The organism is Variovorax sp. 54 (assembly GCF_002754375.1).
GTDB lineage: Bacteria > Pseudomonadota > Gammaproteobacteria > Burkholderiales > Burkholderiaceae_C > Variovorax.
On the sequence record NZ_PEFF01000001.1, the window covers coordinates 2,894,352 to 2,950,949 of the forward strand.

The following is a 56,598-nucleotide window of genomic DNA, read 5'->3' on the forward strand; positions in this document are numbered from 1 at the left end:
TGAAAAAACAAATGCGCAGCCGCTCGAAAGCTGGCTGCGCCTTGCGGACTGACGATCAGATGCGGCGACGCTTCTGGGGACGGCAGCCGTTGTGCGGAACCGGCGTCACGTCGGCAATGGAATTGATCCGGATGCCGAGCGCAGCCAGGGCGCGCACCGACGACTCGCGACCAGGACCGGGGCCCTTGATCTCGACGTCGAGGTTCTTGATACCTTGTTCGACAGCAGCACGGCCGGCCACTTCGGAAGCGACCTGCGCAGCGAACGGGGTCGACTTGCGCGAGCCCTTGAAGCCCTGGCCACCCGACGAAGCCCACGACAGGGCGTTGCCCTGGCGATCGGTGATCGTGATGATGGTGTTGTTGAACGAGGCATGCACGTGGGCGATACCGTCCGCAACGTTCTTGCGAACCTTCTTGCGAACGCGCTGTGCGGCGTTGTTTGCAGGTGCTTTAGCCATGCTTGTCTATCCTTATTTCTTCAGGGACTGCGCAGCCTTGCGCGGACCCTTGCGGGTGCGGGCGTTGGTGCGCGTGCGCTGGCCGCGCATCGGCAGGCCGCGACGGTGACGGAAGCCGCGATAGCAGCCGATGTCCATCAAACGCTTGATGTTCATCGTCGTCTCGCGACGCAGATCGCCTTCGATCGTGAACAGAGCGATCTGGTCGCGGATCTTTTCGAGATCAGCGTCGGTCAGATCCTTGATCTTCTTCGAATATTCGATGCCGCTCGCTTCGCAGATTTGACGGGCGCGGGTGCGACCGATACCGAAAATGGCGGTCAGGCCGATTTCAGCGTGCTTGTGCGGCGGGATGTTGATGCCAGCAATACGTGCCATGTGCGTCCTCTAATACTCTTCAATCAACCCTGGCGCTGCTTGTGGCGCGGGTCGGTGCAAATCACACGCACCACACCTTTACGGCGGATGACCTTGCAATTACGGCAGATGGTTTTGACCGAAGCCGAAACTCTCATTTCATTCTCCTAAAACTGTTTAACGTGGCGGTCTACCGCCCGGACTCAATACTGAAACACAGCCCTACGATGTCTTGAAGTTAGCCTTCTTCAGCAGCGATTCGTACTGCTGGGACATCATGTAGTTTTGCACCTGGGCCATGAAGTCCATCGTGACGACCACGATGATCAGCAGGGAGGTACCACCGAAGTAGAACGGCACGTTGTACTTCAGGATCAGGAACTCGGGCAGCAGGCAGACGAAGGTGATGTACACCGCGCCGGCCAACGTCAGGCGAACCAGAATCTTGTCGATATAGCGAGCGGTCTGGTCACCCGGGCGAATGCCAGGAATGAACGCACCACTCTTCTTCAGGTTATCGGCCGTTTCCTTGCTGTTGAACACGAGTGCCGTGTAGAAGAAGCAGAAGAAAACGATCGCAGCAGCGTACAGCAGCACGTAGATCGGCTCGCCCGGACGCAATGCGCTGGCGATGTCCTTGATCCAGCGGAAGCCACCGTCACCAGCGCTGAACCAGCCCACCACCGTTGCCGGCAGCAGAATGATCGACGACGCGAAGATCGGAGGAATCACACCGGCCATGTTCAGCTTCAGGGGCAGGTGCGACGACTGACCGCCGTAGACCTTGTTGCCAACCTGGCGCCGCGCATAGTTCACGAGGATCTTGCGCTGACCGCGTTCCACGAACACCACGAAGTAAGTGACCAGCACCACGACAGCGATGATGAAGAGCGCGACGATGGGGTTCATCGCACCGGTCGTCACCAGCGAAGCCAGGCCACCGATGGCACCCGGGAGACCGGCCGCGATACCTGCAAAGATCAGGATCGAGATGCCGTTGCCCAGGCCGCGTTCGGTGATCTGCTCGCCGAGCCACATCAGGAACATCGAACCAGCGGTCAGGCTCACCATGGCGGTCAGGCGGAAGCCGAAACCGGGGGCGATCACCAGACCAGCCGACGATTCGAGGGCCACTGCGATGCTGAACGACTGGAACAGAGCCAGGCCGAGCGCGCCATAGCGCGTGTACTGCGTGATCTTGCGGCGACCGGCCTCGCCTTCCTTCTTCAATTGCTCGAAGGTAGGAAGCACGTAGGTCATCAGCTGCATGATGATCGACGCCGAGATGTACGGCATGATCCCCAACGCGAACACGGTGAAACGCGACAGCGCCCCGCCCGAGAACATGTTGAACAGGCTCAGAATGCCGCCCTGCTGGCCCTGGAACAACGCTGCCAGCTGGTCCGGGTTGATACCCGGCACAGGAATGTGCGCGCCAATCCGATAGACCACGAGCGCGAGCAGCAAAAAGACGAGCCGACGACGGAGGTCGCCGAACTTGCCCGTTTTTGCGATCGTTGCCGCGTTAGTTGCCACGAAGAACTTCTTTCAGTCCGAAGGTGATCAGGCGAAGCTGCCACCGGCTGCTTCGATCGCAGCCTTGGCACCAGCGGTCGCACCCACGCCCGTCAGCTTGACGGCCTTGGTGAGCTCACCGGTCTTGATGATCTTGACGACCTTGGCGAGCTGGCCCACGAGGCCGGCTTGCTTCAGTGCCAGGACATCGACTTCGGCCAGGCCGAGCTGCTCGAGAGCAGTCAGCGTGACTTCGGCGTTGTACTTCAGCAGGTGCGACTTGAAGCCACGCTTCGGCAGGCGACGCTGCAGCGGCATTTGACCGCCTTCGAAGCCGACCTTGTGGAAACCGCCTGCGCGCGACTTCTGGCCCTTGTGACCGCGACCTGCGGTCTTGCCGATGCCGGAGCCGATACCGCGGCCGACGCGACGCTTGGCGTGCTTGGCGCCAGCTGCCGGCTTGATGCCATTGAGTTCCATATCAGTCTCTCTTACAGAACTTTGACCAGATAACTGATCTTGTTGATCATGCCGCGCACTGCGGGCGTGTCTTGCAGCTCGCTCACGCTGTTGAGCTTGCGCAGGCCGAGGCCACGCACGGTCGCGCGATGCGATTCCTTGGTGCCGATCGGGCTCTTCACCAGCTGCACCTTGAGGGTTTGTTGTTGCGTCATTTGAATGCTTCCTTCAGCCTTGCGAGAGCTTGCGCTCAGGCGAAGATTTCTTCGACGGTGAGACCGCGCTTGGCAGCCACATTGCCGGCCGTCGTCGAGTTCTTCAACCCGTCGAGCGTGGCGCGAACCATGTTGTAGGGGTTCGACGAACCATGGCTCTTGGCCACGATGTCGGTGATGCCCATGACTTCGAACACGGCGCGCATCGGGCCGCCGGCGATGATGCCGGTACCCTTGGGGGCCGGATACATCACGACTCTGGCGGCACCATGATGGCCTTGCACCTGGTGGTGCAGCGTGCCGTTCTTGATCGCAGCCTTGAACAGGTTGCGACGGGCTTCTTCCATTGCCTTCTGCACGGCAGCAGGCACTTCCTTCGACTTGCCCTTGCCCATGCCGACGCGGCCTTCACCGTCACCGACCACGGTCAGTGCTGCGAAACCGAGGATACGACCACCCTTCACCACCTTGGTGACGCGGTTGATCGCGATCATCTTCTCGCGCAAACCGTCCTCAGGACCTTCGTTCTGCGTTCTTGCTTGAATCTTTGCCATTTTGAATCTCGTGTCCGATTAGAACTGCAGACCGGCTTCGCGGGCTGCCTCGGCCAGCGCCTTGACGCGGCCGTGGTAGGCGAAACCTGCGCGATCGAAAGCGACCTTCTCGACGCCGGCAGCCTTCGCCTTTTCAGCGATGCGCTTGCCGATGGCGGTGGCAGCGGCGGCATTGCCACCCTTGCCCGAGGCGCCGAGTGCTGCGCGCACTTCGGCTTCGGCGGTCGATGCGGTTGCGATCACCTTGGTGCCGTCGTCGGAGATGACGGTGGCATAGATGTGCAGGTTGGTGCGGTTCACCGTGAGGCGAGCCACGCCCTGCGTCGCAATGCGGATGCGGGTCTGGCGCGAGCGGCGAAGACGCTGTGCTTTTTTGGTCAACATCATTTTGCTGCCCCTTACTTCTTCTTGGTCTCTTTGATCACGATCTTCTCGTCCGAATAACGGATGCCCTTGCCCTTGTAAGGCTCAGGCGGACGAACAGCGCGGATCTCAGCGGCGATTTGACCAACGCGCTGACGGTCAGCACCCTTGATCACGATTTCGGTCGGGGTCGCGGTGGTCACCGTGATGCCTTGCGGCATGTCGATGTTGACCGGGTGCGAGTAACCGACTTGCAGGTTCAACTTGTTGTTGGACGCTGCAGCCTTGTAGCCGACGCCGACCAGGTTGAGCTTCTTCTCGAAGCCCTTGGTCACGCCAACCACCATGTTGTTCACCAGCTGACGGATCGTGCCGCTCATCGCATTCGCTTCACGCGATTCGTTGGCGGGCTCGAAGCTCAGCTTGCCGTCATTGCTGACGACATTCACCAGCGCATTGCGAGCCAGGTTGAGCGTGCCGCCCGTGCCCTTGACGCTGATCTGGTCTTCCTTGATCGACACATCCACACCTGCGGGGATGGCGACCGGCATTTTTCCTACTCGGGACATTTCAGTAACTCCTCGATGTCTCGGTTAGGCGACGTAGCACAGAACTTCGCCACCGACACCGGTAGCGCGAGCCTTGCGGTCGGTCATCACGCCCTGGGGGGTCGTGACGATCGCAACGCCGAGGCCGTTCTGGACTTGCGGGATGGCAGCGCTGGCCTTGTAGACGCGCAGGCCGGGGCGGCTCACGCGCTCGATACGTTCGATGACCGGGCGGCCAGCGTAGTACTTCAGCGTGATGACGAGTTCGGACTTGCCGGCATCGGTCTTCACTTCGAAGCCGTCGATGTAGCCTTCGTCCTTCAGGACTTGTGCAATCGCAGCCTTCACCTTGGAAGACGGGATCGACACAGTGGGCTTCGCCACCATCTGCGCGTTACGGATACGCGTCAGCAGGTCGGCAATGGGATCACTCATGCTCATGTTGTTTGCTCCTGCCTGGCTTACCAGCTGGCCTTGGTGACACCGGGGATGTCGCCAGCGAAAGCCAGTTCACGGATCTTGGCGCGAGCCAGACCGAATTGACGGAAGGTGCCACGGGGGCGACCGGTGATTGCACAACGGTTGCGCTGGCGCGTGGGGTTCGCGTTGCGCGGGAGCTTCTGCAGGGCCAGACGGGCCACTGCACGCTCTTCGTCGCTCTTCTTCGCGTCGTTGGAAATTGCCTTCAGCTCAGCGTGCTTCGCAGCGAACTTGGCAACCAGCTTGTCGCGCTTGAGTTCGCGCTGGATCAAAGATTGTTTGGCCATGGTTCGCCTCAGTTCTTGAACGGGAAACGGAAGCCAGCGAGAAGCGCCTTGGCTTCTTCGTCGGTCTTGGCCGTCGTCGTGATGCTGATATTGAGACCGCGCAGGGCGTCGACCTTGTCGTACTCGATCTCAGGGAAAATGATCTGCTCTTTGACGCCGATGTTGTAGTTGCCACGGCCGTCGAATGCGCGACCCGAGATACCACGGAAGTCACGCACGCGGGGCAGGGCCACGGTGACGAAACGGTCCAGGAACTCGTACATGTGCACGCCACGCAGCGTGACCATGCAGCCGATCGGCTGGTTTTCGCGGATCTTGAAGCCGGCGATGGCCTTCTTCGACTTGGTGACCACAGGCTTCTGGCCAGCGATCTTGGTCAGGTCGGCGACAGCGTTGTCGAGGACCTTCTTGTCGGCGACTGCTTCACCCACACCCATGTTCAGGGTGATCTTGGTGAGACGCGGAACTTGCATCGGCGACTTGTAGCCGAACTTTTCCGTCAGGTCTTTCGCGATCTTTTCGCGATAGTGTTGTTGGAGACGTGCCATGTGAGTACCTCTTAGGCGAACTTGATTTCGTCGCCGCTCGACTTGAAGACGCGAACAGCCACGCGCTTGCCGTCGGCACCTTGGGTGACCTTGATGCCCACGCGATCGGCCTTGCCGGTCGCAGCATTGAAGATCGCCACGTTGGATTGGTGAATAGGCATGGTCTTCTCGACGATGCCACCGGTCGTGCCCTTGAGGGGGTTCGGCTTGGTGTGCTTCTTGACGAGGTTGATGCCGTCGACGATCACATGCGAATCGTCTGCGCGCAGCGACACGACGCCGCGCTTGCCCTTGTCACGACCGGCCAACACGATGACCTGGTCGCCTTTGCGAATCTTGTTCATGGCGTTGTGTCCTTAGAGAACTTCGGGTGCCAGCGACACGATCTTCATGAACTTCTCGGTGCGCAGTTCGCGCGTGACCGGTCCGAAGATGCGGGTGCCGATAGGCTCCAGCTTGGCGTTGAGCAGCACGGCGGCATTGCCGTCGAACTTGACGAGCGAACCGTCAGCACGACGGATGCCCTTGGCGGTGCGGACCACCACTGCGCTGTAGATCTCGCCCTTCTTGACGCGACCACGCGGAGCGGCTTCCTTGATGCTGACCTTGATGACGTCGCCCACGCTAGCGTAACGCCGCTTGGAGCCACCGAGCACCTTGATACACAGGACGGATTTCGCGCCCGTGTTGTCGGCCACTTCGAGCCGGGATTCAGTTTGGATCATTTCTTGATATTCCCAACTTGTACCGATGAGCCTCCAGGAGGGAGACACCGCGGTCAGTCTTGGGCCCGTCGTCCACACCTCGAACCACTCGAGGCATTTCCGCTTTGGGCTGAAAGCTTCGCCTTTTGAAAGCGAAGCCCGCGATTGTGGCACCCATGTCCGGGGATGTCAACTGCCTCATTACACGAACTTCGACTGCCGCTAGACTTTGTGGCGTGCGCGCCCCCAACCTCCCCCTCATTTCGCCGCCTTCTGTGCGGCGCCGACGCCTGCTGACGGGCGGGGCGGGCCTGCTGGGGCTGGGATCACTGGGACTCGCGGGATGCGGCAGTCCAGCACCGGTGCTGGACACCGGCCGGCTGCAGCGCTTGGGGGAAGCCCACTGGGCGCACCGACGCTCTATAGAAAACACCACGGCAGGCGGCCTCTCAGGCATCGACTACGACCCGGTCAAAGGTGAGTACCTGCTTCTCAGCGACGACCGATCAGATCTGGCCCCCGTGCGCTGCTACACCGCCAGATGGCCCCAGCCGGCCGACGCCGCCCCCGAGCCCACCGGCGTTGTTCAGTTGCAACGCCCCGGTGGCGGCCCCTGGCCCGGGCGGCGCCAGGCGGTCGCCGGCCTGCCCGTTCCCGACCCCGAAGCCCTGCGCCTGCGCCCCTCGGCCGGCACCTTGCTCTGGACCAGCGAAGGCGACATTACCCGCGGCTTCGGCCCCGCCCTTTATGAATCAGCGCGCGACGGTCGCTTTCTGCGCGAATTCACCCTGCCGCCGATGTTCGCCCCGGACCCGACCCAGCGCCGCGGCCCGCGCGACAACCTGACGTTCGAAGGCCTGGCCCTCGCGCCCGACGACCGCTCCGCCTGGCTCGCGATGGAAAACGCCCTGATCCAGGACGGCCCGACCCCGACCACCTCCGCCCCCGGTGGCCCCTGCCGCTTCACCCAGGTCGACCTGTCGACCGGCCGCGCCGTGCGCCAGATCGCCTACGTGCCCGACGCCATCCCGCTGCGCCCGCTCGTGCCGGGCACCTACGCCGACAACGGCGTGAGCGAGGTGCTGATGCTCGACGCCCACCGCATGCTGGTGCTGGAACGCGCTTACGCCACGGGCGCCGGCAACTCGCTGCGCCTGTACGAGATCGACACCCGGGCCGCCGACGACGTGCTCGCCATCGATGCCCTCGCGCCCGGCAACCACCGCCCGGTCGCCAAGACGCTCGTGGCCGACTTCGCCACGCTCGGCCTCTCGCGCCTCGACAACAGCGAGGGCATGTGCTGGGGCCCACCGCTGCCTGACGGCCGCCGCCTGCTGGTGGTCGTGAGCGACGACAATTTCAACCCGCTGCAAGTGACGCAGTTCGCCGCCTTCGCCTACACCGACCGACCATGACCATCGCCGTGACCTTCCTGCCCCGCACCGCGCCGGGCCCTCTGCCCCCCATCGCCTTCATCGGCGGCGGCAACATGGCCAGCGCCATCATCGGCGGCCTGATCCAGCAAGGCGTCGCGGCCGACAACTTCGAGGTGGTCGAACCGTTCGACGATGCCCGCACCAAGCTGGCCCAGTCTTTCGGCATCGTCGCCAAGGCCGAGGCCACCGAGGCCCTCGCGCGCTGCGACGTGGTGGTGTGGGCCGTCAAGCCCCAGACCTTCGCAGGAGCCACGCGCCCGGTGCGCGCCTTTGCCGGCGACGCCCTGCACCTGAGCGTGGCCGCGGGCATTCCGTCCGACAGCATCGCCCGCTGGCTCGGCACCGAGCGCGTGGTGCGCGCCATGCCCAACACGCCCGCGCTGGTGGGCAAGGGCATGACCGGGCTGTTCGCACGGCCGGGCGTCGAAGGCGCCGACCGCGCCCGCGTCGGCCAGTTGCTGGCGCCGACCGGCGAGCTGATCTGGGTCGATGCCGAACCCGCGCTCGACGCGGTGACCGCGCTGTCGGGCTCGGGCCCCGCCTACGTGTTCTATTTCATAGAGGCGATGACCGAAGCCGGCGTCGAGATGGGCCTCACGCCCGACCAGGCCCAGCGGCTGGCCATCGGCACCTTCACCGGTGCCTCGGCGCTGGCGCACAGCGCGACCGAGCCGCCATCGGTGCTGCGCGAACGCGTGACGTCCAAGGGCGGCACCACCTACGCGGCGATCACCTCGCTGGAAGGCGCGGACGTCAAGGCGCAGTTCAAGACCGCCATCCGCGCAGCGCAGACGCGGGCCGCCGAGCTGGGCGAGGAATTCGGCCGCGGTTGAAGCGGCTCAGCCAGCGAGCGCACGCGGGCCGAGAAAGAACAGCCACTCGGCCGCCAGCGTGACCGTGCCGTCCTCGAGTTCGAGCAGCACCTCTTCCTTCAACAGGAAACCGTCTTCTCCCTTGGGCGTCGCGCTGAGAATGCGCACCCGTGCCCGAAAGCGCGCACCCACCGGCATCGGCCTCGCGAAGCGCAGGCGGTCGAAGCCGTAGTTCAGCGCGTGGTTCGAATCGAAGGGCAGCAGCGTGCGCATCGCCTCGCCGGTCAGCCGGATCAGGTGCGAGACCTGGAAAAAGCCCGGCACGATCGTTCCGCCGTAGCTCGCCTCGCGGGCTGCGCGCTCCGGATCGAGGTGGATCCACTCGCCTTCACCATCGCCCGAGAGCACCGCGTACTGGTCGACCATCTGCTGCGTGATGGCATGCCACTCGGACAGGCCCTCCTGGCCGATCTTCTGTGTCAGGCGGTCGAGCATGTGCGTCCTCTTGCTTTATCGGATGACATAGCCGGCCACGATGCCGACGAACACCGCGAAACCCAGCCAGTGGTTTTCGCGGAAGGCCTTGAAACAGCCGTCACGCGTGCGGTCATGGATCAGGCGCCAGTGCCAGAGCGCCTGGGCCACCGCCACGGCAATGCCCACATAGAAGAGCACTCCCAGCGACCGGCTGGCACCGGCCCAGATCCAGACCGCCAGGAAGATCGCGTAGCTGGCCATCACCGCCGCCACGTCGAAACGGCCGAAGGTGATGGCCGAAGTCTTCATGCCGATCTTCAGGTCATCGTCGCGATCCACCATCGCGTACTCCGTGTCATAGGCCAGCACCCAGAACAGGTTGCCCGCCAGCAGCCACCAGGCAAAGGCCGGCACCGTCGACTGCACCGCGGCAAAGGCCATCGGGATGCCGAAGCTGAAGGCGATGCCCAGCACCGCCTGCGGGATCGACACGAAGCGCTTGGCGAACGGGTAGATCAGCGTGATCGCAAGGGCCGCGAACGACCACAGCACGGTCGCGCGGTTGGTGGTGAGCACCAGCCCGAAGGACAGCAGCGCCAGCACCGCGCCCAAGCCCAATGCCTCCTTGACCGACATCGCACCGCTCGTCACGGGCCGCTGGGCCGTGCGCTTCACATGGCGGTCGAACTCGCGGTCGGCCACGTCGTTGACGCAGCAGCCCGCGCTGCGCATCAGGAACGTACCGAGCGTGAACACCACGACGAGGTGCCAGCCGGGCCAGCCATCGGCCGCGAACCAGAGCGCGCCCAGCGTGGGCCACAGCAACAACAGCCAGCCGGCCGGCCGGTTCCAGCGGATCAGATCGAGGTAGAGCGCAAAACGGCGGGCGAGAGGCATGCGAAAAGCGGCGAGGCAGACGTCAAAAGAGCGGCCATTGTGCCGCTCTCTGAGGGGGCTCCCGGCGTACCAGAAGATCAGGACGTCATCAGTCCTCGAGCAGCGAGCGCAGCATCCAGGCCGTCTGGTCGTGCACCGTGCAGCGCGCGGTCAGCATGTCGGCGGTCGGGTCGTCGCCGGCCTCTTCGGCCACCGGGATGAACTCGCGCGCGATGCGCGACACCGTTTCGTGGCCCTTCACGAGGATGCGCACCATCTCCATCGCCTTGGGCGGGGTCTGCGGCACGTCGGGCACGGTGGCGATCTTGCTGAACTCGGCATACGAGCCCGGCGCGTAGTGGCCCAGTGCGCGGATACGCTCGGCGAGCACGTCTGTCGAGCCCCACAGCTCGGTGTACTGTGTCATGAACATCGCATGCAGCGAGTTGAAGTGCGGACCCGTCACGTTCCAGTGGAAGTTGTGGGTCGTGAGGTACAGCGTGTAGGTGTCGGCCAGCACGCGGCTCAGGCCTTCGGCAATGGCCGCGCGGTCCTGGCGCTCGATGCCGATGTTGATCAGCGGCGCATTGCGGCTGCCCGACTCCTGCGCGACGACGGCGCGCCCCTTCTTGGGCACCTTGCCGGCAGAAGAAGCGGGCGACGGGGACTTGGTTTTTTTCGCAGGTTTGGCCATGGCGGAGAGGTCTTTCTTGAAGTTGGGTGACAACACCGAAATTCTGAAAGCCGGCAGGCGGCTTCGCAACAGCTTCACTCTATCCCAGCGATCAGCGATCCCAAACAGCCCGCGCGTAGGCGAAGGCCCCGAATCGCTAGGAGAGTCGTTTGACACCCGGCAGCTCGCACGCGTAGATCGCGTTGCGCAGCGCCGCAATGGCTTCGTAGCGCGTGAAGGTGCGACGCCAGGCCAACACCACGCGGCGCATCGGCGGATCGCGGTCCTGCGCGTCGCGCACGGGCAGGTAGCGCACCATCTGCTCGGGCTCCTTGCGGCCCTTGACCTTCGGCTTGAGCGCCTCGGCCGGCACCGACAGGCGCGGCACCAGCGTCACGCCCATGCCCGAGGCCACCATGTGCTTGATGGTCTCCAGCGACGAGCCCTCGAAGCTCTTGCGGATGCCCTCAGCGTTGCTCGAGAAGCGCGCGAACTCGGGGCACACCTCGAGCACGTGGTCGCGAAAGCAGTGGCCCGTGCCCAGCAGCAGCATCGTCTCGCTCTGCAGCTCTTCCGAGGTGATCGACTCGCGGTCGGCCAGCTTGTGCTTCACGGGCAGCGCCGCCATGAAGGGCTCGTCGTACAGCGGCGCCATCGCCAGGCCCGTGTCGGGAAAGGGCTCGGCCATGATCGCGCAGTCGATCTCGCCGGCGCGCAGCATCTCGAGCAGCTTGACCGTGAAGTTCTCCTGCAGCACCAGCGGCATCTGCGGCGTGCGCGCGATCACCTGGCGCACCAGGTCGGGCAGCAGGTACGGGCCGATCGTGTAGATCACGCCCAGGTTCAGCGGACCGGCCAGCGGGTCCTTGCCGCGCTTGGCGATCTCCTTGATGCTGGCGGCCTGGTCGAGCACGCTCTGCGCCTGCTGGACGATCTGCTCGCCGAGCGGCGTCACGGTCACTTCACCGGCGCTGCGCTCGAAGAGCTTGACCTCGAGTTCGTCCTCGAGTTTCTTGATGGCCACCGAAAGCGTCGGCTGGGACACATAACAGGCCTCGGCCGCCTTGCCGAAGTGCCGCTCGCGGGCGACTGCGACGATGTATTTGAGTTCGGTGAGAGTCATAGCTTGCGTCAATTATGCGCAAGGGTCTGTGACCCGGCTGGGGCGGGGTTAAAAGCCGCGGGCTGCGCTGCGCTCAGTCGGCGCGGCTCCAGACCCATTGCACCGGCTGCCCGCCGTTCGAGGGCATCGGCTCACCCTGCGTGACCGCCGCGCTCACGCGCAGGTCGGTCAGGCAGGCCCAGACGCCCGAGCGGGGGCAGGTCTGGCCCGTGTCCGCAAACAGCAGCTCATCGCGGCGCATGCGGTGCCCCTGGATCTGCGCCGAGCCATCGACCTCCGCGGTGAACGCGACGCGGCCGGACGCGGCACGCTCTTCGAAGATCTCGATGGCGCCTTGCAGGGCGATGAAGAAATCCCAGTCGGACAGATCTTGCTCCGCCGCCGCGGCGGTGAAGTCGGCCTGGTACAGGCGCTGATAGCGCTCGGCGTTGTAGTCCAGCTCGAAGACGACATTGCCTGTCGCAGCGTCCATCAGCCGGAACCGGCTGAAGCCCTGCCGCAAACGCCCATCGCCATAACGCGAAGGCGCGATCTCGCTGCGCAGGACGGGCGAGAGCATCACCACGGAGCCGTCGCCGCGCTTCTGGCAGATCTCGAACACGGCACCGTCGTCGGTGCGAAAGACGAACTTCTCGTCGGACGTCCAGTAGCTGTAGTAGCGCTTGTCGTTCTCGATCGTGTAGCCGCCTTTGACGGGGAGGTCGGCGAGTACCGAGGCGCCTGGCGGTTTTTCGGCGTCGTCGACTGGGCGCCAACGGCCGGTTGTGGGGTCCAGGTCGATGAGGTCGGAGGCGGTGTGATGCAGGTAGAGCCACATGGGACTATTTCTTTGCTCGGTTGACGATCGCGTCGATTTCACGGAGAAGCTTGGCTGCCTTCTCGGGGTCACCGGTTTTCTTCTGGCGATAGAACTCCATGATCAGGTCCCACGGCATGTCGTCGCCCCCTGCATTCTGGGCGCCTTCGATGATCTGGGCATCGGTCTTGGGATTGCCCTTGCCGACATTCACGCGCTCACGTGTCTTGGGGTGAATGACATAGCCCCGCTTCAGGTCTTCGTACTTCGGCCCCAGCGGATCGCCATACAGCGCCTGGTTGCGCTTGTAGATGACCTCCCGGAGCTCGGGGTCGGTCTTGTCCTTGAATTCCTTGCCGAGTGCACGGCGCTCGGCATTCGCGGCCTTTGCGATCTCTTCTTCGCTCTTGCCTGCGGCGCGCATGCTTTGCACCTTGCCACCGACGCGGCGCTTGACCGCCACTTCATAGTCGAGCCGAAGCAGCGGCTTGGCACTGTGCGCCAGAGTGTTGGCCGTGTCGGTTGCTCCGTCCAGCTTCGCGGGCTTGGCCCGCTCCAGCAGCTTGTCGAGCTCGGACTTGAGGAACCGCATGACTTCGGGAATCTTGGCCTGCCCCATGCCCCGCAACTTCGCGATCTGCTGCTCGACCAGTTCCAGCCGCTTGACGTTGTCACCCAGCAACTTCCGGGTCAGCCACCGGTGCCGCACATCGGAGATGCCAAGAATGATCTTCTGCGTGATCTCGTCGAACCGCTTGACGGCATTCTTTGCATACTGATCCATCGGCAGGCTCTTGAGCCACTTGACGGGATCTCCCTTGCCAGCGCCACGGATGATCGCAAGGATCGTTTCAAGCGCCTCATCGGCGTACTTGCCACCCTGCTTGAGAAACTTCACCAGCGACTTGAAAACACCCTTCAGCAGGCTCCCCAGAACCGGAATGAGGCCAATGAGCGTGATGGCGAGCGCGATCCATTTCCACTTGTCGCTCGAGTCCTTCGAGAGCTGGTGCAAATTGGCAATCACGTCGCGAATGTCCGCGAGCTGATCAAGGATGGGAATCGCGGTGATGATGCTGCCGACGACTGTTTGCGACAGGCTGGCATCCTCGTTGAAGTCGCCCTGCAGGACGCCCCAGAACCAATCGAGCGCGTCGTTCATTTGTCCTCCGAACCGAAAACCAGCGCGTAGAGCGCCATGGCCTGCTCAGGCGTCACGTCCTTCCCGTAGGCGGGGTTGGCCGGAGACTCCTCGACGGGGTCGATTTGCCATTCCCTGGCGTCTTCGCCGATCTCGATGTCTGCAGCACCGGCCGGCACGCCGTCGAAGCGCAGCTGCCCGTTCGATCCCAACTTGCCCCTGCGTACGCTCTTGTCCGAGAACGTCACCTTGACGTCCGCGCCCTGCACCGCATCCGTGTCGTAGTAACGGCGTTCCACTTCAATGAAATGCTTGGGTTCGCTGGTCAACCCCATCGGCAGCCCCATCAGCTCTGCCGGATTCCCCTTCGGCCCCACGAAGCTCTTGCTCGTCCCCTTGATGTCCAGCAGCGCCGGCATCTTCAGCGTGATGTTCATCCCATCCAGCTCGATGCTCGTCTGCCCACCCTTGAGCGTGATCTTCTGCTGCGCCAGCACGTGGATCTCGTCATTGCTGCTGGTGACCGTGAAGCCTTCCTTGGCCAGCCATTCGAGTTCGTCGGTGTGCGCCTGCACAGTCACCGGCCCGTCCTGCGCGATGACCTGGATGCCACCTTCGTGGCTGTACAGGCCCACGGATTTGCCAGCAGCGAAGCCCACGGTCTTGCCTGCGGCCAGATGGGCCTGCGCCTGCGCGGTCCAGTGGATCGCTTCGCCCGCGAACACCGTGGCGCTGGCGGGCGTGGCCATGTTCAAGCTCATGGCGGCATCGAGCACCATGAGCGGTCGTGCGAAGGCGGGCACGGGGTCTTGCCCTTCACGCGAACCTGCGCCTTCTCCCCCCTTCGGCTCGCGGGCGTCCTGCCCGTTGACGCTGCCCGGGTAGTGCCCGTTCTTCTGCGGATCGATGTCGTCGATGAGCGGCTGCAGCAGTGCCGTGGCATTCAACGCCAACGCCTTCGCACCGCCGGCCGCATCAGACAGCTTCTGCGCCTCGCGCAGCGCGCCCCCGAGTTGGCCGCGCACGCTGGTGGTGTCTTGCACGCTGCCCGCCGCCCGCTCCTGGGCCAATGTAGAGATCAGCAGGCCCTCACCGGCGCGCGTGGCGACCCAGGCGTCGGAGCGCAGCTCTGCGCCGCTGCCGCGCCAGGCGCCGCGGGTGCTCTCGTCGGGTGACTGGGCGTTGAGGTGGCCCAAGTTGAGCTGGCTCGCTGCGTGTGAGCTGGCCAGGCGGGTGCGCACCTGTCCGGGTGCGTCGTCGGCGATCCACTGGTTGTAGCCACTGCCGTCGAGCGCGCGGCTGTGCCAGCCCGAGAGCACGCCTGCGTGGTTGGCCGACGAATCGGTGCCGGCCGACCAGGGCGGCAGGTCTTGGCCGTTGTAGAGCTGCTGGGACACCACCGGTCGGTCGATGTCGCCTTCGATGAAGGACACGAGCACTTCAGAACCGACGCGCGGCAGGTGGTGAGCGCCCCAGTTTGGCCCGGCCACCGGTGCCGCCACACGCAGCCAGACCGACTGGCGGTTGCTCGCATGGCGACCGGCTGCGACCAGGCTGCCTTGTTGTTGCTGCTGGCTCGCCCGCTGAGTCTGCCAATGGAAACGGACTTGCACGCGATGGTCGCGCTGCGTGTGGACTGCAGTCGGTGCCTCGTCGTCATCGGCACCAACCACGAGCGCAACCATCGCTTCAGGGGCCGTGGGCTTGGGCCGCCACAGCGGCACGACCTGCGCTTCGACCGGTTGGGCCTCGAAGCTGTTGCGGTAGCTGCCTTTCTCGAGTTCGCCGGCTTCGAGCACCTGCGCGGCTTGTGCACCGAGGTTATTGGCTGCTTCATGGCGCACGCGCAGCGCGAGGAATTTGCTGCCCTCGTAGCGGTCGTGCTGCGTGAGCGTGAAACGCTCGCCCGCACCGAGCTGCCGCACGCTGCCTGCCGCGCCGTAGCGCTTGATGCGCGACTCGAAGGCCACCAGTTGCTGCTCGGCGCGCCGGGCCGCAGTGGCGCTGTCGGCGTAGCGCTGTGCACCGGTGCCGTCGTAGTGCTCCAGCACGGGCACGTCGCCCATCGACAGCGCGCTCTGCACGGCGCCGGTGGGGGCTTGCAGCACGCTGGCGTCCCAGGCGTTGCGCATGACGGCGTTGGTAGTAACCTGGCGCCGGCTGCTCCAGGCGGTGATGGCGTCGGTCGCTTCGGTGGCATCGACGCGGTGGAAGCGGATCTGCGGCAGGGCGCAGTCGGGCGGGGTGGCCGCGCGGTCGAAGATCACGAGGCGGTGATGCGAGGGCGTGGTGTTGTTCCCCGTGCTGCTGCCATTGGCAGACTGCTGTTCATGCTCGAAGCGAAAGCTCAGGCCTTCTTCCGCCAGCAGGCGCAGCACGAAGGCCAGGTCCGACTCGCGGTACTGCACGCAGGTGGGCCGCACAGGCATCTCCTGCGTGACTTCGAAGCTGAAGCTCGCGGTCGTGTGGTCGGCGAACACTTCGCTGACGATGTCCTGCACGTTCTTGGCGGCGTACACGAAGCTGTCGCGGCGAAGGCCGAGCGCTGTGAGCCAGGGTTGCAGGTGCAACCGGTAGCGCGCGAGGCCGCCGTCACCGCCCAGTGCGTCGACGGCCGTGAGGTAGCCGTGCCAGGTGCGAAAGCTGCCATTGGCCAGCAGCAGGCGCAGGCTCAGCTCTTCACCGATCAACGCGAACGGGTCGAACTCGCTCGAGGTGGCAAGGGTGTCGATGGTGAACTCGAAGAGTTCGTTGAGGCCTTCGCTGCCGGTGAAGCGCTCGACGACGACGGCGTTCTGCGGTGCCGACGCGGGCAGCTGCAGCTTGATGAGCCGCGCCTGCTCCGACAGCCGCGCGACGCTCAGGCCTTCGAGTTTCCATGGCGTCGGCATGAAGCTGCTTGATGTGTCTGATGACATGGATATCCACCTCCCTGGTGTCAGTGCCGGTCGTGCCGGTCTTCGTTCGATGCATGGCCGCGCGCGGTCTTCCCGCCCTGTCGGTTCAGGGGCTGGCCGATCGCCATCGCGTGGACCGGAAAAATCCTAGTTCGCCAACGTTGCATGTGCGTTTGCTGTGCCACAGCTGAATTTCATGACCGCAGGCGGCGGAAACACGGTGTTCGATCCGAACAGCCAGTAGCGCTTCGCGTTGATCGTGACGGTCTGGGTGAACGAGCCCGTCAGCCCCAAGTCGGAGGCGGTCGGATTCGTCTCGTCGAAGCTCAAGCTTTCCGCAGACTGGAATGGGTCCTTGGGAATGTTGAGGACCACATGGATGGCGGCTGTAGGAATGGTTTCATTTCCAAGACGGATGCCGAACCAGTTGCGTGTCACGAACGTGGAGGACTTTTCCAGCCACGCGTCATGGACCGAGCAATCGCCAAAAGACGGTGCATCGAAACGAAGCTTCGCCAACAGCCTTCCCTGGGCCCGGCTCTCATCGCTCGATACCGCGGTGGATGTATCGGAGGTGCTCACGTTCACCCTATAGCCGTAATAGGCCACCGCCGACGCAATGAGGACTGCAACAACCATCGCAACAGGCAGGAGCAATCGCTTCATGAGATGGGGTGTCGTTTTCCACAATGAGGACACGCAGGTGCTTCCATCGGAACTTGTGCGTAGCAAGCGAAGCACAGCTCCATGACGTCAGCTCCTGCTTGCAATTCCCGACCTCTGCCTTCGGCAGCCGAAGCGGCCGTTGCTTTTGCGTAGAAATGCGCAATCGCTTGCAAAACCAACGCAGCAATACCCAAGACCAAAGCCGCCTTGGCGCTCGCCGAAAATGCGAACCAAGCAGCCAACCCAAAAGCGATGAAAGCCAGAAGGTACAGAACCGCCAAGAAAAGATGGCGCGCCGTCATTGGCTGTTCGCTCAAAAATTCGTTGCTATCAGTTTGGTTGGTGTTTGCCTTCAAGTGGGCTCCTGAACTCAGGGTAATTTCTTAACGGGTAAAAGCCTACGATTGCCGATTCGGGATTGGATAGACGCCTTGCAAAAACGCTCCCCTCATGATCAATGCCAATGGACTCACCGAAAGCGTCTGCCATGGACAAGCAAGATGAACTCGGCGACACCATCTGAGATGCACTGGCCCACCTGCAATAAGCACCCTCATTCATAGCTTGGCGGTCGCTTCGGCCAATGCCTCTTCGGTGCCCCAATGCGTCAGCAATTCAAACTCGTCGGCCTTGTTCAACCTACCCCTCGCCCGATAGACCAAAGCCGTCATCACTGCACCTGTTTGCACCGGCCGATCTTCAGGTTCACCCATGCCACTGTCGCTTTGCCATTCCCTTGGAAACGCTGGCCACGAGCACGTGACCTGACTGAGCATGTGATAGGCGGTTTCCATGACGCCCGGGCGCTGCTCAAGCTTGTACTGCCGAACATCGGGCATTCCGCAGAAAGTGCTATGGCCCTGCGAGATGTAGCGCGGAATTTGCTTGGATCGAGCGGATGAACTTTCCGAGATCTGATCGACCGTTGGACCAGTCTCCATATAGCGGCGGATGTATTCCCACAAAGGTGCAGCCTGACTCTGCATGGGCAACGATGGGCCCACGAAGATGGCGTCCTCGCCTTTGGCCTCCGGGTCGGCGGGGTCGAAAGGCGGGGCATAAAGAATGAGGGAATAGTACGCAGCCTTCCCCGGAGCCCCGTTCTTCCGCGCAAGCAGATCGTAGCCATCCATGTCCACGATGGCGCGCAAGCGATCCCAATCGAACACTGCATTTCCGCCGCAACTTTTCGGCCTCAGCAAGTACACCTTGCGGGTAATTCGATTGAAGCGAATGCGACCTCTGGCAAACGTAAAAAAACAGGTGCGTGCGCCCATGATGTCGAACCAAAGCCACAGCAAGACACAGCAGCCGATGGAAAGCGGAAGCATGAGAAGCCAACCGAACCAAACAAAAATCGGCCGAGCCTCAAAGACTCCAAACCACAGGAATATCATTTCCCCTGTGAGGAGAGGATGAAGTGCAAACCCGTAGAACCCCCAGAAGATAAGCAGGCAGGGCAGTAGCACGAAGACAGTTCCGATCCCGGTCTTCCACTGCTGCTCCCATCCCGAATTGCACAACTCCAGATACGAGTCGTTTTGCGCGTAGACGCATCGCCCCGGCAAGGCGACATTGTTAACTTCGCAAGCCTCGTGAGGCTTCCACATCTTTTTTCCGCCATCGGCTTGCACACATCGACGCCCCTCAGCCACGGAGCGGCTGCGCGCGCGTTGATATACGTGTTCGTTAGGAAACATGACGTTTTGCTAGTTCGCTGGTTGCAGTTCGGCCTGAACATTGGCGAACTTCTGCAGTGTCTCCTGCAGATTTTCGTGATTCGGTTTTTTACTCTTGTTCAGTGGGCAGTCGGAGAGCCAGTTGACCCACTCTTCCTCTTTGAACAGTGCGATGGCAATGATCGCTGCGACCACCAAGACAGCACCGATCAAACCAAGCACGGCCCCCAAACTTGCTGCAGCCACCCCCAACACCGAGATATCGAACGCAACAACCGCGGTTGCAGCAATCGTAAATATGGTGCCAAAAACGCTCGTGATCTGTGCGATTGCCAACGCATCTTGATTTCTTCTTATCGACATCGAAGCATCTACACCATCAAACCAGATGGAAATCAACGCAGCCGGAAGCAACCATTTGAACGCCATCTTCTGAAGCGCCCGGAGCTGGGTCAAATTCAACGCGTCCAACCCTGTCTCCAGTGCCTTGTACTTATAGACGTTCGCGCCTTTGATGCCCTTGAAGATCGTCTCTTCATAGGCCTTGGCACGCCAGTCCGCAATCGAGCCGATGCCCTGCAGCACATTGCCCGCCATCTCAGTTGCCGTTCGCCCATTGGGGGACACTGCGAGTTGCCCGCCCTTGAGCAACGCCGCGGCGAAATCGAAGACCCCCGCCAACATTGCCGCACGGGTGCCTGGCGTCGCCTTTCTGACTCGCGCCATCGCTGCCTCACCGGTCTTCCCTTTCTGAGGCGTCGAAAGCTCGGTGAGCTTGGTGGCACGGGCGCGCGCTCGCTTGATATCTTCCGCGTTCAGTTGCAAACGCTCTGCTTCCCTGTCAACCGTACGGCCCAACGTCGTCACGCCAGCCAGAGCCATATAGCGGACCAATTGCGCTTCTCTCCTTGTCACCGGAATCAGGCTCAAACCCGAAGCCATCTTCACGCTCAGCAGAGTCATCACGTGCGCTGGCCAAGCCAGCTTTCGCAGCCGCGCGCTTTCGCTGATGGAGGGAAACTGATCCAAGAAAGCGAGCGCTTTGTCGCCAAGACTCAGGCGCCCTGCAAGGAACTTCAATTTGGTGGCGAGGCCTTCAAGCAGGGATGTGCTTGCCTCGGGCGCAGGAAGATCTGCTGATGGCGCGGTCTGTTGTTCGATCGCCTGCTTTAACGAAGCGAGATACGCCTTGCTGTTAAAGCACAGCATCCGGGAGAGAACGTTTTCGTCCCAAACGCCGACTTTCGACAGCCATGTCCGCCCCCAGGTGTTGGTTTCCAGGCCTGCCATGCACTGCGCCAGCTGAAGGCTCAAATTGACGCCGCCGCCGAGCTTGTCAATCCTTGAGTCCTTGTCGCTGTAGCGGCCCAACTCATTGAGCATGGCCGGGCTTACCAGCCAAGTCCCCTGATCGGTTCCCAATTTGTCACGTAAAGCCGAGAGTGTGTCGTAGGCAGGCTGATGAACGTTGTCCGCAAATTTCTTTGCCGCAGCCCGATCGAACAGCTTCGAAAACTTGCCATCGATCTTCCCAATCGCTTCATCCAATTGCCTCTTCTTGTTGTACTCGCGGTTCGCATTTCGAGTCGCCAGTGCAGCTTCGCGTTCGCGTGGGTCATGCGGCAGCGGCGCATAGAACATCTTGGATTCTTCGTATCCCGCGTTCACAGACTGAATGGCACCTTTCTTGACCAGATCCTGCAGACTTTGCGCGTTCAAAGATGTCTGAAGCACCCATTCGTTGGTCACCCCCTTGGCGAACTCTGGTGCCTGCTGGACCTGCCAGTAGGCATACGTCGTCTGCGCCACTGACTGCAAATGCCCGAGCTCCTGACAAATGCCAATGGCGTCGTTGCACGCAGCCACAGCGCCCTTGTTGGCTTGCAGGAACTCGGCCATCTTTCTAAGTCGTTGACCATGGGCTTGCTCGTAGGTCGGACCGACTCGCTTTCGGGTCTCGACCGATATGTCATCAAATCCGGTGAGGTCGCCCATCGCAGTGACCGCTGGCGTTCGAAACTCCACCTCCTCCTCGTAGTCTCCCCATCCGCGCTCCTGCGCATTGCTGCCCATCAGGCCGAACATGAGCGGTCCGCAAGCGTCGCGAACGGTCTGTGTAGTCAACGCGGAAAACTCGACAACCTGCCCATTGAGCTGTCCGGGCTGACAGGCATCGGCCTGATTCAAATTTCCTTTGGTCCAGCTGGCCACGTCGAAGCTCTGCATGTACTTACCCAGATTCGGCTCGACTTCCTTCTTGAGATGCTCGTAGTCCACGACGTCTGGATGGAACATGTACCAGAGCTTCTTCACGCGCGTGGCATCCCGCACCCACACCATGCTCGCGTTGGCCTGGCGATCGTCCCGCGCACAGGCGACATGCACCTTCGCGGTCTCCGGAGCGCTGACAGGAAACGCGGTCAGATAGCCGTGCGGATGCACTGCGTACCCCTCCCAGCGCTTTTCACCAGCGATTTCGATCAGCAGATACAGATACCCGGCACGCAACATGCGGACGTTGTACAACGCAGTCTTCAAGGCAACGCCACTGGGCTGAGCTTGCAGCTGACCGGTGGGGCGCAGTTGACGTAGTGCCGCCATGCCCTTGTCCTGCGCGCTGTAGGCAACGGCATACCGGGTGAAAAGGATCGGCAGGCCTGCGCGATTGCAGTTGTCGCAAGGAGATTCGCAGGTCATTTGATGACTTTCTCAAAAGGCTGGGCGATTTCGTGAAATACGCCACCAAAGCTGGCGTCAGGCTCGTTCTGCAGCACACTCAACACACGGGCGAGCACTGGCGCCCATCGTGGCGAACACCACGGGATACTTTTTCGATCAAGGTTGAAGTACTTCGACTGCGTGCTGCACCACACAAAATCTTCAAGGTTTTTGCCTTCCAGACCGAGCGCACAGCCTTCGCTCAAAAGGGCACTCACGACACTCCCCTCAGGCTGCGCCGCAATGTCGATGGCGGCATCGGCGTAGCGTCTCCACACGCGATTTCCAACGGGCGCGGTGTGCGCCACAGTCCATTGCGCCTCATCGAACAAGCGGCGCTGGGAACGTTGGGCATCGGGATCCAAGCTGTGCGTCGCAGGGGCAACTGCCTTGAACCATTGAGCTGACTTGATGCAAGGCTGGGCGTCCTGCCCTTCTTCATTTGCCTCCCATGCCTCCCATGGCTGCGCGAGTGACCACCATTGCAGCACCGGCCCCATCCAGAGTTTGCGCTGCCACGGTGTGAGCAAAGGCCATACACGTTGCATGACGCGCGGATCTTGATAACGGAACAGACGTGCGCGCGACGTCTTTGGCGGGGTCTGGAATCCCAGAATGCCCAGATGTCGCGCTACTTCACGCGCCGACTCACAGCTGAAAATGACCGCCCCGAAATGCTGTGCTGCCAAACGCTGTCGAGCCTCACACCATGCCGCCTCGAGCCAGGTTCCCAGCCATTCACGAGCCAGCATTCCCGCTAACGTGTCATCGGATGCCGTGGGCTCAAACACTTCAGGCAGCGGTACGACACAGGGCGCATCGTCCTCGCGCCCCTCGAAGAAATCGTCCGTCACAGAACTACGCGCACCTGCGCACTCCGGGTACTTCGCATCGAAGGCGGCTGCCAGCGGGTTGTCGCGCCAGCGTTCAAGCAGGAGATAGGGCCGTACCGTGCGAATACCTTCATGCGAAAACCCTGCGGTAATTTCGCGGCATAGCGCAACGCAATGCGGGTGAGGCGGCGGCACCGGTACGTCGGCGCCTGCGGCACGGAGCGACGACAGGGCTTGGAACAACATAGGTGAAATCTGCTTGCTCATCGCGAAAGCGAACCATCACCCGCACCGGCAGCATCACTTTCCTGCATGCTGCATCCTCGATATGCATTTCCGGACAACGCATTGCTCGCACTGTCCCCCATCGGCCCCACGAAGTTGTGCATCCCCCTGAACGTCACCTTCCCCGGCGCATGGATCTTGATGCTCGCCCCCTCCAGCTTGATGTACGCCCCCGCGCTCGTCAGCAGCACGTGCTTGGGCGCCTCCACGGCCACGTCCTTCGCCGTGCTGGCAATCGTCACTTTCTTATCGGCGGCGATCTTGGTGGCGCCGGTCTGGCTCTGAAGGCTCACCTTGCCGCTGGCCGCATGCAGCGTGATGCCGCGCTCCTGGTTCGGTTCACTGCCTTCTCCCGCCTTCGTGCCCACCGTGTACAGGCTCACCCCCTTGGCCACGCTCACCGCGATCTGGCCTTGCGCGGGCAGGTCGATGTCCTGGCTCGCGACGATGGCGGTGTGCTGGCCGCTCACGGCGATCACTTCCTTGGGCGTGACGAAGCCGATGCCCATCGGCGCGCTGAACTGCAGGTGCGGTTCGCTGTACGCGGTGACGCTGCCGTGACCGCCCTCGGTGGCCTTGATGTCGCTGCTACTTGATCCACCGTTGTTACCCGATGGTCCGCCGCCTTCCTGCTTGGCCTCCAGCACTTCAGCCACGTGCTTCAACGCCGCGATGGCCGGCAGATCATTCGGAGCACCTTCGCCCTTGATCTGCGCCTTCTGCGTCTGCGCGCTCTGGGCGAGCGACGTGGCGAGTTCTTCGGCCTGCTTGGTCTGCTGCTGCGCTTCGCGGCTCGCCATGAACGCACCCTTGGCGTTCGGCTGCGCGTAGGCGCTCACGAGCAGCCCCGCGCCTGCACGGATGGCGCCTTGCGCGGTGGTGGCCAGCTCGGCGCCGTGGCCGCGGCCCTTGCCGCGCGCGTTGTCGTCCTGCTGTTTGTGGTGGCCCAGGTGCAGGCGGCTGCTGGCCTGTGTGGTGGCCAGGCTGGTGCTGCCCTGGCCCGGGGTGTCGTCGAAGACGAGCTGGTTGTAGCCCCCGTCGCCGCTCTGGCTGGCGCTGAGTTCCTGGGTCTTGATGCCGCTGAAGACGGCGTTGTGCGCATGCTCCTTGGCGCCCTTGCCTTCGCCAGCGAACCATGCGGGCGCGTTGCCGGTGGACTGGGCGGCGCCTGCTGATTTCTGGTTGTGTTGGGCGTCAACCTGGCCGGCGCCGTTGTACAGCGCGGCGACGACGACGGGGCGGTCGATGTCGCCGTGGTGGAATTCCACCAGCACTTCCTGGCCCACGCGCGGCAGGCTCATCTGGCCCCAGTTGTCGCCGGCGGCGCTGGCGGCCACGCGCACCCAGGCGCCCAGGCGGTCGGCGGCGGGGGCGTTGTCCTGGCCGTCGGTGCGCGACTGGCGTGCGCTGGACGCACTGCCGCGCTGCCAGTGGAATTGCACCTTGATGCGGTGGTCGCGGTCGGTGTGGACCGGGGCACCGTCGCTACCGCCACCACCCACGCCGATGACGATGGCGCTCTGGCTGCCGTGCACGCTGGGCTTGGGGTGGATGCGTTGGCCGTGGCCGTCCAGGCTCAGGGGCCGGTAAGGGATGGCCGCGCGCACGGTGGTGAACTCGTTGCGGTAGTGGGTGACGGCGTCTGCTGTCTTGTCGGCATTGCCGCTGTCGAACTCGGTGGCGATGTCGGGCAGGCCCAGTCGCTCGCCGATGCCGGTCTTCAGGTCTTCGTCGAAGTTGTTGCGCGCGATGTGGCGCACGGCGAGCACGGCGAAGCGGCGGTCCTGCTCGCTGTCCTTGTCGTGCTGCTCGTGCCCGCTCAAGGTGAAGGTGGTGGCGGGTGCCAGGGTGCGCACGGCGCTGCGGCCTTCGAAGCGCTTGTTGCGCAGCTCCAGCGCCTGCAGGGCGTTGGCCAGCAGGCGTTCGCCTTGGGCACTGGTTTCCCAGCCGTAGGCGCCGGGGTCATCGCTCCAGCGCAGCGTGCGCTGGCCCGCGGCGCGGCTTTGCTGTTGCACGGGGCGCGCGCTCACGCTCTTGTAGTCCCAGCTTTGCTGCGCGAGGCTGTTGGTCTGCAGCTGGCGGTGGCCGCGCCACTGCTGGATGGTGTCTTCGCGCTCGCTGGCATCGGCGCGGTGAAAACGGATGGTGGCTTGGGTGTTGGCGCGGAAGGCGCCGGCGTGGTCGACGATGACGAGGGTGTGGTTGCCCAGTGCGCCCTCTTTGCCGGTCGCGTGTTCAAACCAGTAGTACAGGCCTTCTTCAGCGAGCAGGCGCGCGACGAAGTCGAAGTCGCTCTCCTGGTACTGGGTGGTGATGCCGCGCACAGGGTAGATGTCGCGCTGGGCAATCTCCCAGCGCCATTGCGGAACCAGCTGGCCCTGGCTCTGGTAGCGCCCGAACACGGCATCGACGATGTCGAACACGTTCTGGTGCTGGAACAGGCAGCTGTCCTGGCGGTAGCGCAGGAAGGCCATCCACGGTTCGATGACGAGCCGGTAGCGCGCCATGCCGCCGTTGCTCGACACGCACTCGGCCTCGCTCACGTGGCCGTGGAAGGGGCGCAGCTCGGTGCGGCTTTGCGCGGTCTGCAGGTCGAGGCGCACGCCCCGGCCGATGAGGGTCTTGAGTTCGATGTGCGCGTCGTCGCTCAACGCGGTGAGTTCGAAGCGAAAGCCGCCGTCATCGATGCTTTCCACGCCGTCCAGGCGCTCGGCCAGCAGCTTGTCGGTACTCAGTGGCGTGTGCAGCACCAGCAGGCGCTCGCGCTGCGTGGTGCCCGCGCGCAGAAGCCCGCCGAGTGAAGCCGATGTGAAGTTCGTCGTCATTGTTATGGTTCTCCCGTGGGCACGCGCCGTGCTGCGCCTAGGTGATCCGGTAGCGGGACTCGCCGCCCTTGCCACAGCTGGCCTTGATCTTCGCGAGCGGCGTCTCGTCGGCCATGCGCGTGAGCACGGCCTCGGCAATCTCGGGCAGCAAGGTGCCGTTGAGGATGTGGTCGACGTTGCGCGCGCCCGAGTCGACCTCGGTGCAGCGTGCGAGCACGGCCTCGACCAGCGCGTCGTCCCACTCGAACACGGCCTTGTGGTTAGTCGCGATGCGGTCGCGGATGCGGCCGAGCTTGAGCGCAATGATCTGCTCCAGCACCGCATCGGTGATCGGATAGAACGGCGCCACCTTCATGCGGCCGAGAAAGGCCGGCTTGAAGGCCTTCATGAGCACGGGGCGCAGGGCGTCGGCCAGCGCGTCGGGCGCGGGGCGTTCTTCATCGGTCTTGTTGAGACAGGCCTGCATGATCTGCGACGAACCGATATTCGACGTGAGGATGATCAGCGTGTTGCGGAAGTCGATCTCGCGGCCCTCGGCGTCGTCCATCATGCCCTTGTCGAACACCTGGAAGAACATCTCGAGCACGTCGGGGTGGGCCTTCTCGACCTCGTCGAGCAGCACCACGCTGTAGGGCTGGCGGCGCACGGCTTCGGTGAGCACGCCGCCTTCGCCATAGCCCACATAGCCGGGCGGCGAGCCCTTCAGGCCCGACACGCTGTGCGCCTCCTGGTACTCGCTCATGTTGATGGTGATGAGCTTCTTCTCGCCGCCGTAGAGGATGTCGGCCAGCGCGAGCGCGGTCTCGGTCTTGCCGACGCCCGAGGGGCCGACGAACATGAACACGCCGCGCGGCTTGTTGGGGTCTTCCAGGCGAGCGCTCGCGGTGCGCACGCGCTGGGCCACGGCGGCGAGCGCGTGGTCCTGGCCGATGACGCGCTCGGCCAGCAGCGTGTCGAGGGCACGCACGGTCTTGATCTCGTCCTTGACCATGCGGCCGAGCGGCACGCCGGTCCAGGCGGAGACGATCTCGGCGACGACGTGGCCGTCGACCTGCAGCGGGACCATCGGCGTGGTGCCCTGCAGTGCGCGCAGTTCGGCGAGCAGGGCGTCGAGCTGGTCGCGCGCGGGGTCTGCGGCGGCAGCGGTTTTCTTGCGGTTGGCGGCGCGGGCCGGGGCCTTCTCTGCCACTGCGGGCGCGGCTTCGGGCTGCGCAGCCGATTCATCGCGTTGGGCACGCAGCGCACGGATGCGTTCGACCAGCGCGTTCTCTTCGGCCAGACGTTGCTGGCTCGCGGCCAGCTCGGCCTGCAGCGCACTCTTTTGTTCCGCCAGTTCGGCAAGACGCGCTTCATGGCGCCCGCCGGCCGCGGTGTCGCGCACCAGCGCGGCGCTCTCGGCCTCGATGCGTTCGAGGCCACGATTGGCTTCTTCGATCAACGCCGGTGTCGCGCTCTGGCCGAGCGCCACTTTCGCGCACGCGGTGTCGAGCACGCTCACCGCCTTGTCGGGCAGCTGCCGTCCGCTGATGTAGCGGTGCGACAGGCGCACGGCCTCGGTGATGGCTTCGTCGAGCACGCGGATGTTGAAGTGCTTCTCCATCAGCGGCACCATGCCGCGCAGCATGGCGGCGGCCAGCGTTTCGCTGGGCTCCTCGACCTTCACGACCTGGAAGCGCCGTGCGAGCGCCGCGTCCTTCTCGAAGTATTTCTTGTATTCGCCCCAGGTGGTGGCGGCGATCGTGCGCAGCTCGCCGCGCGCGAGCGCGGGCTTGAGCAGGTTGGCCGCGTCGCTCTGCCCGGCCTGGCCGCCCGCGCCGATCATGGTGTGGGCCTCGTCGATGAACAGCACGATCGGGTGCGGGCTCTTCTTCACTTCGGCAATGACGTTCTTCAGGCGGTTCTCGAACTCGCCCTTCACGCTCGCGCCGGCCTGCAAGAGGCCCATGTCGAGCGTGTGCAGCGCCACGGCGCGCAGCGACTCGGGAACGTCTTGTGCGGCGATGCGCAGTGCCAGCCCTTCGACCACGGCCGTCTTGCCGACGCCGGCTTCGCCCGTGAGGATGGGGTTGTTCTGGCGACGGCGCATCAGGATGTCGATGACCTGGCGGATCTCGGTGTCGCGGCCGATCACGGGGTCGAGTGCGCCGTCTTTCGCGCGCTGCGTGAGGTTGGTGGTGAACTGATCGAGCGCGGGCGTCTTGCCGGGCACGCCCGCGGCCAGCGGGTCGGCCGGCACTTGCTGCGCATCGCCTTCGGCCGCCGCGCCCGAGGCGCCGGCTTCGGCCGCTTCGCTCGAACCGTCGGTGAGCTTGTCGAAGTCGTGCTTCAGGTCTTCGAGACGGATCTTCGCGAACAGCGGAGAACCGCGCTGCGCGAGCTGTGCGAGGTCGGGCTGCGTGAGCAGCGCGAGCAGCAGATGGCCTGAGCGGATCTGCGCCGCGTGCGCGTCGAGCGAGGCCAGCAGCCACGCCTGCTGGAACAGCTGCTGCAGATGCTGCGAGAACACCGGCGTGCGCGTGTTGCCGTTCTTGAAGGTCTGGATCTCGCGCTCCAGGTCCGACTGGATCGCGCTGGCGCTGATGCGGTTGGCGTGCAGCACGCGCGCGAGGTCGTTGTCGGTCTGCTCCAGAAGCGCCAGGAACAGGTGCTCCAGGTCGACCTCGTAGTGGCCGTGGGCCAGGCACAGGTTGGCAGCGCGCTGCGTGGCCATGCGTGCGCTGGCGTTGAGCTTGGTGATCAGTGTCTTCAGCGAGGTGCTCATGAACGGTGGTTTTCTTCTGTCGGTCGTGTTCGTTGAAAGGTCACTGCAGGGGCTGAAGCTCGTACTGCGTGTCGCTGCGGTCGCTCTCGGCTTCGCAGGTGGTGATGAAGCTGTCCCAGCCGAGGTGGCTGCCGCCGCTGTCGCTGAGCTGCACGGCGGCCACTTCTTCGCGCGCCAGGATCAGGCGCACTTCGTATTCGCAGGTCACGCCGGCGAGCAGTGCCAGCATTTTTTCGAGCGCCTTCGCATGCGCGCGGCCCGGAAAGAACTCGCGCAGCGCGCTGCGCTTGAGCGGACCGATCCACAGGCGGATGCGCAGGTCGCGCTGCCAGATGCGTTCGCCCGCCATCGCGTTCTGGCCCAGGCTCACATTGCCCTCGCCCAGCTTGGAGCGCTGCTGCACGGGCATGTCGTACCACTTGCCGAGGAACTGTTCGATGCGAATGTGGCTGCGGAAGTAGTCCGACAGCACGCGCTGCAGGTAGGCCGCCGACATCGGCCGGTGGCGCACCGCAGCCGCATAGCCGGCCACGGTTTCGTCGAACACGGTGCCCGTGCCGTCGGTCAGCGGATCGCGCTGTGCCGTGTGCTCCAGCCCGGCCATCGACAGCAGCACCGGCAGGTAGGCGCGGCTGCGCTCGTGCTCGTAGTGCAGCGGCAGGCGGTACTTGCGCCAGGCCGCATAGAAGAGCGCGGCGGCGCGGTTGCTGAACACGTCGAGAAAGGCGCGCGCCGAGCTGTCGCGCAGATGCTGCTCGCGGCGCATCAGCATCTCGGTGTAGACGATGGGCAGAGCGCCCGATACGCCCAGCATGCCGAAAGACGCGGGCGTGAGTTCGATGCGGCTCAGGTCGTGCTCGTCCTCATGCGGCGCCGGCGGCTCGCACAGCTGCGCGCCCGACATCAGCTCGCCCACGGCGTCGCGCACCGCCAGCGCCTCGATCTCGCTGGGCGGAAAGTTCAGGCTCGTGGAGCTGCGAAAGCGCACCCAGCGCGGCACCATGCGCTCGCCGGGCACCAGGCGCTGGTGCACGTCGCGCTCCTGCCGCTTGAGCAGCATGAGCTCGATCAACCGCACCGCCTGGAAAAACTCGAAGCGGTAGGGTTCGCGCAGCAGCCTTTCGGCTACAGGAGGATCGATTCGCCGCTGCGGGGCTTGCATCGCACCAGCTCCTCCTTGTCGCGCGCCGAAACAATCACCAGTTGGGTGAAGCTGTTCAGGTGCACATAGAGACCGAAGAAATGGTCCATCACGCGGGCAAAGGCCTGCAGGCTGCTGCCCACGAAGCCGGTCTCGTCGACCGTGAGCCTGAGCTCGATGCCGCGCACGAAGGTCGCGAAGGGCTTGCCGGGCAACCACTGGGTGGTGGCCTGCTGCTCGATCGCGGTGATGGCCTCGATCTGCCGCGCCGACACGGCCGAGCGGCCCAGGTCGTACAGCCGCAGCATTTCCTTCAACGCCGGCAGCCCGCTGGTGGCCAGCGACAGGTGATTGAGCGACAGGTGCGACACCAGCCGCCACTGCACGCCCTTGCCGCGCGGCATGCGCAGCGTCTGCGTCGGGCGGCGCAGCATGCGGATCGAGCGCGCCACCGAGTTGCCCTCGATGAACAGGTCGCCGCCGGGCAGGCCGAAGGCCAGCGAGTGCGGCAGGTCGCGGTTGGTGCAGGTGAGGTCGATGCTCAGCGTCTCGGTCTGCGGCAGCGACGGCTGAAAGTCGATGTCGACGATCGAGAGCTCGGTTTCGTAGCCGGGGCTGCGCTGCGCCACGAGTTCGTTGCGCCGCGCAAACCAGTAGTGCTCGGCCTCCTTCGGATGCTCGCCGTGGTGCAGCGAATAGAAGGGCCTGAACTCGATGTACGCGTCGCCCTCGGCGGTCTGCTTCACGAGCTTGACCGAGTCGATGCTGTAGACCTCGAAGCCGAAGGCGCGGCGCGCATCGGCCACCACGGGGTACGCGGCGGCGGCGTGCGTGACGCGAATGGGGTCGCTGCGCTGCTTGAAGAGGTTGATGACGGGCGTGCAGCCCAGCCGCAGGTTGCGGCTCGACACGCCTTCGAGCAGCCGCGCCGTGGGCGAGTCGGCGCGCACGTCGGTCATCACCAGATGCAGCGTGATCGAGCGGCACGAGCCGATGTGGCGCAGCGCATTCGCCAGGTCGATGTCGACAAAGTTGAACTTCTCGGGGAACGCGAAGTACTCGCTCAGCAGGCGGTACGCGGGGTGCGAGCGCGCCGGCAGTTCGATGAGCGCATCGGCCTCGTCGAAGCCGACCGGATGCAGCGCCTCGCCCTGCACCAGCGTCCACTTGCCGCTGCGCTCGGGCTCCACGAAGACGGCAGCCGTCTTCAGGAAGATGGCGTCGGCCAGCGCCGTGGCCAGCGAGGGCTCGGCGTCGATGAAGGTGCGCAAGCGCGCCAGTGTGAGCGCCAGGGTGCCGAGCGACTTCTGCTCGCCGGTGGCCTCGAGCGTGACCGACAGGCATCCCGTGGCGTTGCGCGGCAGCGAGGCCTGCGCGGGCGCGTTGACCACCGAGTGGTAGACCACGTTCGACACCTGCACTGCTGCCAGCGTGACGTCGTACACGCTGCGAAAACGGCAGGCGCCGCCGCGCACGGGCTGCGAGGTGAGCTCGGTGCCGCGTGCGATGGTGATGGGCTTGCTGAGCTTGGCGAGTGCCGCGCCGCCGGCGTCGAACTGCGCGATGGAGCACGACGGAAAGGGCCGCAGGTAGTGCGGGTACATCACCTCGAGCAGCGCTTCGGTGAGCTCGGGGTAGTCGTCGTCGAGCTTCTTGCTGATGCGGGCCGTGAGCAGCGCGAACGACTGGATCATGCGTTCGACGTGCGGATCTTCGCTGGCGTCGGCCGAGATGGCCAGGCGCGCGGCGATCTTCGGGTAGCCCTTGGCGAACTCCTGCGAGTAGCCGCGCAGGAAGGCCAGCTCGCGTTCGTAGAAGGGCAGCAACTCGTCCATGGTGTGCGTCGTGTGCGCGGATCGTGGCGCTAGGCGTACCGGCTCTTGCCGGTGCCGCGGGTGATGGAGTACTGCAGCGTCGTGGGCTGCAGCATGGCGTCGAAGTTCACCGGCTCGGCCAGCTCGGGCAGCACGAGCAAGGCGGTGATTCCGAAATAAAGCATGTGGGTGCTGGCCTGGCCGTCGACCTCGAGCGACACCGAAACATCGCGCAGGCGCGACTCGTGGCGGGCAATGGCCTGCTCCAGCGAGCGGCAGATGAACGAACGGTCGTAGTGGCTGGCCAGGCTCAGGCCCGAGAAATCGCTCAGGCCGTAGGTCATGACGGAACGCCGGCACTCGGGGTAGGCCTCGAGCTTGGCGTCGTCGAAGACCATGCGCGTGTTGAGCAGGGACTCGAGGTCGCGTGCGACCACGTTCTTGACCTCGTCGAGCGACAAATGGCGCAGCACCGGCGAAGCCGGACCGCGCCAGTCGTCATCGAACAGCTTGTCGAGCAGGCCTGGTTCGAATCCTGTCATGGGTCACTCCCTGTCTCTCGCGTCGAGCAATGGGCAAGGCGCCGCGCGAGGGGCACGGCGCCGCGCGAGGGGCACGGCGCCAAAAAGAAACCGCGGCCTTCGCCGCGGTCGTCATTGCCCGACTGGCGTCAGACCGAGTAGGTCTTGTCGTTCTTCGTGAGGCTCCAGGCGCCTTGCGAGTTGCCGCCCTGGTTGCCGCCGATCTTCTGCTGCGTGTACTTCCACTGCACGGCGGCGTACTTCAGCGAGAAGGTCTCGCTCGGCACGCTGGCCACGTCGGTGCTCACGACCTTCGGGTTCACGCTGGCGATCAGCACGTACTTGAGCTTGATCTCCATGTACTGCACGCGCTTGCCTTCGCCGTCGGCACGGTAGAACTGCACCGTGACTTCGTCGAAGGTGGTGCCGCCCGACGCGTGCTGGTACAGCAGCGGGCTGACGACGTCCATGTCCTTCGTGAAGATCATCTCGCCGTGCTCGCAGCGCTCGGCGGTGTGGCCGCCGGCGGTCGACGCAGTGGCCGAGCGCGGTTGCACGATGCTGTGCTGCCACGAGCTGACTTCGATCCAGTCCTTGTGGTCCTTGTCCTGCGACTCGCCGTTGATGGCCGGGCTGCCGAACTTGACGTAGATATCTTTCATGTTTCTTCCCCTTCTTGATTGATTACTGACAGTTAACGTGTTGCAGCACGGCCCCTCGGCCGCGCACCCGATCTGCCTCCTTACTTATTCACTGACTTCGGCAGATCGGCGACCAAGCGCAGTGAAATAGACAGTTCATCCAGCTGGAAGTGCGGCCGCAGGAACGCGACCGCGCGGTACACGCCGGGCCGGCCGGGCACTTCGCCGACCTGGATGGCGGCTTCGCGCAGCGGGAATTGGGCTTTCTGTTCCTGCGTCGCGTTGTCGTCGAGCAGCACGTACTGCGCGATCCAGCGGTTCAGGAACTGTTCGACGTTGTGCGCTGAGGCAAAGCTGCCGATCTTGTCGCGCATCATGGCCTTGAGGTAGTGCGCGATGCGAGACACCGAGAAGATGTACTGCAACTGCGCCGACAGCACGGCGTTGGCGTTGGCGCTGTCGGTGTTGTACTTCTTGGCCTTCTGCAGCGACTGCGCGCCGAAGAACGCCGCGTAGTCGGAGTTCTTGCAGTGCACGAGCGGAATGAAGCCCAGGTCGCTGAGCTCTTTTTCGCGCCGGTCGGTGATGGCGATCTCGGTCGGGCACTTGAGGGCGATCTCGCCTTCGTCGGTCTTGAAGGTGTGCGTGGGCAGGTCTTCGACCAGGCCGCCACCTTCGACGCCGCGGATGGCCGCGCACCAGCCGAAGTCGTCGAACGCAGCCGTCAGGCGCGTGGCGAAGGCCCAGGCGGCGTTGCACCAGAGGTACTTGGCGTGGTCGGTGCCGTCGACGTCTTCGACGAAGTTGAAGCTGTCGACGACTGTGCCGTCACGCGGGTGATACGGCAGGCGGCCGAGGAAGCGCGGCAGCGTGAGGCCCACGTAACGCGAGTCTTCCGAATCGCGGAACGACTTCCACTTGGCGTACTCGACGGTGTCGAACACCTTGGCCATGTCGCGCGGCTTGCCCAGGTCGGAGAAGCTCTCCAGGCCCAGCAGCTCGGGCGAGGCCGCGCCGATGAAGGGCGCGTGAGCGGCAGCCGCCACGTGCGCCATCTGGTCCAGGAAGTACATGTCTTCCGGCTGGCGCGTGACGTCGAAGTCGCCCACCAGCGCGCCGAACGGCGCACCGCCGAAGGTGCCGAACTCTTCTTCGTAGACCTTCTTGAACATCGCGCTCTGGTCGAACTCGACGGCGGCCTTGAAGTCGCGGATCAGGTCGCGCTTGGTGGCATTGATGACCTTGATCTTGAGCATCGTGCCGGTCGGCGTTTCCTTGACCAGGTACTCCAGGCCGCGCCAGGTGCTCTCGAGCTTCTGGAACTCGGGCGCGTGCATCACGGCGCTGAGCTGCGCGGAGATGAGCGCGTCGAGGTCGGCCACGCGGGCGTCGATCATGGCCGACACGTTGTCGGAGACGATCACCGAGCCTTCGAGGACCTGGCTGACGAGTTCGCCGATGAGGTCCTTGGTGCGCGTGTGTTCCACGTCGGACTTGGCGACCTTGCTCTTCTCGACGATCTGGTCGAGCAGGTCGACCGTGGCTTCCGATGAAGCGGCACCGCTCGATGCCGATAGTGCTTGCGCAGTCATGGTCAGCTTTCGTCCTTCTTGCCAACGCCTTGTCCCAGGCGCTGGAGTTGCTCGGTGTTGTTCAGCACGTCGGCCAGCAGGTCTTCGAGCTTGCTGTTGCCGGCCATCTTGTTGCGCAGGTCGGCCAGCTTGGTGCGCGCGTCGAGCAGGCGCTTGAGCGGCTCGATCTGCTCGACGACGGCTTCGGGCGAGAAGGCGTCCATCGAGTTGAAGGTGAGGTCGACGCCGAAGCTGCCGCCGCGTCCGTCGAGCTTGTTCGGCACCTGGAAGGCGGCACGCGGGGCCACGCCCTTCATGACGTCGTCCATGTTGTCGCGGTCGATGCTGACGAACTTGCGGTCCTTGAGCTTGGGCTGCTCCACCTCGGACTGGCCCGCCAGGTCGGCGATCACGCCGACGACGAAAGGCAATTCCTTTTTCTCGATGGCGTCACCGAGTTCCACGTCGTACGTGAGTTGCACGCGCGGCGGACGCACTTTTTGAAGCCGCTTCTGCACGCTCTGTCTTTTGGTCGCCATAAGTTTCAATACCTTCGCAATAGGACTGAGAAACGAATTAAAAAGTTGTACGGCTCATTCCGAAAACCGCACGCCCATTCGTTAATACATTGGTTCAAGAAACCAATTCAAAAACAAAACAATTACTTGAGGGCGTCAAATGGATTGCCGCCACCCGCGCGCGCGGCGGGCGGGGCAGGTGCCGGGCGCGGCGCGGCGACCGGGGCCGGGGCGGGCCGTGCGGCGGCGACCGGGGTCGGCGCTGCGGCAGACGATGACGAAGGCGCGGGTGCCGGGCTGGGTGCCGCGGCGCGGCGCGTGGGCGTCGGCCGGGCTTCGGGGCCGGCGGGCACCAGGACCGACAGGCCCAGGGTTTCGCGCAGCAGGGCGGCCAGACGGTAGGCGTCGGCGTTGGCGTCGCCGCTCAGGCTGCTGTCCTTGCCCAGGTCCTCGATGGAGCGGGCCGCAAGGCGCAGGCCGCCCACGGCGGTGATGCTCTTGGCCTGGCGGCTGGTGGGGTCGCGGCGCAGCGACTCTTCGGCGGCCGAGATGGCCAGGCTGTAGCGGCCCTCGTTGAAGTAGATCTGCGCGATGCGCGACCACGGCTCGCCGCGGGTCGGGTTCTCGGTGGCGATCTGCTGGTACTGGCGGACGACGGGCGCCTTGTCACCGGTGGCGGCTGCCGCGGCGGCATCCGCATCGGCCAGGCTCTTGTTGTAGGCCGCGGTGGCCTGGGCAACGGCCGCGTCCGGCGTGGTGGTACAGGCCGACAAAAGCACGGTGGCCGCAATGGCACCGGCAATCATCGTGCGCGTCATGTTTTTTCGAATCGACACATTCCCCCCTGATCTGACTTTTTAGCAGGCCGCAATCATTCATTAAATTGCGACCGTTGACAATAACAATACACGATACTACAGCCGCGTGGATGGCAAATGACGGGAGCGGATTAATGCTAATTTCCTAATCGAAAGTCATTTTCGAAATCGATTAATCCTATTTGGTCCATCGGAATATTGTTACGACTCGCTTTTAATGAAAATATTAATTACATCTGGCGCGCTGCTGGCCGCGTTGATGCTCGGCGGGTGCAGTTCGCCGGCGCTCACGATCGCCAACATCGCGCTCGAGGCGAGCGGGCTGAAGAAGCCCGAGCTGCCCGAGTCGCAGAAGCCCCCGCGCAAGGTGACGATGTCGATCGCCGCGGGCAAGAACCTCAACGCCGACAGTCGCAACCGCCCGCTGGCCGTGGTCATGCGCATCTACAAGCTGAAGGAAACGACGGGCTTCTACCAGTCGTCCTTCGATGCCTTCGTCACGCCGGGGCGCGACAAGACGCAGCTGGGCGACGACCTCGTCGAGAGCCGCGAGATCACGCTCATTCCCGACCAGCAATACACCTGGACCGAAACCGTGCCGCGCACCGCCAACGCGGTGGCCGTGGTGGTGCTGTTCCACTCGCCCGACGCGCAGCGCTGGCGCTTCGCCTTCAACGCCGCGGACGCCGAGAAAACCGGCGTCGTGATGGGTGCGCATGCCTGCGCGCTTACCGTCACGACAGGCGCGGTGGTGGGCCAGCAGAACGCACAAGGCGCGGCCCCCACGGGCGCGCTCAACCTGTTGGGGCCGGTGACCTGCCGGCCCTCGCCCGCCTGATCTGCACCGACGACGGGCCTGTCCGAGTCGACACGACGATGCGATACATTCAAAAAAAATTGTGGGGAGTTGATCCGACGTGAGCTACGCAGCCAAGGTCCTCTGGGGAGAGGGCTTGTTTCTACGCCCCCAGCACTTTCAGCGCCAAGACGCGTACCACGAGGCGCGCCTGCGCGCCACGGCGCAGACGCTGCATCCGTACTTCTGGGGCGTGCGCTCCATCAGCTTCGACCTCGATGCGCTGGCCAGCGGCATGCTGCGCGCCTCGCAGTTGTCGCTGGTGTTCCCCGACGGTGAGCCCTACGCGGCGCCGCAGGCCGACGCGCTGCCCCCGCCCATCTCGCTGGACACCCTGAGCCCGGGCCAGAACGAGATCACCTTCTACCTGGTGCTGCACCCGGTGAAGGAGCTCGGCAAGAACTACACCGACCCCAACGAAGAAGGCTTTGCCGCGCGCTACACCAGCGACGCGACACAGTCGCTCGACCTGTACACCAACGCCGTGAGCGCCGAGGTGGTGTTCCTGCGCAAGAGCGTGAAGCTGCTGGCCGATACCGAGCCGCGCGAGCAGTTCGTGTCGATCCCCGTGATCCGCATCCGCCGCACCGCCGCGGGCGGCTTTGAAATCGACCGCAGCTTCGTGCCGCCGTGCACCAGCATCGACGCCTCGCCCACCGTGTTCCAGCAGCTGCGCCGGCTGCTCGACGTGCTGCAGGCCAAGGTCAATTCGCTGTACGGCATTCACCGTGAGCCGAGCAAGAACATCATCGAGTTCCGCTCGGGCGACATCGCCTCGTTCTGGCTGCTGCACACGGCCAACTCGGCGTTTGCGTCGCTCTCGCACCTGTTCCATCACCCGTCGCTGCACCCGGAGCGGCTGTTCCAGGAGCTGCTGAGCCTGGCCGGCGCGCTGATGACGTTTGCCAAGACCTACTCGCTGAACGACCTGCCGGTGTACGACCACGAGAAGCCGGGCCCGGCCTTCGCCGAGCTCGACCGCATCGTGCGCGACCTGCTCGACACCGTCATCTCCACGCGTTACTTCGCCATTGCGCTCACCGAGACGCGCAACGCCTTCTACCTGGGTCGCCTCGACTCCGGAAAGATCGACGAGAAGACCGTGTTCTACATGTCGGTCACCGCCAGCATGCCGGCCGCCGAGCTGGCCGAGGTGGTGCCGCAGCGCTTCAAGATCGGCGCGCCCGAAGACGTCGACAAGCTCGTGCTCTCGGCCATGCCGGGCGTGCGCATCGTCTACGCGCCGCAGGTGCCGCCGGCCATTCCGATCCGCGCGGGCGCCTGCTACTTTTCCATCGACAGCAAGAGCCAGCTGTACGACCGCATGCTGCAGGCGCAGAGCGTCACCATCTACGCGCCGGCCGGCATCCCCGACATGCAACTCGAACTGATCGCCGTGACCGGCTGATCCGCCTGATCGTATGAACACCACCACCCTGAACAAGGCCCCTTCCCTGCTGGGCGGCGACGCGCCGCCCGCGTCGTTCACGCCCGCGGGCGTGGCGACCGGTGCCGATTCGAGCCTGCTCGACCTGCTGTACGACGGCTTCGTGATGCTGTTCCTGCTGAAGAAGAAGCAGCAGCCCGCCACCACCGAGCAGTTCCTCACGGGCATCCGCAACTACCTGGGCGAGTTCGAGCGCAACGCGCGCAAGCTCGATGCCACGGCCGAGCAGATCCACGCCGCCAAGTACGCCTTCTGCGCCACGGTCGACGAGTTCGTGCTATCGGCGCCCGAGTTCGCGATTCGCTCCGAATGGGAGCGCCGGCCGCTGCAGCTCACGCTGTTCGGCGACCAGCTGGCGGGCGAGAACTTCTTCAACATGCTCGAGGTCGAGCGGGCCCACGGCGCCGCGCGCATCCAGACGCTCGAGGTGTTCTACATGTGCCTGCTGCTGGGCTTCCAGGGCAAGTACGCCATCGACGGCACCGAGAAGCTGGCCTACCTCACCGCGCGCGTGGGCGACGAGATTGCCAACGCACGCGGCAAGCGCACGCCGTTCGCGCCGCACTGGCCGCTGCCCGACCTCATCTCGCACTCGCTCAAGCGCGAGGCGCCGCAGTGGGTGGTGGCCGCGCTGTTCTCGCTCATCGGCCTGCTCGGCTTCGTCGGCCTCTCGGCGCACCTGGGCAGCACCACGCAGGGCGCGCTCGCGAGCTACCAGGACATCGTGAAGCTCGGCCCGCGCCAGGCCAACCTGACGATCTCATTGCCATGACGGTCGCGACGAACAGGCTCGACCCGTCGGCCCTGCTGGCCCCGATCTCGGAGGCCAAGCCTTGCGGCGAGGACATGCTGTTCTCGCGCGAGTTCGACGCCATCCAGGAAGCACGCAAGCACGACGACCCCTCGCTCGAACAGGGCGAATGGGTCATCGAGCTGAAAGAGGCCAACTGGCCCTTCGTGATCGCCGAGTGCGACAAGCTGCTGCGCGCCTCCACCAAAGACTTGCGCCTGGCCGTGTGGCTCACCGACGCGCTGGCCAGCCAGCGCGGCTTCGAAGGGCTGGCCGATGGTTATCGCCTGCTCACCGGCCTGTGCCGCCAGTACTGGGACGAACTGCATCCGCAGCCCGAGGGCGGCGACATCGAGATGCGGATCGGCACCGTCACCTGGCTGATCTCGCGCTCGGTCGAGCTGCTGCAGCGCGCGCCCATCGTGAGCGACGGCAGCACCGGCCACAGCGCGCTGGTCTGGGAGACCGCACTGGCGCTCGACCAGGCCATCCGCCGCACGCCGGCGCAGGCCGACGAGCTGCAGCGCAACAAGGTGACGGTCGACCAGTTCGACCGCCTGCGCCGCGCCACGCCCGCGAAGTTCCTGCAGAAGACGCACCGCGACGTGCACGCCTGCGAGCAGGCGCTGGCCGAGTTCGAGGCCGTGTTCGACGAACGCACCGCCTCCAACGGCCCGAGCTTTCGCGCCGCGAAGGACGCGGCCACGGCCATCCGCCAGACCGTCGAGCGCTTTGCGCGCGAGGCCGGCGTGCCGATCGACAACGGCGCAGCGCCACAGGCGCCCGCTGCTGCACCGGCCGCCAGTGCACCGACGGCTCCTTCACGCATCGAACCCGTCTTCGACGCCGCCATGCCCCATTCACCACCCTCGTACCACGCGGTCGCGCACGCACCCGCCGCGCAGCCGCCCGGCATCCACAGCCGCGCGCAGGCCATCGCGCAGCTCAAGGAAGTGGCGGCGTATTTCGAGCAGACCGAGCCTTCGAGCCCGGCCGCCTACATGGCGAACAAGGCCGCACGCTGGGCCGACATGCCGCTGCATGCCTGGCTGCGCAACGTGATCAAGAACGAGCAGGAGCTGGCCCAGCTGGTGGACCTGCTCGACCTGCCGAAGGGCGACGACGAGTCACGCTGACTTCGCGACTTCCCGCTGAGCGACAGAAGAAAGGCCCGCGTTGCGGGCCTTTTTCGTTAGCGTCCGACGCGGAACTCGATGCGCCGGTTGCGCGAGCGCCCCTCGTCGGTCGCATTGCTCGCCACCGGCTGGTCCGGGCCCACGCCCGAGGTCGAGAGCGTCATCGGATCGATGCCCTTGCCCACCAGGTAGCCCTTGACCGATTCGGCACGCGACTGGCTCAGCGCCAGGTTCGACGTGCGATTGCCGGCGTTGTCGGTGTGGCCCACCACCGCCACCGACTTGTTGGTGAGCTTCTGCAGGATCGGCGCCATCTCGTCGAGGATGGCGCGGCCCTTGCCCGTGAGCGTGGCGCTGCCCAGCTCGAACTCGATGGTGCGGTTGCCCAGCACCTGGTCGACCGCGATCTGCTCCGACACCGGCACGCGCAGGCTGTTCTTGATGGTGTAGGTCGGGTTGAGCGCGTTCGCCATGTCGCTCACGATCTTCTGGCGCAGCGCCTCGTTGCCGACCTCGCCGCTCAGCGCCATCTGGGTGCCCTCGATCTGGAACTGGCCGCGGTGGATGTCCTTGAGCGAAGGCGTGATCAGCCGCTGCACGTTGGCGGCCCAGTTGGCCGGCATGCTGACGGTGCTCACCACCTCGATCTTGTCGATCACGCCGCTGGGGCCGTAGATGCGGCGCAGCGCCTCGATGACGGCGGCGCGCGTGGCCTCGTCGGGCACCTGCCCGCCGGCCACGACCGGCTCGCCCTTGCCGACGGCCGCAACCGTGGTCTCGACGCGCGCGGCGGTGGTGCCCGCCGCGGGTTGTTGTGGTGGTTGCTGGGCCTGCACGGCCGGCACGAGCGCGAGCCCGCAGGCCATGGACAGCACGAGAACGCGCAAAGAACAATTCATGACCGTGTCATTCCCCGATGAAGACTTCGCGAAAGGCGCTGAGCACGATGTCCAGCGGCAGCTGCGGCTGGTCGAGGTAGCTCACCAGCTTGAACATCGCGTAGTTGCTGTGGATGGTGTCCTCGACCCACTCCGGGTTGTCGATGTCGATGTTGTGCTCGGTGTAGACCTGCGGGTGCAGCACGCTCTGCAGGCTGCGCGGTGACAGGCCGTTGAAACCGATCACCAGCCGCGCGCGGCCGTCGATCTCGGTGACCAGCAGCACCAGCTCGAAGTCGGCCTTGGCCAGAAACTGCGACACCATTTCGAGCCAGAAGGTGGCGATCAGCGAGCGGTCGACCGGGTCGCGCGGCAGCGGCAGCGTGAGCCCCTTGTCCAGGTGCGACACGGCGCTGGCCATCACCGGCTGCAGCAGCAAACCAAGCGCCAGGATGGCACGGCGCAGCGACACCTTGTGGCCGTCGAAGTTGAGCATCTGCTCGATGCGCAGCAGGCTGGTGTCGCGCGTGAAGGCGGCATAGGTGGCGCGCGAGGCCGACTTCTTGAAGCCGGTCTCGATGGCCGGATCGATGGCCTCGAACTTCTTCAGCTCGCTGTCCAGGTCGGTGCCGGCCGCCAGCGACTGCACCTGCACCGCCATGCGGTCCCAGTAGGGGCCGACGAGCATCGGCGCGCCGCGCATGAAGTCGAGCGCCTCGTCCACGTCCACCGAGGTGGCCGCCAGGAACGGGTAGCGGCGCGACGACTCGTCGCGGCTCGCACGCAGGTGCCCCGCAATCGCCACGCGGCTGCGCGAGCCCAGGCACACGAAGTGCATCGGGGCCGCGTTGTCGTAGATCAGCTTCCAGCGCGGGTCTTCCGACAGCATCTCCATGGTCTGCGACAGCCAGTGGTCGAACACCTTGATGAGCTGCGGGTTGTACAGGCCCTTCACGAAGTCGCCGCGACCGGGCAACTTGCCGAAGTAGCACAGCTGTTGTGGCGCGCTCATTTTCCTGCTCCCCCTGCCTGCACCGGCACTTGCGCCGGCGCCTGAACTGCCGCTGCTGCGCGCGGCACACCAATCTCCGCGACCGTCGGCGGCAGCACCGTGCCGCGCAGGCCCTTGCCTTGCGGCGAATCGCCGCCCGAACCGGCCGACTGCGTGTTCTGGATCACGCGCAGCTTGACGGTCACGCTCGCGTTGTCGCGCGCCCACGTGAGCTCGAAGCTGCCGTCGGGCAACTTCGTGCGCTGCGCCGTGCTCAGCAGGCGCTCCAGGCCGAAGTTGCCTGGCTCGTTGATCAGCTCGACCGTGCGCCCGTCGAAGGTGACGGCGGTGATCTTCGCGCCCGGCGTGCCCTGTGCGTTGGGCCAGACAAAGTTGGACCACTGCGGCGGCGTGTTGCGGTAGCGCAGCTGCTGGCCGTCGATTTCCACCATGTATTCCGTGAGGCCCGACACGGGCTGCGGCAGGATCTGGAACAGCGTCTGCGGCTGCGCGCTGCCGCCGGCACCGGCCGCAGCACCGCCCGACAGCGGCGCCACCCACTGCGCAAAGCCGTTCACGAAATCGGGGCTCAGCGTGAGGCCCTGGTCGCCCCAGGCGCGCGGCGACAGCAGGTCGCCGCGGCGGATCACCAGCGAGCCCAGCGTGGTCGTCACGAACTTGCCGATGGCACCTTCAGGCCCGAAGAACTGCGCGATTTCCGCCGGCGAGGCCTCGATCTTCGCGCTCGCCGAGAACGGGTACTTGGTGGCCAGCGACTGCTGGAACGGCTGGTGCACCTGCGCGCTCCAGATCTTGTTGACCTCCACCGCCGTCGGCTGCACCGTCACCGCGTACGCCTGCAGCAGCGGCCGCACGAGCAGCGGACGCAGCGCCTGGCGTTGCGCGGCGTCCATGCCGGTGAGCATCTGCTCGTCGACGTACTTGAGCGCGTCGGCCAGTTCGGAGCCGTTGCCTTCCAGCGTCTGCTGCATGAGCTGGCGCGCACCCGGTCCGGGGTCGCCCTGGTTCTTGATCTGGTTGAAGCGCCCGCGCAGCTTGGACAGCGTGCCCAGGTAGCCGCGCAGCAGCGAGGTGTTGTCGCGCTCGACCACCAGGCGCGCCACGCCCGCGAACTCGCGGCCGATCGGGCCCATCGGGATTTCCGTGGCGCCGCCGTTGAGGTCGACGTTCACGTTGACCTGCGACGGCGTGGCGCGGCTGAAGAGGCGCTTGAACCAGTTGAAGGCCCCGGTGCGCGCCTGCTGCAGGCCGGCGTTGACCAGCGAGGGGTTGTCCCACGAGGTCTGGTCGTACACCGTGTCGAAGACCTTGCGAATCGGCGAGTTCTGCGGATCGCCGAGCTGGTTCATCGCGACCACGGCCTGCTCGAAGCTGCCCATGTCCTTCACCGCGATGCCCTGCAGGAAGCGCTGCCACTCCTTGGCGTACTCCAGCTTGTACATGGTGGCCAGCGTCTTGCGGATCTGCTCCGGGCTGCCTTCGAGCGTCAGGTCGTCGTTGCCGGCGACGTTGAGCACCCAGTCCTTGCTCGAGGTTTCCTTGTTCGCGGCGTCACGGATCGCGTCGTCCACGTACTGCTGCCAGGCCTCGCGCGTGAACGCGCCCGAGATGGCGACGCTGCCGGCCAGGGTGCCTTCGCTCTCGGCACTGCTCGCCGTGGCCCCGAGGATGCGCGCCACGGTCATCGGCGCGAAGCGCGTCGAAGCGCGCGCCTTGATCTCGGCGTACACGCGTTCGCGTGCCGGCATGCCGCGCACCACACGGCGCAGGTTGTCGCGCGTCTGTTCGACCAGCGCGAGGTTGGTGTCGGCCAGCGCGGGCCAGTTGTCGTCGCCCACGCGGCGCAGGTAGAAAGTGATCATGCGTTCGGCGTCACGAATGACCGCCGCACGCGGCATGTCGCCGCGGTTGCTCTCGAGCCAGCCGCGCCAGAAGCGCGAGATCTGATCGGTGAGGTGCGCCGTTTCCACCTGCCGCTTGTCGGACAGCATGAGGTAGGTCTTGAGCGCGTTGTAGGCGTCCTGCACGTCGGCCGGCGAAGAGCCGGCATACAGGCCGCCGCCTTCCGGCGCTGCGGCGGGTGCCGTGGTGGTCGCAGCACCTGCGACCGGCAGCGGCGCGGGCGCCGTGCCGCCCGTCAGCGCGGCCACCGCATCGGCGCGCTTCAGGCGGTCGGGATGTGCATTGACGTCGCGCAGGAAGGCCTGCAGGTTGTCCGACACCGGCGCGAGCATGAGCTGCTTCACGCCGCCGTAGTACTCGGCCACGAGCTTGTCTTCGAGCTGGTTGCCCTGGTACAGGCCCAGCGACAGCGACAGCGGCCGGTCGTTGCGGAATTTCTCGAGCTGCTCGATGCGGTCCTGCAGGATGTTCAGCGCCTCGAAGCGCGTGCGCAACCCGTTGTCGCTGGCCTGCAGCTTGACCACCTTGTCGAGGTCGGCCTGCACGTTCTCCACCAGCTGGCGGTTGCCGAGGTACGACCAGGTCCAGCCGCCGAGCAACAGGCCCAGCACGGCGACGAAGGCGAAGAAGCTCACGTAGCGCACGCGCGCCTTCACGGGGCTGGAGAACTGCCGCACCGTCTTCTTGTCGGCAAAGATCACCTTGGAGAACAGGTCGCGCAGGAAGAACCCGTTCTGCGAATAGATTTCCTTCGACTTGGTGGCCGCGTTGCTCAGCGTGAGCCCGAAGCGCTTGGCGATGCGCTCGGTCGACAGGCTGCGCATCGTGCCCTCTTGCAAGGCGCTGGTGAAATAGAAGCCGCGGAACACCGGCTTGTGCTGGAACGGGTTGCTCTCGAACAGCGTGGCCAGGAAGGCGCGCAGCGCGGGCTTGATGGCCGCGAACTCGAGCGGGAAGATCAGCAGTTCGGGCGACGGGTCGCTGCTGCGGTGGTTCGCGAAGTGCGAGACGCTGATTTCCTTCAGGCCCATGTAGAGCTCGTCGAAGCGCTTGTCGAACAGCGCCACGGCGTCCTGCTTCTCATCGCCGTCGTAGGGCAGCGAGGCGCCCCACACGCGGTCTCGCTCCATCTTGTCGCTGTCGCCGAAAAATTCTGCAAAACCGGTGATCAGGTCGGCCTTGGTGAACATCACGTAGACCGGCGCGAACACCTCGAGCCGCTCGGTGAGTTCCTGCATGCGCTGACGCAGGTTCTTCGCAAGCTGGATCGCGAAGTCGGGCCGGCTGCCGATCAGTTCGGGAATGCTCGCCGTGATGATGATGCCGTTGATGGGCGCCTTCGGCCGGTACTTCTTGAGCAGGTCCAGAAAGCCGAACCACTCCTTGCGGTCTTCCTGGTGAATGGAATAGCGGCCCGCGGTGTCGAGCACGATGCCTTCGGTGGTGAAGAACCAGTCGCAGTTGCGCGTGCCGCCGATGCCCTGGATCACCGCATTGCCCTTGTCGGCGAACGGAAACTGCAGGCCCGAGTTCAGGATGGCGCTGCTCTTGCCCGCCGCCGGGTTGCCGATGACCATGTACCAGGGCAGCTCGTACAGCGCCTCGCTGCCCGACATCTGCCCGATCTTCGAGGTCTTGATGGTCTTCACGGCCTCGACCATGCGCCCGCGCAGCTCGTCGATCTCGGCCTTGCGCTCGGGGTCGCTGTCGCGCACGGCCGCATCGGCCTGGTCCTCGAGCATGTCGCCGAGCTTGCGGTTGGCCGCGCGCGTGCGCATGCGCCGCACGAACCACACGAGCAGCCACAACAGCAGCAGCACCACGAAGATGCCGACCGCCCAGATCGCGCCGACTTCGAGCGTCTGCGCCCCGAGCAGCAGGAACGCGCCGAGCGCGATGGCGCCGATCACCGACAAGGTGCGCGGATCGGCCAGGAAACTGAAGAATCGCCGCATAGAAGTTTCTGGAATCGGTCCTGTTTAAGTAGCGGATGACGCGAGGCTCGCCGGGCCGGCCAGCAAGGCCGTTCGGGCGTGCGCGTCCTGCACGGAAATGGCGAGCACATGCCGGACTTCGCGCGCGGCCAGGTGGCACGCGAGCACGACGGCGCTCATGTCGGCCGCAGCCCCCAGGTGACCCAGGGTGGCGCAGACAGACAGGTTGTTTTCGAAGGGCACATGGGGCAGCCGCTCTTGCACGAGCCTGGCCACTTCGGTGACGCGGCTGGTGCGGTGGTCGGCGTCGCTCACGACCCAGTCGACCTGGACGGTCTCGAGGGCCGCGCTCGCCAGCAGGCGCTGCGCGAACAGATCGAGCAGGCTCGCATCAGGGGTGCGCGCCGTGTCGGCCGAGGTGTCGCGCTGCCCGCTCGCGCTGCGCGACAGCCGCACAGCCTGGGCCGGTGCCAGCAGTGCATCGTCGGCGCGCACGAGCAGCAGGCCCGCGGCGGCTTCGCCGGGCACACGGCCCTTGCGGCGCGTGGCGGTGTACAGCAGGCCCTCGGTCTCCCAGCGCGCGATGCTCGCTTCGGACACCGAGGAGTCGGCCGCCAGCGCGATCCACAGTGCGGGCCGCTGCTCGCGATGCAGCGACAGACTGATGCGGTCGAGCAGCGCCATGCCGGACACGCCGTCTTCGCTCTTGAAGCAGTCGACATGCCAGCGCTGCGACGCATCGCCCTCGCGCACGCGCTGTTGCACCCACTGCGTGGCGATGACGCGTTCGCTCTCGCTCCATGCGCCCGGCAACAGCAGCGAGAGGCTCAGCTGCGGCGCCGCCGCCGGCCCGGGAATGACGCCACCACTGGAGACGAAGCGCCCGGGCGCGCGCACCGACAGCGCATCGCCGGCGTTCGCGATCGCCTCGGCCGCGGAACCCAGCAGCTCCTGCAGCACGTCGGACATGAGATGGATGGCGCGCAGCCGGTCGTCGGGCAATGCATCGACATCGAAAGCTTCGCCCGCAGGTTGCAGGCTTTCGCGCAGATGCTCGCGCAGTTCGTTCTCGTCGATGCCTTCGACGCGGCCCGCGATGACAGGGAAGCCTTCGCCGTCGCGCAGTTCGGGCACCAGCTCGGGCGTCTGCGCCTGGCCGATCGCCGTGGCCACCGTGTCGGCATCGCTGCCGCGTGGTGTGCGAAGGGCGAAGGCGAGCACCGCCATCTGCAGGCGCTCCTGCGAGGCATCGGGTGCTGCGGCATTCGATGAGGCGGCGCCGCCAGCGGCCACCGTCGCGCCACCCACGGGCAGCGCAGCAGTCGGGGCGGCCGTGAAGATGCGGCGCAGCACCACATAGAAGAGCATCAGCGCCAGCGGCAGCACCACGAGGTAGAGCACGATGTCGCTCGTGCTCGGCATGCGCGCCGTGTACTGCCAGTAGACGATCACGAGCACCCACACCGTGATGAACACGGCGCAGGCCAGGAGCACGGGCTTGATCAGTCGCGACAGCATCAGGAACCCGTGGAGGCCTTTGTCACAAGCGGGCGCACGTGGTCGCGTGACCGCATGCCATGCCTGCAGCCGAAGAAGGGCGCACCGCCGTCATTCGGACGCGGAAGCGATCTGGCTGGACAGCAGCCTGCAACCGCAGGCCGCGCGGTCGCCGTGGCGCGCCACGCGCCGGCCGTCGAGCGTGACGCAGTCGCTGCCGGTCACGATGGGGTTGATGCCATGGCCAGGCCGTGGGCACGACACCATGTCGCCGATGCGCGCCACGCGCCGGTCGTCGATGCTTGTGTTTTCGGACGCGGTGATCACGAAGCCACCGTGGTCGGTCTTGTCATGCAGAACGATCCACGGCCGATCGTTGTCGGCGTCGGGTTGATCCTCACCCATTTGAACTCCCCCCTTGATTGCCTCGTGGTGTGCCGATGCGACAGGTGTCGTCTCGGCATTCAGTTGCGTGACAATTTAAATCCCGGCTTGCGGTACTCCACGTGACCGTAGTCCCTGAAGGACCACCGACCACCCCACACCAAGCCCACGGACTCGGCCGCTTCACCATAGAGGCGATAGCCTTCCATGGCCCACGGATCTTTTTCAGAGATCACCAGCTTGCCATTGCGATAGAACGCGTTGTCTGCCGCAAGTCCGTACTGATGATAGCTTTGATTGGCCTTCGCCATGGTCACTGTATTGCCCAATGCAGCGAGTTTGGCTTGTCGTTCGGGGCTGCGATAACCCTCGAGCAACGCGAGGTCGTAGCCGTGCTTTTCTTTCATGATCTTGTAGACGATCAGCAAACGATTACGAAAGTCCACATCGAGCGCAGCCCAGTCCCGACTGCCTTCTTTCGTGAGCGGACGAATCTGCTCGACCTCTGCAGTGGCAAACACCTCGGGCGGCAACGGCTGCGGCGGCACCAGCTGCTCGCCCTGCAGCAACGCTTCGATTTTCGGATCGCTTGTGGCGGCCCAGTCGTCGAAGAAGAGCACACGGCCACTTCCGAAAGTCACACTTAACAACACCGGCACGATAAGCAGACCCATGCCCGACAGCAACAAGTAGCGATGCCTTACGGCAAAAGTACGCACTCCTGAGCCACTGTCGCGCATCAATTGAAAACTTGCTTCGGACACAAAACCGAGACGGCGTCCTATTCCAATAAAAAAGAATGCAATAGCAGTAGAAATGGAGACCGTCGCTCGCAACACACGGTCACGAAAAGAAGGGAACAAGAAGATGGCAAGTGCTGCCACCATCAAGGCAAAATAACAAAAGAGAGTGAAGAAGATCAACGGTGTTCAATGAGAGCCGCTCAATTGTATGAGTCGCTCCAAAATTTGAACCCATCGCACGCAACGCCTTGTTGCATCCCAATTGCGATATCGCGTTGATCACGCCACATAAAGCCGAGGGGAGAAATCACATGCCCGCAGCCAGCCGGACCACCCATCCATGATGGGCGCGTCAGACGCCCACAAGGACCGACCGAGCCTGCTCGGTTCGAACGCACCCACCACGGCCACATCGACTGCCGCACCTGGAGGCGAGTCCACGCGTGTGCTCGCACAGTTCGGTGGCCGCGAGAGCGGCGCGCGTTCCTTTTTTGCACGGCCCGGTGTGTGGGCTTCACTGGCGGTGCTGGTCGGCGTGGCGGGTGCCACGAGCTACCACCTGCAATCGAAACGCGCGGACGCATCGCGGACCGTGGCGGCCGTGGCACCTGCGCCGGTGACCGCGCCTGTTGCAGTGGAACCGCCGAAGCCGGAAGCACCGGTCGCAGCCACTGCGCCGGAGCCCACACCCGCGCGCATCGTCGAAGGCGACAGCACGCCGCCGCCACAGCAACCACCACAACAGCAGCCAGCCTCGACGCCGTTTGCCGCGATCGGTGCACAGCCCATGGCCGTGCCGCCGGCTGCGAAGTCGGCGCGCGTGGCCGCCGCGTCGCCTGCAAAAAAATCGGGTGCTGACAGCAAGGCCAGCGTCGCCGCGAAGAAGCAGCCGGAGCGCATCGCGTCGGGTTCGAAGAAGCCCGTGCGCGCGGCCGCGAACGGCAAGCCCGTCAAGACCGCCGCCAACAGCAGCAAGGCGACCAAATCCGCGACGCGCGCCAACCTCACGCAAACAGCGGCACGGCCGAAGGGGCCCGATCCCGACACGGACCTGCTGACCGCGCTGCTCAAGCGCAGCAAGACGTCCGACCCCGCACCGTCGGCGCAGGCCACTGCCGCAACGGCGGACTGCAAGCCGGGCGCACCTTGCAAGCCTTGAGCCTCCGAACCTGAGCGAATTTCCGATGCCTTCCGCTGACCGCAGTGCCCTGTGGGCCGAGCTGAGCCAGACGGCGCGGCTGTACCGCCTCGAAGCGCCGAGCGCTGCTTCATCTTCTTCATCTGCAGCCCGCGAGAGCATTGACGCCTTGCGCGTGGAAGGCTGGGTGCAGCGCGAGGCGGTGTCGCAGCTGTCCGAGCTGCGCATCGTGTGCTTGAGCTTGCGTGCGGACCTGGCGCTGTCTTCGCTGATCGATCAGCCGCTGACGCTGGTCACCGTGCTGGCCGATGGCTCGCTCGCAAAGCGCACAGGATTGATCCGCGCAGTCGAATCACTGGGCTCCGATGGCGGACTGGCACGCTACCGCCTGACGCTCGTGCCCTGGCTCTGGCTGGCCACTCAGCAAGGCCGCAGCCAAGTCTTCCAGCAGCGCAGCGTCGCAGACATCATCGAGCGCGTGCTCGCCCCGTATGCAGATGCGGGCAGCTGGGCCTTCTCCTCCGAAGTGAACGGATTCCTCGCCGACGCGCCCGTGCGCACCTACTGCACCCAGTACCGAGAGAGCGACTTCGACTTCTTCTCGCGCCTGCTGGCCGAAGAAGGCCTGGCCTGGCGCATCGAAGAAGACGCCAAGGCCCCCATGGGCCACAAGCTCGTGATCTTTTCGTCGAACGACACCCAGCCCGCCGATGCCGGCTCGCCCGTTCGCTTTCACCGCAAGAGCTCGCAGGAGCGCAGCGACGCCGTGCAGGCGCTGGTGCGGCGCATGCGCCAGTCGGTCGCGCAGGTGCACCTGAGCGCCTGGAACGTCGACGGCAAGCGCCAGCTCACAGGCAGCGCCCCGGCGCGCTTTCCGGTCGGCGGCAAGAACGCGCCGCGCCTGGAGTACGACGACGTGCTCGGCCTGAACGACCGCAGCCGGGGCTGGGACACCAACCGCACGCTGGAGCGCTATGCGGCCCTGATGATGGAAGCGGCCGAATGCCGCGCCGACGTGATGCTGGGCCACAGCACCGTGCGCACCTTGCGCGCGGGCACGCGCATCGAGATCGATGACGCACCTGCATTGGGCCTACAAACCAAGCCCGCGCTGCTGCTGGACACCGTCGAGCATGTGGGCATCAACAACCTGCCCAAGGACACGGCGGCGTCGATTGCGGCGCAGCTGGGTGAGCTGACGGAACACCTGGTGTTCGACCAGCCGTGTGCGCCCGTGACTGCCGAGTCCAATGTGTTCGGGCTGGTGTCTTCAGCAACGGCAACAAACAACGACATCCACCCGCAGCCCCAGAACCTCGCCACCGCGCAGGCCCAGGGCTATGCCAACAGCTTCTCGGGCGTGCACGCCCCGCGCCCCTGGCGCCCCGCACTGGCCGCGGCCGATGGTGCGCGCCTGCACGCCAAGCCTACGGCCAGCGGCGTGCACAGTGCCATCGTGGTCGGGCCGTCGGGCGAGACCTCGCCCAATGGTGCCGACGAGCTGTACTGCAACGACCGAGGCGACGTGCGCGTGCGCTTCCACTGGCAGAACGGATCGAGCGAGAACGGCAGCAACGGCGACAGCGCCCAGGACAACCGCAGCACCCGCTGGATCCGCGTGGCCCAGCGCCAGGCGGGCCCCGGCATGGGCTGGCAGTGGCTGCCGCGCATCGGCCAGGAAGTGCTGGTCAAGTTCGTCGACCTCGATGTGGACCAGCCCGTCATCGTCGGGGCGCTGTACAACGGCCGCGGCGACGGTGGCATTGCCCCCACGCCCGGCGGCGCATCGCGAGCCGGTGAAACCAACGAAGACGTCTTCGCCCAAGCGAGCAACGCCTCGCCCAGCGCCCAGGCCAACCTCGCTGCAGGCCACGCCCCGCCCTGGCACGGCGCCAGCGCCGACGACAAGGGCCACCGCAACGCGGCCGCCCTGAGCGGCTTCAAGACCAAGGAGTTCGGCGGCGAGGGCTTCAGCCAGTTGGTGTTCGACGATTCGAACCAGCAGCTGCGCGTGCAGCTGCATGCGAGCACCGCCCACAGCCAGCTGAACCTGGGCCACCTGATCCACCAGGCCGACAACTTCCGGGGCAGCTTTCGCGGCCAGGGCCTGGAGCTGCGCACCGACGGCTATGCCGCCCTGCGCGGCGGCAAGGGTGTCTTGCTCAGCACGTACCACGGCGCAGGCGGCCAGAAGCTGGAGCCCGTGGGCGACTTCGCCGCCGGCATGGCGCTGCTCAAGCAGGTGCAGCAGTTGGGCCAGGCGCTGAGCGATGCGGCCAAGACCCACGAGGCGGTGCAGCTGGCCGGGCACATCGGTGCCAACAAGGCCGACGAATCGCAACTCGACAAGGAACGCGCCCCCTACGCAGCGATGGAGCGCACCGCCAGCGGCATGGTGACCGCCGATGCGCTCGACACCGCCTACGCAGACGCGGCAGACAAGGCCATCGCCACCGGTGAAGGCAAGGTGCCGCACACCAGCGACGCCGTGGTCGCACTGGCCGCACGCGGCGGGCTGGCGATGGTCGCAGGACAGCAGCTGCAGATCGTGAGCGGCGAGACCGCCACGCTGGCCAGCGGCGGCGACATCAACCTGGCGCTGGCCGACGTGCTGCGCGTGCACAGCGGGCAGGCCATCGGCCTGCTGGCCGGCGCGCAGAAGGCCGATGCCGACACAGGCCTGTCGGTCATCGCGGGCAATGACGACCTGGACTTCCAGGCGCAGTACGACGAGCTGCGCATCCAGGCCAAGGACGCGCTGAAGATCGCCAGCACCGACCAGACGGTGGAGTTCGCGGCCAAGAAGAAGATCCGCATCGCGACGGCGCAGGGCGCGTCGATCACGCTGCAGGATGGGGACATCACCTTCGAGTGTCCGGGGAAGATCACTTATCACTCGGTGCAGCGGAAGTTGGCCGGGCCGACAAGCTCTCCGTATGGGCTGCCGCTGTTCCCTCAGAGCATCTGCATCGAGTGCATGCTGAAGGCGGCACAAAGCGGCGCCCCCTTCTCCGCCTTGCAGTGAGAGCGCTGCGTTGGAATTCGCGACCGACCCGATCGAGCCCGTCCACCTTGCCCATGCCGTGCAAGCGATGGCCGACGCCCAACCATCCTCCCTCAGCCTCTGGTTGCTGATCGATGCGGCCTTGCTGGACCCGGCGCGCCTGGCATCGGTGCTGCGCCGCAACGGGTGGCAGCATGTCAACGCGCTGGCCCACACACCGCTGGCGGCCTACGGTGCGCAGGGACCGCAGTTGCTGGAACTGCCACCAGACGACGAGGTCCGCGCCGAGGGCCTGCGACGCCTCGCCACGATCGACCCGGCGGCGCCTGCATTCAGCTGGCTCGCTTCCGGCCATTCCGCTGCACATTTGCAGGCCTGCTTCGGCTACCTTGCCCAGGCGCGACACGATGGCCTGAAGCTGCACTGCCGAATGGGCGATGCGCGCGTGCTTCCCACGCTGCTGGCCGCGCTGTCCGTGCCTCAGACACAGCGTGTGGCCCAAGCCATTGCGCAGTGGCAATGGTTCGATCGCAGCGGTGCCGCGGTCGGCAACTGGCTTGCCGCTGCTGAGGACGAAGGTGCTGCCGATGCCGGCGATCATCTCGAACTCGATGCGTCGCAATTCGCCACGCTTCTGGATGCCTCGGAAGCCGACGGCATCTTTGCGCAATTGCTCGAGACAGTGTCGCAGCTGGTGCCGCAGACCGACCGGGCAGCGTTTCATCAGCGGCTTCATCGCGCACTCGAGGTCGCCACCCACCTGCACGTGGTAGGCAACCCAGACCGGCTGCAGTTCGTGGTGCTCTCGCTGACCTGCGGCGATAACTTCTACCAACATCCCGATCTGTCAGACACATGGAAGGCTGTCGCACAAGGTACCAGCCTGTCGAGCCTGATGAAGGGCTGGAGCGACGAACTGTGGAAGGCGTTGGAGGGCCAGGCTTCATGAAGCGCTTGGCTCTCTTGATACTTTGCGTGTTGACGCTGGTGGCTTGCAGCAGCAAGAAGCCTGCGGCTGAAAGCTACAGCGCCAGTCTCAGCCCCTACAACCACACGGCCGACCACATCGAGCCGTATGTCGATGGAATGTTCGGCGGCAACTCGAGCGCGTATGGCGGTGGCGGCAGCTTCGTGTGCTGCATCTCGTCTCCCGCCGTATGGCGCCCTGGCTTGAGCGCCAAGGTGCGTTGGGCCACCTCCAGCGGCATTCCAGGCGATAGGCGACCGGAAGCGTATGTCCAGCATTGGCACGAGAAGGTGGTTCCTATCGAGGAATACACCGTGCCGGGCGGCGTGCTCAACATCCACTTTCTTCCCGAAGGCAACGTTCGGTTGATCATTTCCAGCAAAGGGGCGGGTGCCAAGAACTACCCTGGCCCCGCCTATCCGGTGAAGCCGCCGGATTGGAAATGGTGAGCCGAGGCGAACAACCCATGCGCGCATTGAAAATGCCACAGGCCATGAAACGCACAGCGATCCTGACGCTTTGCGCACTGGCAGTACTGTCGCTGGCAGCTTGCAGCAGCAAGAAGCCTACGGCTGAAAGCTACAGCGCCAACCTCAGTGCCTACAACCACACGGAGGACTACATCCATCAGTTCTATGTGGATGAGGCTGGTGGCGGGAATTCATACCCTTACGGTGGCGGCGGCAGCTTTGTGTGCTGCATCTCCTATCCGGCCCAGTGGCGTCCCGGACTCAGTGCAACGGTGGAATGGACGACCTCGAGCGGAATTCCAGGCGACAGGCGCCCCGAGGCCATCAAGCCCGCTTGGCACAAGAGAGTTGTCCCGATTGATCGATATGACGTCCCAGGCGGCACGCTCAACGTGCACTTCCTGGCCGAGGGCGATGTTCGATTGGTCATCTCCAACATGGGAGCCGGCGCCAAGGGCTACCCCGGCCCAGCCTATCCGGTGAAGCCACCGAGCTGGAAGTGGTGACTCAAGGCGAGCAAGAATTTCGAAAACCCGAGGAACAACACGTGAACGCATTGAAAGGCCACACGCCATGAAACGCCCAACGATCCTGACACTTTGCGCATTGGCACTGCTGACGCTGCCACTGGTGGCTTGCAGCAGCAAGAAGCCGGCGGCCGAAAGCTACAGCGCCAACATCAGCGCCTACAACCACACAGAGGACTACATCCACCAGTTCTATGTGGATGGGGCAGGCGGCGGCAACTCACGCCCCTACGGCGGTGGCGGCAGCTTTGTGTGCTGCATCTCCTATCCCGCCAAATGGCGTCCCGGCCTTACCGCAACAGTGAAATGGACGACCTCGAGCGGAATCCCGGGGGACAAACGACCCGAGGCCATCAAGCCCCGTTGGCACGAAAAGGTGGTCCCCATCGATAAGTACGACATCCCGGGCAGCACGCTCAATGTGCATTTCCTTGCCGACGGCGATGTTCGATTGGTCATCTCCAGCAAAGGCTCCGGCGCCAAGGACTATCCCGGCCCTGCCTACCCGGTGAAGCCGCCAGACTGGAAGTGGTGATCCGGTGCGAACACGTATTCATTCCTTCTGAAAGATCCCGGGGGAGCAACACATGGAAAAATTCAAAGAAGGCTGGTACGAAATCAGCTTTGACGCCAACACCCACGAGAAGCGCTATCTCTACTTCAAGACCGCCGTGCTTTGCACGGCCGAGTGCATCGTCAAGGAAACAGGGCTGCAGATACTGAGATGGTCGGACGAAACGGGCAGGGCCATCAAGTGTTTGCCACGCTACAAGTGGACAGCCAATGCGCCGAAAGGCGACTGGTGGGACAACGACCCGGGCGGCAAGAACTACCAGCCCGCACTGCCTGGCGACCACTCGCGCGCCGACCGGACCCTGACCGCACGCGAACTGTGCCAACGCGCCGCCAGCGCCGACCCGAGCAAGGCCGACTCCCTGAGTTGCGCCAAAGAGATTCACGTGGGCCTGTTTTTTGACGGCACCAACAACAACCTGATCCGCGACACACCCGACCAAAGCCACACGAACGTGGTCAGTCTCTTCAACGCGCACAAGGACGACAAGGTCGAGAACTTTCGCTACTACATCCCCGGCGTCGGCACGCACTTCCCCGAGATCGGCGAGGACAAGGAACTGGACAACGGCAAGCGTTTCGGCACCGGTGGCGAGGCGCGCATCCATTGGGCGTTGATTCAGGTCTACAACGCACTGCATCGGGCATATCACACGTCCGACCTTGTCCAGCCGGACGAAATGAAAGACCTCTGCGTCGATCAACTGAAGACTTGGTGGCGCTTGAGCGACAACAAGATGATCAGCATCTTCAGGGGCATTCAAGAGCGCCTGCTGAAAGCCATCAAGGACCAGCGGCCGCGGGTGACCAAGATGCATCTGTCGGTCTTCGGATTTTCGCGTGGTGCGGCCGAAGCGCGCGCCTTTTGCCAGTGGATCCAGCTGGTCGCCGAGAACATGATGATCGGCGAAGCGGCGCTGGAGCTTCATTTCCTGGGCATCTTCGACACCGTGGCGTCTGTCGGGCTGGCCGATTCGTCGCCCGTCGGCGAAGGCTTTCAGGACTGGGCCGACGGCACCATGGACATCAACGGCGTCAACCAGACCGTTCACTACGTGGCGGCACACGAAATACGCCAGTCGTTTCCTCTGTCCACGGCACGCATCAGAGCCACGAACTACCCGCCGAACACCAAGGAGTTCGTCTATCCAGGGGCTCACTCTGACTTGGGCGGAGGCTACCCGTCGAAGTCCCAAGGGAAGGGTGTCGAGGGACGAACCGCATTGCTCTCGCAGATTCCCTTGATGGACATGTATTTCGAGGCCCTGGCGGCGGGCGTTCGCGTGGACAGCAAGTCCGAAATGCAAGGCGAAATACAAGCCGATTTCGAGGTCGCTCCTGCGCTCGACAAGTCCTTCAGCGACTACGCAGCCTGGACCACGGCGGAGGAAAAGCAGAATGTCGCCAACGGTGGCGAACCCGTGCAGAACCGCATGCGCTATCACATGGAACTGTATTGGCGCTGGCGTGCGTCCAAGAGCGACGAGGCCACCTTCAAGGCCATGGCTAGCTATGAAGCCTCCGACAAGCAAGACCGACAGGATCTGTGGGAGTCAGAGCTCGACTGGCGTGAAGACGTCAAGGCGGCCCAGGCGGCCAACCAGCCCAGACGGGTGTTCGTTCCCAGAGCGGGCGTCTACGTTGACCAGCCGCCCCGCGCCAACGAGGTGGAAAAGCGCCTCGTTGGCGCCGTGGCAGCCGCCAAGGACGTTCCGCAAGCCGCCAACGACTTCTTCGACAGGTATGTCCACGACTCGCACGGCGGGTTCTGGATGCTCGGCCCCATCACGAAGGAGAACCGCGAGGACTTCGTGGCCGCCATCAAGCA

Annotated in this window: 54 protein-coding genes (1 of these 54 cut by a window edge); 13 read left to right on the forward strand and 41 right to left on the reverse strand. The window is 64.7% G+C overall.

The window, feature by feature from the left end:
* Positions 1-55: 55 nt before the first annotated feature.
* The 14 genes from rpsK to rplN all read right to left on the reverse strand — a co-directional run bounded on the left by rpsK (position 56) and on the right by rplN (position 6,511).
* Positions 56-460, reverse strand: a complete 405-nt coding sequence (gene rpsK / locus CLU95_RS13390; protein ID WP_009124825.1) for a 30S ribosomal protein S11 — start codon at positions 458-460, stop codon at positions 56-58.
* Positions 461-472: 12 nt separating this feature from the next.
* Entirely contained in the window at positions 473-838 is a 366-nt protein-coding gene (gene rpsM, locus CLU95_RS13395; RefSeq protein WP_013544105.1) for a 30S ribosomal protein S13, read from the reverse strand.
* A 23-nt stretch (positions 839-861) separates the two neighbouring features.
* A complete protein-coding gene (gene rpmJ, locus CLU95_RS13400; protein WP_013544106.1) occupies positions 862-975 on the reverse strand; it encodes a 50S ribosomal protein L36 in 114 nt (37 codons plus the stop codon).
* A gap of 64 nt (positions 976-1,039) precedes the next feature.
* On the reverse strand, positions 1,040-2,353 hold the full coding sequence (secY, locus tag CLU95_RS13405) for a preprotein translocase subunit SecY (protein WP_056576979.1): 1,314 nt from the start codon (positions 2,351-2,353) through the stop codon (positions 1,040-1,042).
* Positions 2,354-2,380: 27 nt separating this feature from the next.
* Entirely contained in the window at positions 2,381-2,812 is a 432-nt protein-coding gene (gene rplO / locus CLU95_RS13410) for a 50S ribosomal protein L15 (protein ID WP_099793804.1), read from the reverse strand.
* Between the two features lie 11 nt (positions 2,813-2,823).
* The gene (rpmD, locus tag CLU95_RS13415) at positions 2,824-3,006 is read right to left on the reverse strand and encodes a 50S ribosomal protein L30 (RefSeq protein ID WP_019653974.1); all 183 of its coding nucleotides are present in this window, start codon (positions 3,004-3,006) and stop codon (positions 2,824-2,826) included.
* Positions 3,007-3,041: 35 nt separating this feature from the next.
* Positions 3,042-3,560 (reverse strand): 30S ribosomal protein S5, encoded by a 519-nt coding sequence (gene rpsE / locus CLU95_RS13420; RefSeq protein ID WP_099793806.1) that lies wholly within the window; start codon positions 3,558-3,560, stop codon positions 3,042-3,044.
* An 18-nt stretch (positions 3,561-3,578) separates the two neighbouring features.
* Entirely contained in the window at positions 3,579-3,944 is a 366-nt protein-coding gene (gene rplR / locus CLU95_RS13425; RefSeq protein ID WP_056577252.1) for a 50S ribosomal protein L18, read from the reverse strand.
* 14 nt (positions 3,945-3,958) lie between these two features.
* Entirely contained in the window at positions 3,959-4,492 is a 534-nt protein-coding gene (gene rplF / locus CLU95_RS13430; RefSeq protein ID WP_099793808.1) for a 50S ribosomal protein L6, read from the reverse strand.
* Positions 4,493-4,516: 24 nt separating this feature from the next.
* Entirely contained in the window at positions 4,517-4,912 is a 396-nt protein-coding gene (gene rpsH / locus CLU95_RS13435; RefSeq protein WP_056516708.1) for a 30S ribosomal protein S8, read from the reverse strand.
* 20 nt (positions 4,913-4,932) lie between these two features.
* The gene (rpsN, locus tag CLU95_RS13440) at positions 4,933-5,238 is read right to left on the reverse strand and encodes a 30S ribosomal protein S14 (RefSeq protein WP_099793810.1); all 306 of its coding nucleotides are present in this window, start codon (positions 5,236-5,238) and stop codon (positions 4,933-4,935) included.
* 8 nt (positions 5,239-5,246) lie between these two features.
* The gene (gene rplE / locus CLU95_RS13445) at positions 5,247-5,786 is read right to left on the reverse strand and encodes a 50S ribosomal protein L5 (RefSeq protein WP_056576993.1); all 540 of its coding nucleotides are present in this window, start codon (positions 5,784-5,786) and stop codon (positions 5,247-5,249) included.
* Positions 5,787-5,797: 11 nt separating this feature from the next.
* Positions 5,798-6,130: a 50S ribosomal protein L24 gene (gene rplX / locus CLU95_RS13450; protein ID WP_062474813.1), complete on the reverse strand. Its 333-nt coding sequence runs from the start codon at positions 6,128-6,130 to the stop codon at positions 5,798-5,800.
* Between the two features lie 12 nt (positions 6,131-6,142).
* On the reverse strand, positions 6,143-6,511 hold the full coding sequence (rplN, locus tag CLU95_RS13455; protein WP_009124801.1) for a 50S ribosomal protein L14: 369 nt from the start codon (positions 6,509-6,511) through the stop codon (positions 6,143-6,145).
* Positions 6,512-6,780: 269 nt separating this feature from the next.
* Between rplN and CLU95_RS13460 the strand changes: the two genes are divergently transcribed.
* Together CLU95_RS13460 and proC are read left to right on the forward strand one after the other, a co-directional pair.
* Positions 6,781-7,905 (forward strand): esterase-like activity of phytase family protein, encoded by a 1,125-nt coding sequence (locus CLU95_RS13460; protein WP_373670041.1) that lies wholly within the window; start codon positions 6,781-6,783, stop codon positions 7,903-7,905.
* Positions 7,902-8,759 carry a pyrroline-5-carboxylate reductase gene (gene proC, locus CLU95_RS13465; protein WP_099793814.1) on the forward strand — a complete coding sequence of 286 codons (858 nt, stop codon included), beginning with the start codon at positions 7,902-7,904 and terminating at the stop codon, positions 8,757-8,759. Before CLU95_RS13460 ends, proC begins: the two co-directional genes overlap by 4 nt.
* Positions 8,760-8,765: 6 nt before the next feature.
* Here proC and CLU95_RS13470 read toward each other — a convergent pair whose 3' ends face one another.
* From CLU95_RS13470 to CLU95_RS30635, 21 genes are all read right to left on the reverse strand, one after another.
* Entirely contained in the window at positions 8,766-9,233 is a 468-nt protein-coding gene (locus CLU95_RS13470) for a MaoC/PaaZ C-terminal domain-containing protein (RefSeq protein ID WP_099793816.1), read from the reverse strand.
* Positions 9,234-9,248: 15 nt separating this feature from the next.
* On the reverse strand, positions 9,249-10,112 hold the full coding sequence (ubiA, locus tag CLU95_RS13475; protein WP_099793818.1) for a 4-hydroxybenzoate octaprenyltransferase: 864 nt from the start codon (positions 10,110-10,112) through the stop codon (positions 9,249-9,251).
* 88 nt (positions 10,113-10,200) lie between these two features.
* Positions 10,201-10,785, reverse strand: coding sequence for a Dps family protein (locus tag CLU95_RS13480; protein WP_099797278.1), 585 nt, complete (start codon positions 10,783-10,785; stop codon positions 10,201-10,203).
* Between the two features lie 136 nt (positions 10,786-10,921).
* Positions 10,922-11,887 (reverse strand): LysR substrate-binding domain-containing protein, encoded by a 966-nt coding sequence (locus tag CLU95_RS13485; RefSeq protein ID WP_062474802.1) that lies wholly within the window; start codon positions 11,885-11,887, stop codon positions 10,922-10,924.
* A gap of 73 nt (positions 11,888-11,960) precedes the next feature.
* Positions 11,961-12,704 (reverse strand): hypothetical protein, encoded by a 744-nt coding sequence (locus CLU95_RS13490; protein WP_099793820.1) that lies wholly within the window; start codon positions 12,702-12,704, stop codon positions 11,961-11,963.
* Between the two features lie 4 nt (positions 12,705-12,708).
* Positions 12,709-13,845 carry a hypothetical protein gene (locus CLU95_RS13495; protein WP_099793822.1) on the reverse strand — a complete coding sequence of 379 codons (1,137 nt, stop codon included), beginning with the start codon at positions 13,843-13,845 and terminating at the stop codon, positions 12,709-12,711.
* Positions 13,842-16,715, reverse strand: a complete 2,874-nt coding sequence (locus CLU95_RS13500) for a type VI secretion system Vgr family protein (protein WP_180288596.1) — start codon at positions 16,713-16,715, stop codon at positions 13,842-13,844. The genes CLU95_RS13495 and CLU95_RS13500 overlap by 4 nt, the downstream gene beginning before the upstream one ends.
* 153 nt (positions 16,716-16,868) lie before the next feature.
* Positions 16,869-17,387 carry a hypothetical protein gene (locus CLU95_RS13505; protein WP_099793826.1) on the reverse strand — a complete coding sequence of 173 codons (519 nt, stop codon included), beginning with the start codon at positions 17,385-17,387 and terminating at the stop codon, positions 16,869-16,871.
* Entirely contained in the window at positions 17,384-17,743 is a 360-nt protein-coding gene (locus CLU95_RS30630; RefSeq protein WP_143605993.1) for a hypothetical protein, read from the reverse strand. The genes CLU95_RS13505 and CLU95_RS30630 overlap by 4 nt, the downstream gene beginning before the upstream one ends.
* A gap of 201 nt (positions 17,744-17,944) precedes the next feature.
* Positions 17,945-19,087 (reverse strand): DUF6708 domain-containing protein, encoded by a 1,143-nt coding sequence (locus CLU95_RS13510; protein WP_099793828.1) that lies wholly within the window; start codon positions 19,085-19,087, stop codon positions 17,945-17,947.
* A 9-nt stretch (positions 19,088-19,096) separates the two neighbouring features.
* Positions 19,097-21,763 carry a T6SS effector BTH_I2691 family protein gene (locus CLU95_RS13515; RefSeq protein WP_099793830.1) on the reverse strand — a complete coding sequence of 889 codons (2,667 nt, stop codon included), beginning with the start codon at positions 21,761-21,763 and terminating at the stop codon, positions 19,097-19,099.
* Complete coding sequence (locus CLU95_RS13520) at positions 21,760-22,884, reverse strand: DUF4123 domain-containing protein (RefSeq protein WP_099793832.1); 1,125 nt, start codon at positions 22,882-22,884, stop codon at positions 21,760-21,762. The genes CLU95_RS13515 and CLU95_RS13520 overlap by 4 nt, the downstream gene beginning before the upstream one ends.
* Positions 22,881-25,727 (reverse strand): type VI secretion system Vgr family protein, encoded by a 2,847-nt coding sequence (locus CLU95_RS13525; protein WP_099793834.1) that lies wholly within the window; start codon positions 25,725-25,727, stop codon positions 22,881-22,883. Before CLU95_RS13525 ends, CLU95_RS13520 begins: the two co-directional genes overlap by 4 nt.
* 37 nt (positions 25,728-25,764) lie before the next feature.
* Entirely contained in the window at positions 25,765-28,488 is a 2,724-nt protein-coding gene (tssH, locus tag CLU95_RS13530; RefSeq protein ID WP_099793836.1) for a type VI secretion system ATPase TssH, read from the reverse strand.
* Between the two features lie 40 nt (positions 28,489-28,528).
* Positions 28,529-29,650 carry a type VI secretion system baseplate subunit TssG gene (tssG, locus tag CLU95_RS13535; RefSeq protein ID WP_099793838.1) on the reverse strand — a complete coding sequence of 374 codons (1,122 nt, stop codon included), beginning with the start codon at positions 29,648-29,650 and terminating at the stop codon, positions 28,529-28,531.
* Positions 29,614-31,464, reverse strand: a complete 1,851-nt coding sequence (tssF, locus tag CLU95_RS13540; RefSeq protein WP_099793840.1) for a type VI secretion system baseplate subunit TssF — start codon at positions 31,462-31,464, stop codon at positions 29,614-29,616. The genes tssG and tssF overlap by 37 nt, the downstream gene beginning before the upstream one ends.
* 29 nt (positions 31,465-31,493) lie before the next feature.
* Entirely contained in the window at positions 31,494-31,985 is a 492-nt protein-coding gene (gene tssE, locus CLU95_RS13545) for a type VI secretion system baseplate subunit TssE (protein ID WP_095747206.1), read from the reverse strand.
* Positions 31,986-32,113: 128 nt separating this feature from the next.
* A complete protein-coding gene (locus tag CLU95_RS13550; protein ID WP_062474768.1) occupies positions 32,114-32,626 on the reverse strand; it encodes an Hcp family type VI secretion system effector in 513 nt (170 codons plus the stop codon).
* 80 nt (positions 32,627-32,706) lie between these two features.
* Positions 32,707-34,197: a type VI secretion system contractile sheath large subunit gene (gene tssC / locus CLU95_RS13555; protein ID WP_099793842.1), complete on the reverse strand. Its 1,491-nt coding sequence runs from the start codon at positions 34,195-34,197 to the stop codon at positions 32,707-32,709.
* 2 nt (positions 34,198-34,199) lie between these two features.
* On the reverse strand, positions 34,200-34,715 hold the full coding sequence (gene tssB / locus CLU95_RS13560; RefSeq protein WP_099793844.1) for a type VI secretion system contractile sheath small subunit: 516 nt from the start codon (positions 34,713-34,715) through the stop codon (positions 34,200-34,202).
* A 122-nt stretch (positions 34,716-34,837) separates the two neighbouring features.
* A complete protein-coding gene (locus CLU95_RS30635; RefSeq protein WP_143605994.1) occupies positions 34,838-35,512 on the reverse strand; it encodes a hypothetical protein in 675 nt (224 codons plus the stop codon).
* Positions 35,513-35,729: 217 nt separating this feature from the next.
* Here CLU95_RS30635 and tssJ point away from each other — a divergent pair, with 217 nt between their 5' ends.
* From tssJ to tssA, 4 genes are all read left to right on the forward strand, one after another.
* Positions 35,730-36,350, forward strand: coding sequence for a type VI secretion system lipoprotein TssJ (tssJ, locus tag CLU95_RS13570; RefSeq protein WP_099793848.1), 621 nt, complete (start codon positions 35,730-35,732; stop codon positions 36,348-36,350).
* 79 nt (positions 36,351-36,429) lie between these two features.
* Complete coding sequence (gene tssK / locus CLU95_RS13575) at positions 36,430-37,776, forward strand: type VI secretion system baseplate subunit TssK (protein WP_062481129.1); 1,347 nt, start codon at positions 36,430-36,432, stop codon at positions 37,774-37,776.
* Positions 37,777-37,804: 28 nt separating this feature from the next.
* The gene (gene icmH / locus CLU95_RS13580; protein ID WP_180288734.1) at positions 37,805-38,587 is read left to right on the forward strand and encodes a type IVB secretion system protein IcmH/DotU; all 783 of its coding nucleotides are present in this window, start codon (positions 37,805-37,807) and stop codon (positions 38,585-38,587) included.
* Positions 38,584-39,741 (forward strand): type VI secretion system protein TssA, encoded by a 1,158-nt coding sequence (gene tssA / locus CLU95_RS13585; protein ID WP_099793852.1) that lies wholly within the window; start codon positions 38,584-38,586, stop codon positions 39,739-39,741. The genes icmH and tssA overlap by 4 nt, the downstream gene beginning before the upstream one ends.
* A gap of 56 nt (positions 39,742-39,797) precedes the next feature.
* Here tssA and CLU95_RS13590 read toward each other — a convergent pair whose 3' ends face one another.
* The 6 genes from CLU95_RS13590 to CLU95_RS13615 all read right to left on the reverse strand — a co-directional run bounded on the left by CLU95_RS13590 (position 39,798) and on the right by CLU95_RS13615 (position 48,271).
* Positions 39,798-40,640: an OmpA family protein gene (locus tag CLU95_RS13590; RefSeq protein ID WP_099793854.1), complete on the reverse strand. Its 843-nt coding sequence runs from the start codon at positions 40,638-40,640 to the stop codon at positions 39,798-39,800.
* A gap of 7 nt (positions 40,641-40,647) precedes the next feature.
* Positions 40,648-41,631: a type VI secretion system-associated protein TagF gene (gene tagF / locus CLU95_RS13595; protein ID WP_099793856.1), complete on the reverse strand. Its 984-nt coding sequence runs from the start codon at positions 41,629-41,631 to the stop codon at positions 40,648-40,650.
* Positions 41,628-45,488, reverse strand: coding sequence for a type VI secretion system membrane subunit TssM (gene tssM / locus CLU95_RS13600; RefSeq protein ID WP_257214619.1), 3,861 nt, complete (start codon positions 45,486-45,488; stop codon positions 41,628-41,630). The genes tagF and tssM overlap by 4 nt, the downstream gene beginning before the upstream one ends.
* A 24-nt stretch (positions 45,489-45,512) precedes the next feature.
* Complete coding sequence (locus tag CLU95_RS13605) at positions 45,513-46,985, reverse strand: hypothetical protein (protein ID WP_099793858.1); 1,473 nt, start codon at positions 46,983-46,985, stop codon at positions 45,513-45,515.
* Between the two features lie 90 nt (positions 46,986-47,075).
* Complete coding sequence (locus CLU95_RS13610; protein WP_099793860.1) at positions 47,076-47,369, reverse strand: PAAR domain-containing protein; 294 nt, start codon at positions 47,367-47,369, stop codon at positions 47,076-47,078.
* A gap of 59 nt (positions 47,370-47,428) precedes the next feature.
* Entirely contained in the window at positions 47,429-48,271 is an 843-nt protein-coding gene (locus tag CLU95_RS13615) for a M15 family metallopeptidase (RefSeq protein WP_373668876.1), read from the reverse strand.
* Between the two features lie 160 nt (positions 48,272-48,431).
* On the opposite strand from CLU95_RS13615, the gene CLU95_RS13620 reads away from it, so the two are divergent.
* The 7 genes from CLU95_RS13620 to CLU95_RS13650 all read left to right on the forward strand — a co-directional run.
* A complete protein-coding gene (locus tag CLU95_RS13620; RefSeq protein ID WP_143605995.1) occupies positions 48,432-49,250 on the forward strand; it encodes a hypothetical protein in 819 nt (272 codons plus the stop codon).
* A gap of 25 nt (positions 49,251-49,275) precedes the next feature.
* Positions 49,276-52,254, forward strand: coding sequence for a type VI secretion system Vgr family protein (locus CLU95_RS13625; RefSeq protein ID WP_099793864.1), 2,979 nt, complete (start codon positions 49,276-49,278; stop codon positions 52,252-52,254).
* A gap of 10 nt (positions 52,255-52,264) precedes the next feature.
* Entirely contained in the window at positions 52,265-53,182 is a 918-nt protein-coding gene (locus CLU95_RS13630) for a DUF4123 domain-containing protein (protein ID WP_099793866.1), read from the forward strand.
* A complete protein-coding gene (locus CLU95_RS13635; protein ID WP_099793868.1) occupies positions 53,179-53,649 on the forward strand; it encodes a DUF3304 domain-containing protein in 471 nt (156 codons plus the stop codon). The genes CLU95_RS13630 and CLU95_RS13635 overlap by 4 nt, the downstream gene beginning before the upstream one ends.
* Before the next feature lie 17 nt (positions 53,650-53,666).
* Complete coding sequence (locus tag CLU95_RS13640; RefSeq protein ID WP_257214620.1) at positions 53,667-54,176, forward strand: DUF3304 domain-containing protein; 510 nt, start codon at positions 53,667-53,669, stop codon at positions 54,174-54,176.
* A gap of 67 nt (positions 54,177-54,243) precedes the next feature.
* Positions 54,244-54,732 (forward strand): DUF3304 domain-containing protein, encoded by a 489-nt coding sequence (locus CLU95_RS13645; RefSeq protein ID WP_099793870.1) that lies wholly within the window; start codon positions 54,244-54,246, stop codon positions 54,730-54,732.
* 52 nt (positions 54,733-54,784) lie between these two features.
* Positions 54,785-56,598: the 5' portion of a T6SS phospholipase effector Tle1-like catalytic domain-containing protein gene (locus tag CLU95_RS13650; RefSeq protein WP_099793872.1), read on the forward strand. Its footprint extends 298 nt past the window's final position; the window shows 1,814 of its 2,112 coding nt (coding positions 1-1,814); it begins with the start codon at positions 54,785-54,787; its stop codon lies beyond the right edge, outside the window.

Bases quoted from the DNA above. Each gene is read 5' to 3' on its own strand.
- rpsK (WP_009124825.1), bottom strand. From the start codon at position 460: ATGGCTAAAGCACCTGCAAACAACGCCGCACAGCGCGTTCGCAAGAAG.
- rpsM (WP_013544105.1), bottom strand. From the start codon at position 838: ATGGCACGTATTGCTGGCATCAACATCCCGCCGCACAAGCACGCTGAA.
- rpmJ (WP_013544106.1), bottom strand. From the start codon at position 975: ATGAGAGTTTCGGCTTCGGTCAAAACCATCTGCCGTAATTGCAAGGTC.
- rplO (WP_099793804.1), bottom strand. From the start codon at position 2,812: ATGGAACTCAATGGCATCAAGCCGGCAGCTGGCGCCAAGCACGCCAAG.
- rpmD (WP_019653974.1), bottom strand. From the start codon at position 3,006: ATGACGCAACAACAAACCCTCAAGGTGCAGCTGGTGAAGAGCCCGATC.
- rpsE (WP_099793806.1), bottom strand. From the start codon at position 3,560: ATGGCAAAGATTCAAGCAAGAACGCAGAACGAAGGTCCTGAGGACGGT.
- rplR (WP_056577252.1), bottom strand. From the start codon at position 3,944: ATGTTGACCAAAAAAGCACAGCGTCTTCGCCGCTCGCGCCAGACCCGC.
- rplF (WP_099793808.1), bottom strand. From the start codon at position 4,492: ATGTCCCGAGTAGGAAAAATGCCGGTCGCCATCCCCGCAGGTGTGGAT.
- rpsH (WP_056516708.1), bottom strand. From the start codon at position 4,912: ATGAGCATGAGTGATCCCATTGCCGACCTGCTGACGCGTATCCGTAAC.
- rpsN (WP_099793810.1), bottom strand. From the start codon at position 5,238: ATGGCCAAACAATCTTTGATCCAGCGCGAACTCAAGCGCGACAAGCTG.
- rplE (WP_056576993.1), bottom strand. From the start codon at position 5,786: ATGGCACGTCTCCAACAACACTATCGCGAAAAGATCGCGAAAGACCTG.
- rplX (WP_062474813.1), bottom strand. From the start codon at position 6,130: ATGAACAAGATTCGCAAAGGCGACCAGGTCATCGTGTTGGCCGGTCGT.
- rplN (WP_009124801.1), bottom strand. From the start codon at position 6,511: ATGATCCAAACTGAATCCCGGCTCGAAGTGGCCGACAACACGGGCGCG.
- proC (WP_099793814.1), top strand. From the start codon at position 7,902: ATGACCATCGCCGTGACCTTCCTGCCCCGCACCGCGCCGGGCCCTCTG.
- CLU95_RS13470 (WP_099793816.1), bottom strand. From the start codon at position 9,233: ATGCTCGACCGCCTGACACAGAAGATCGGCCAGGAGGGCCTGTCCGAG.
- ubiA (WP_099793818.1), bottom strand. From the start codon at position 10,112: ATGCCTCTCGCCCGCCGTTTTGCGCTCTACCTCGATCTGATCCGCTGG.
- CLU95_RS13480 (WP_099797278.1), bottom strand. From the start codon at position 10,785: ATGGCCAAACCTGCGAAAAAAACCAAGTCCCCGTCGCCCGCTTCTTCT.
- CLU95_RS13485 (WP_062474802.1), bottom strand. From the start codon at position 11,887: ATGACTCTCACCGAACTCAAATACATCGTCGCAGTCGCCCGCGAGCGG.
- CLU95_RS13490 (WP_099793820.1), bottom strand. From the start codon at position 12,704: ATGTGGCTCTACCTGCATCACACCGCCTCCGACCTCATCGACCTGGAC.
- CLU95_RS13495 (WP_099793822.1), bottom strand. From the start codon at position 13,845: ATGAACGACGCGCTCGATTGGTTCTGGGGCGTCCTGCAGGGCGACTTC.
- CLU95_RS13500 (WP_180288596.1), bottom strand. From the start codon at position 16,715: ATGCCGACGCCATGGAAACTCGAAGGCCTGAGCGTCGCGCGGCTGTCG.
- CLU95_RS13505 (WP_099793826.1), bottom strand. From the start codon at position 17,387: ATGAAGCGATTGCTCCTGCCTGTTGCGATGGTTGTTGCAGTCCTCATT.
- CLU95_RS13510 (WP_099793828.1), bottom strand. From the start codon at position 19,087: ATGTTTCCTAACGAACACGTATATCAACGCGCGCGCAGCCGCTCCGTG.
- CLU95_RS13515 (WP_099793830.1), bottom strand. From the start codon at position 21,763: ATGACCTGCGAATCTCCTTGCGACAACTGCAATCGCGCAGGCCTGCCG.
- CLU95_RS13520 (WP_099793832.1), bottom strand. From the start codon at position 22,884: ATGAGCAAGCAGATTTCACCTATGTTGTTCCAAGCCCTGTCGTCGCTC.
- CLU95_RS13525 (WP_099793834.1), bottom strand. From the start codon at position 25,727: ATGACGACGAACTTCACATCGGCTTCACTCGGCGGGCTTCTGCGCGCG.
- tssH (WP_099793836.1), bottom strand. From the start codon at position 28,488: ATGAGCACCTCGCTGAAGACACTGATCACCAAGCTCAACGCCAGCGCA.
- tssG (WP_099793838.1), bottom strand. From the start codon at position 29,650: ATGCAAGCCCCGCAGCGGCGAATCGATCCTCCTGTAGCCGAAAGGCTG.
- tssF (WP_099793840.1), bottom strand. From the start codon at position 31,464: ATGGACGAGTTGCTGCCCTTCTACGAACGCGAGCTGGCCTTCCTGCGC.
- tssE (WP_095747206.1), bottom strand. From the start codon at position 31,985: ATGACAGGATTCGAACCAGGCCTGCTCGACAAGCTGTTCGATGACGAC.
- CLU95_RS13550 (WP_062474768.1), bottom strand. From the start codon at position 32,626: ATGAAAGATATCTACGTCAAGTTCGGCAGCCCGGCCATCAACGGCGAG.
- tssC (WP_099793842.1), bottom strand. From the start codon at position 34,197: ATGACTGCGCAAGCACTATCGGCATCGAGCGGTGCCGCTTCATCGGAA.
- tssB (WP_099793844.1), bottom strand. From the start codon at position 34,715: ATGGCGACCAAAAGACAGAGCGTGCAGAAGCGGCTTCAAAAAGTGCGT.
- CLU95_RS30635 (WP_143605994.1), bottom strand. From the start codon at position 35,512: ATGACGCGCACGATGATTGCCGGTGCCATTGCGGCCACCGTGCTTTTG.
- tssJ (WP_099793848.1), top strand. From the start codon at position 35,730: ATGAAAATATTAATTACATCTGGCGCGCTGCTGGCCGCGTTGATGCTC.
- tssA (WP_099793852.1), top strand. From the start codon at position 38,584: ATGACGGTCGCGACGAACAGGCTCGACCCGTCGGCCCTGCTGGCCCCG.
- CLU95_RS13590 (WP_099793854.1), bottom strand. From the start codon at position 40,640: ATGAATTGTTCTTTGCGCGTTCTCGTGCTGTCCATGGCCTGCGGGCTC.
- tagF (WP_099793856.1), bottom strand. From the start codon at position 41,631: ATGAGCGCGCCACAACAGCTGTGCTACTTCGGCAAGTTGCCCGGTCGC.
- tssM (WP_257214619.1), bottom strand. From the start codon at position 45,488: ATGCGGCGATTCTTCAGTTTCCTGGCCGATCCGCGCACCTTGTCGGTG.
- CLU95_RS13605 (WP_099793858.1), bottom strand. From the start codon at position 46,985: ATGCTGTCGCGACTGATCAAGCCCGTGCTCCTGGCCTGCGCCGTGTTC.
- CLU95_RS13610 (WP_099793860.1), bottom strand. From the start codon at position 47,369: ATGGGTGAGGATCAACCCGACGCCGACAACGATCGGCCGTGGATCGTT.
- CLU95_RS13620 (WP_143605995.1), top strand. From the start codon at position 48,432: ATGATGGGCGCGTCAGACGCCCACAAGGACCGACCGAGCCTGCTCGGT.
- CLU95_RS13625 (WP_099793864.1), top strand. From the start codon at position 49,276: ATGCCTTCCGCTGACCGCAGTGCCCTGTGGGCCGAGCTGAGCCAGACG.
- CLU95_RS13635 (WP_099793868.1), top strand. From the start codon at position 53,179: ATGAAGCGCTTGGCTCTCTTGATACTTTGCGTGTTGACGCTGGTGGCT.
- CLU95_RS13640 (WP_257214620.1), top strand. From the start codon at position 53,667: ATGCGCGCATTGAAAATGCCACAGGCCATGAAACGCACAGCGATCCTG.
- CLU95_RS13645 (WP_099793870.1), top strand. From the start codon at position 54,244: ATGAAACGCCCAACGATCCTGACACTTTGCGCATTGGCACTGCTGACG.